This window comes from Sphingobacterium sp. UBA1897 (assembly GCF_002337775.1).
In the GTDB taxonomy this organism is placed as follows: domain Bacteria; phylum Bacteroidota; class Bacteroidia; order Sphingobacteriales; family Sphingobacteriaceae; genus Sphingobacterium; species Sphingobacterium siyangense.
In genome coordinates this window covers 177,513-235,183 of the sequence record NZ_DDGR01000031.1, presented here as the reverse complement: position 1 = coordinate 235,183, position 57,671 = coordinate 177,513, and the positions used below count along the sequence as shown (strand labels likewise).

Annotated in this window: 53 protein-coding genes (1 of these 53 only partly in view); 29 read left to right on the top strand and 24 right to left on the bottom strand. The window is 39.2% G+C overall.

The genetic code is table 11. The features are described from left to right. Nucleotides 1-241, bottom strand: the 5' portion of a protein-coding gene (locus B4N43_RS21710; protein WP_286736175.1) for a hypothetical protein. Its footprint begins 407 nt before the window's first position; the window shows 241 of its 648 coding nt (coding positions 1-241); its start codon is at nt 239-241; its stop codon lies off the left edge, out of view. Between the two features lie 224 nt (nt 242-465). Between B4N43_RS21710 and B4N43_RS21705 the strand changes: the two genes are divergently transcribed. From B4N43_RS21705 to B4N43_RS21690, 4 genes are all read left to right on the top strand, one after another. Continuing rightward, a complete protein-coding gene (locus tag B4N43_RS21705; protein ID WP_286736174.1) occupies nt 466-990 on the top strand; it encodes a Crp/Fnr family transcriptional regulator in 525 nt (174 codons plus the stop codon). A 51-nt stretch (nt 991-1,041) separates the two neighbouring features. After that, the gene (locus tag B4N43_RS21700) at nt 1,042-1,599 is read left to right on the top strand and encodes a DinB family protein (RefSeq protein ID WP_286736173.1); all 558 of its coding nucleotides are present in this window, start codon (nt 1,042-1,044) and stop codon (nt 1,597-1,599) included. Between the two features lie 168 nt (nt 1,600-1,767). Continuing rightward, nucleotides 1,768-2,394, top strand: coding sequence for a hypothetical protein (locus B4N43_RS21695; RefSeq protein WP_120332743.1), 627 nt, complete (start codon nt 1,768-1,770; stop codon nt 2,392-2,394). A 40-nt stretch (nt 2,395-2,434) separates the two neighbouring features. Beyond that, complete coding sequence (locus tag B4N43_RS21690; protein ID WP_286736171.1) at nt 2,435-3,343, top strand: alpha/beta fold hydrolase; 909 nt, start codon at nt 2,435-2,437, stop codon at nt 3,341-3,343. A gap of 161 nt (nt 3,344-3,504) precedes the next feature. On the opposite strand, the gene arsC is transcribed toward B4N43_RS21690, so the two are convergent. Beyond that, complete coding sequence (gene arsC / locus B4N43_RS21685) at nt 3,505-3,855, bottom strand: arsenate reductase (glutaredoxin) (RefSeq protein ID WP_088162074.1); 351 nt, start codon at nt 3,853-3,855, stop codon at nt 3,505-3,507. 183 nt (nt 3,856-4,038) lie between these two features. On the opposite strand from arsC, the gene B4N43_RS21680 reads away from it, so the two are divergent. Both B4N43_RS21680 and B4N43_RS21675 read left to right on the top strand, forming a co-directional pair. Beyond that, nucleotides 4,039-4,947, top strand: a complete 909-nt coding sequence (locus B4N43_RS21680; RefSeq protein WP_075993221.1) for a helix-turn-helix domain-containing protein — start codon at nt 4,039-4,041, stop codon at nt 4,945-4,947. Between the two features lie 82 nt (nt 4,948-5,029). After that, a complete protein-coding gene (locus B4N43_RS21675; protein WP_286736170.1) occupies nt 5,030-6,031 on the top strand; it encodes an aldo/keto reductase in 1,002 nt (333 codons plus the stop codon). Between the two features lie 128 nt (nt 6,032-6,159). On the opposite strand, the gene B4N43_RS21670 is transcribed toward B4N43_RS21675, so the two are convergent. From B4N43_RS21670 to B4N43_RS21635, 9 genes are all read right to left on the bottom strand, one after another. Continuing rightward, complete coding sequence (locus B4N43_RS21670) at nt 6,160-7,896, bottom strand: HAMP domain-containing sensor histidine kinase (protein ID WP_286736169.1); 1,737 nt, start codon at nt 7,894-7,896, stop codon at nt 6,160-6,162. Nucleotides 7,897-7,920: 24 nt separating this feature from the next. Further along, nucleotides 7,921-9,042 (bottom strand): histidine kinase, encoded by a 1,122-nt coding sequence (locus B4N43_RS21665; RefSeq protein ID WP_075993224.1) that lies wholly within the window; start codon nt 9,040-9,042, stop codon nt 7,921-7,923. 62 nt (nt 9,043-9,104) lie between these two features. Continuing rightward, nucleotides 9,105-10,190, bottom strand: coding sequence for a porin (locus tag B4N43_RS21660; protein WP_286736168.1), 1,086 nt, complete (start codon nt 10,188-10,190; stop codon nt 9,105-9,107). Between the two features lie 47 nt (nt 10,191-10,237). After that, nucleotides 10,238-10,804: a K(+)-transporting ATPase subunit C gene (locus tag B4N43_RS21655; protein ID WP_201667878.1), complete on the bottom strand. Its 567-nt coding sequence runs from the start codon at nt 10,802-10,804 to the stop codon at nt 10,238-10,240. Nucleotides 10,805-10,829: 25 nt separating this feature from the next. Next, entirely contained in the window at nt 10,830-12,839 is a 2,010-nt protein-coding gene (kdpB, locus tag B4N43_RS21650) for a potassium-transporting ATPase subunit KdpB (RefSeq protein WP_286736167.1), read from the bottom strand. 25 nt (nt 12,840-12,864) lie between these two features. After that, a complete protein-coding gene (gene kdpA / locus B4N43_RS21645) occupies nt 12,865-14,550 on the bottom strand; it encodes a potassium-transporting ATPase subunit KdpA (protein WP_075993228.1) in 1,686 nt (561 codons plus the stop codon). 141 nt (nt 14,551-14,691) lie between these two features. Next, nucleotides 14,692-14,769, bottom strand: a complete 78-nt coding sequence (locus B4N43_RS25580; RefSeq protein ID WP_075994865.1) for a potassium-transporting ATPase subunit F — start codon at nt 14,767-14,769, stop codon at nt 14,692-14,694. Continuing rightward, nucleotides 14,770-15,147 carry a DUF7674 family protein gene (locus B4N43_RS21640; protein WP_075993229.1) on the bottom strand — a complete coding sequence of 126 codons (378 nt, stop codon included), beginning with the start codon at nt 15,145-15,147 and terminating at the stop codon, nt 14,770-14,772. A 27-nt stretch (nt 15,148-15,174) separates the two neighbouring features. After that, nucleotides 15,175-15,297, bottom strand: a complete 123-nt coding sequence (locus B4N43_RS21635; protein WP_257786997.1) for a hypothetical protein — start codon at nt 15,295-15,297, stop codon at nt 15,175-15,177. 681 nt (nt 15,298-15,978) lie between these two features. Here B4N43_RS21635 and B4N43_RS21630 point away from each other — a divergent pair. From B4N43_RS21630 to B4N43_RS21620, 3 genes are all read left to right on the top strand, one after another. Continuing rightward, nucleotides 15,979-16,710 (top strand): 3-keto-disaccharide hydrolase, encoded by a 732-nt coding sequence (locus B4N43_RS21630; protein WP_075994866.1) that lies wholly within the window; start codon nt 15,979-15,981, stop codon nt 16,708-16,710. Between the two features lie 373 nt (nt 16,711-17,083). Next, complete coding sequence (locus B4N43_RS21625) at nt 17,084-17,644, top strand: hypothetical protein (protein ID WP_286736166.1); 561 nt, start codon at nt 17,084-17,086, stop codon at nt 17,642-17,644. 56 nt (nt 17,645-17,700) lie between these two features. Beyond that, the gene (locus tag B4N43_RS21620; protein ID WP_286736165.1) at nt 17,701-18,159 is read left to right on the top strand and encodes a hypothetical protein; all 459 of its coding nucleotides are present in this window, start codon (nt 17,701-17,703) and stop codon (nt 18,157-18,159) included. A gap of 75 nt (nt 18,160-18,234) precedes the next feature. Here B4N43_RS21620 and B4N43_RS21615 read toward each other — a convergent pair whose 3' ends face one another. From B4N43_RS21615 to B4N43_RS21600, 4 genes are all read right to left on the bottom strand, one after another. After that, nucleotides 18,235-18,705 (bottom strand): hypothetical protein, encoded by a 471-nt coding sequence (locus B4N43_RS21615; RefSeq protein ID WP_286736164.1) that lies wholly within the window; start codon nt 18,703-18,705, stop codon nt 18,235-18,237. 161 nt (nt 18,706-18,866) lie between these two features. Further along, the gene (locus B4N43_RS21610; RefSeq protein WP_153848385.1) at nt 18,867-19,184 is read right to left on the bottom strand and encodes a DMT family transporter; all 318 of its coding nucleotides are present in this window, start codon (nt 19,182-19,184) and stop codon (nt 18,867-18,869) included. 78 nt (nt 19,185-19,262) lie between these two features. Beyond that, nucleotides 19,263-19,820 carry a Crp/Fnr family transcriptional regulator gene (locus B4N43_RS21605; RefSeq protein ID WP_286736163.1) on the bottom strand — a complete coding sequence of 186 codons (558 nt, stop codon included), beginning with the start codon at nt 19,818-19,820 and terminating at the stop codon, nt 19,263-19,265. A 17-nt stretch (nt 19,821-19,837) separates the two neighbouring features. Beyond that, nucleotides 19,838-20,380: a DUF4269 domain-containing protein gene (locus B4N43_RS21600; protein WP_286736162.1), complete on the bottom strand. Its 543-nt coding sequence runs from the start codon at nt 20,378-20,380 to the stop codon at nt 19,838-19,840. 123 nt (nt 20,381-20,503) lie between these two features. On the opposite strand from B4N43_RS21600, the gene B4N43_RS21595 reads away from it, so the two are divergent. The 3 genes from B4N43_RS21595 to B4N43_RS21585 all read left to right on the top strand — a co-directional run bounded on the left by B4N43_RS21595 (nt 20,504) and on the right by B4N43_RS21585 (nt 25,335). Then, nucleotides 20,504-20,872 carry a DUF1801 domain-containing protein gene (locus B4N43_RS21595; protein WP_120332728.1) on the top strand — a complete coding sequence of 123 codons (369 nt, stop codon included), beginning with the start codon at nt 20,504-20,506 and terminating at the stop codon, nt 20,870-20,872. Between the two features lie 188 nt (nt 20,873-21,060). Next, nucleotides 21,061-24,327: a TonB-dependent receptor gene (locus tag B4N43_RS21590; protein ID WP_286736160.1), complete on the top strand. Its 3,267-nt coding sequence runs from the start codon at nt 21,061-21,063 to the stop codon at nt 24,325-24,327. 63 nt (nt 24,328-24,390) lie between these two features. After that, nucleotides 24,391-25,335, top strand: coding sequence for an MBL fold metallo-hydrolase (locus B4N43_RS21585; protein ID WP_286736158.1), 945 nt, complete (start codon nt 24,391-24,393; stop codon nt 25,333-25,335). A 42-nt stretch (nt 25,336-25,377) separates the two neighbouring features. On the opposite strand, the gene B4N43_RS21580 is transcribed toward B4N43_RS21585, so the two are convergent. Further along, a complete protein-coding gene (locus tag B4N43_RS21580) occupies nt 25,378-25,977 on the bottom strand; it encodes a nitroreductase family protein (RefSeq protein WP_201669136.1) in 600 nt (199 codons plus the stop codon). Nucleotides 25,978-26,119: 142 nt separating this feature from the next. Between B4N43_RS21580 and B4N43_RS21575 the strand changes: the two genes are divergently transcribed. From B4N43_RS21575 to B4N43_RS21565, 3 genes are all read left to right on the top strand, one after another. Then, on the top strand, nt 26,120-26,416 hold the full coding sequence (locus tag B4N43_RS21575; RefSeq protein WP_198385931.1) for a winged helix-turn-helix transcriptional regulator: 297 nt from the start codon (nt 26,120-26,122) through the stop codon (nt 26,414-26,416). 34 nt (nt 26,417-26,450) lie between these two features. Next, nucleotides 26,451-27,017 (top strand): Crp/Fnr family transcriptional regulator, encoded by a 567-nt coding sequence (locus tag B4N43_RS21570; RefSeq protein WP_088162092.1) that lies wholly within the window; start codon nt 26,451-26,453, stop codon nt 27,015-27,017. 73 nt (nt 27,018-27,090) lie between these two features. Beyond that, the gene (locus B4N43_RS21565; protein ID WP_286736156.1) at nt 27,091-28,176 is read left to right on the top strand and encodes a DUF418 domain-containing protein; all 1,086 of its coding nucleotides are present in this window, start codon (nt 27,091-27,093) and stop codon (nt 28,174-28,176) included. A 97-nt stretch (nt 28,177-28,273) separates the two neighbouring features. On the opposite strand, the gene B4N43_RS21560 is transcribed toward B4N43_RS21565, so the two are convergent. Then, nucleotides 28,274-29,182 carry an NAD(P)/FAD-dependent oxidoreductase gene (locus B4N43_RS21560; RefSeq protein ID WP_286736154.1) on the bottom strand — a complete coding sequence of 303 codons (909 nt, stop codon included), beginning with the start codon at nt 29,180-29,182 and terminating at the stop codon, nt 28,274-28,276. Nucleotides 29,183-29,192: 10 nt separating this feature from the next. Continuing rightward, complete coding sequence (locus B4N43_RS21555; RefSeq protein ID WP_088162095.1) at nt 29,193-29,801, bottom strand: class I SAM-dependent methyltransferase; 609 nt, start codon at nt 29,799-29,801, stop codon at nt 29,193-29,195. A 263-nt stretch (nt 29,802-30,064) separates the two neighbouring features. Between B4N43_RS21555 and B4N43_RS21550 the strand changes: the two genes are divergently transcribed. Beyond that, a complete protein-coding gene (locus tag B4N43_RS21550) occupies nt 30,065-30,727 on the top strand; it encodes a DUF1349 domain-containing protein (RefSeq protein WP_075993244.1) in 663 nt (220 codons plus the stop codon). 45 nt (nt 30,728-30,772) lie between these two features. Here B4N43_RS21550 and B4N43_RS21545 read toward each other — a convergent pair whose 3' ends face one another. From B4N43_RS21545 to B4N43_RS21530, 4 genes are all read right to left on the bottom strand, one after another. After that, nucleotides 30,773-31,552 carry a helix-turn-helix domain-containing protein gene (locus tag B4N43_RS21545; protein ID WP_201667865.1) on the bottom strand — a complete coding sequence of 260 codons (780 nt, stop codon included), beginning with the start codon at nt 31,550-31,552 and terminating at the stop codon, nt 30,773-30,775. A gap of 35 nt (nt 31,553-31,587) precedes the next feature. Next, complete coding sequence (locus tag B4N43_RS21540) at nt 31,588-34,143, bottom strand: BamA/TamA family outer membrane protein (protein ID WP_286736152.1); 2,556 nt, start codon at nt 34,141-34,143, stop codon at nt 31,588-31,590. A gap of 90 nt (nt 34,144-34,233) precedes the next feature. Next, nucleotides 34,234-34,659 carry a GNAT family N-acetyltransferase gene (locus B4N43_RS21535; protein WP_286736151.1) on the bottom strand — a complete coding sequence of 142 codons (426 nt, stop codon included), beginning with the start codon at nt 34,657-34,659 and terminating at the stop codon, nt 34,234-34,236. A gap of 55 nt (nt 34,660-34,714) precedes the next feature. Then, nucleotides 34,715-35,170 carry a DUF1572 family protein gene (locus tag B4N43_RS21530; protein ID WP_286736150.1) on the bottom strand — a complete coding sequence of 152 codons (456 nt, stop codon included), beginning with the start codon at nt 35,168-35,170 and terminating at the stop codon, nt 34,715-34,717. Nucleotides 35,171-35,670: 500 nt separating this feature from the next. Here B4N43_RS21530 and B4N43_RS21525 point away from each other — a divergent pair, with 500 nt between their 5' ends. From B4N43_RS21525 to B4N43_RS21465, 13 genes are all read left to right on the top strand, one after another. Beyond that, on the top strand, nt 35,671-36,984 hold the full coding sequence (locus B4N43_RS21525; protein ID WP_286736149.1) for an ATP-binding protein: 1,314 nt from the start codon (nt 35,671-35,673) through the stop codon (nt 36,982-36,984). A gap of 90 nt (nt 36,985-37,074) precedes the next feature. Further along, nucleotides 37,075-37,674: a TetR/AcrR family transcriptional regulator gene (locus tag B4N43_RS21520; RefSeq protein WP_088162102.1), complete on the top strand. Its 600-nt coding sequence runs from the start codon at nt 37,075-37,077 to the stop codon at nt 37,672-37,674. Between the two features lie 78 nt (nt 37,675-37,752). Further along, entirely contained in the window at nt 37,753-38,955 is a 1,203-nt protein-coding gene (locus B4N43_RS21515) for an efflux RND transporter periplasmic adaptor subunit (protein ID WP_286736148.1), read from the top strand. 14 nt (nt 38,956-38,969) lie between these two features. Continuing rightward, complete coding sequence (locus B4N43_RS21510) at nt 38,970-42,158, top strand: efflux RND transporter permease subunit (protein WP_286736147.1); 3,189 nt, start codon at nt 38,970-38,972, stop codon at nt 42,156-42,158. Nucleotides 42,159-42,182: 24 nt separating this feature from the next. Next, on the top strand, nt 42,183-43,610 hold the full coding sequence (locus B4N43_RS21505) for an efflux transporter outer membrane subunit (RefSeq protein ID WP_120332956.1): 1,428 nt from the start codon (nt 42,183-42,185) through the stop codon (nt 43,608-43,610). Nucleotides 43,611-43,898: 288 nt separating this feature from the next. Then, on the top strand, nt 43,899-44,381 hold the full coding sequence (locus B4N43_RS21500) for a DUF4822 domain-containing protein (RefSeq protein WP_075993253.1): 483 nt from the start codon (nt 43,899-43,901) through the stop codon (nt 44,379-44,381). Nucleotides 44,382-44,765: 384 nt separating this feature from the next. Further along, on the top strand, nt 44,766-45,869 hold the full coding sequence (locus B4N43_RS21495; RefSeq protein WP_075993254.1) for a sensor histidine kinase: 1,104 nt from the start codon (nt 44,766-44,768) through the stop codon (nt 45,867-45,869). Next, complete coding sequence (locus B4N43_RS21490; protein WP_075993255.1) at nt 45,869-46,630, top strand: LytR/AlgR family response regulator transcription factor; 762 nt, start codon at nt 45,869-45,871, stop codon at nt 46,628-46,630. Before B4N43_RS21495 ends, B4N43_RS21490 begins: the two co-directional genes overlap by 1 nt. Before the next feature lie 242 nt (nt 46,631-46,872). Further along, nucleotides 46,873-47,991: an efflux RND transporter periplasmic adaptor subunit gene (locus B4N43_RS21485; RefSeq protein ID WP_248931936.1), complete on the top strand. Its 1,119-nt coding sequence runs from the start codon at nt 46,873-46,875 to the stop codon at nt 47,989-47,991. Nucleotides 47,992-48,113: 122 nt separating this feature from the next. Next, complete coding sequence (locus tag B4N43_RS21480) at nt 48,114-51,275, top strand: efflux RND transporter permease subunit (RefSeq protein WP_075993256.1); 3,162 nt, start codon at nt 48,114-48,116, stop codon at nt 51,273-51,275. A gap of 1 nt (nt 51,276) precedes the next feature. Further along, on the top strand, nt 51,277-52,713 hold the full coding sequence (locus tag B4N43_RS21475; protein ID WP_075993257.1) for an efflux transporter outer membrane subunit: 1,437 nt from the start codon (nt 51,277-51,279) through the stop codon (nt 52,711-52,713). A gap of 291 nt (nt 52,714-53,004) precedes the next feature. Further along, entirely contained in the window at nt 53,005-53,874 is an 870-nt protein-coding gene (locus B4N43_RS21470; RefSeq protein WP_115045744.1) for a DMT family transporter, read from the top strand. A gap of 234 nt (nt 53,875-54,108) precedes the next feature. Continuing rightward, nucleotides 54,109-54,474 carry a VOC family protein gene (locus tag B4N43_RS21465; protein ID WP_075993258.1) on the top strand — a complete coding sequence of 122 codons (366 nt, stop codon included), beginning with the start codon at nt 54,109-54,111 and terminating at the stop codon, nt 54,472-54,474. Between the two features lie 72 nt (nt 54,475-54,546). Here the strand turns inward: B4N43_RS21465 and B4N43_RS21460 are convergent, their stop codons facing one another. Together B4N43_RS21460 and nhaA are read right to left on the bottom strand one after the other, a co-directional pair. After that, nucleotides 54,547-55,773 (bottom strand): DEAD/DEAH box helicase, encoded by a 1,227-nt coding sequence (locus B4N43_RS21460; RefSeq protein ID WP_075993259.1) that lies wholly within the window; start codon nt 55,771-55,773, stop codon nt 54,547-54,549. 201 nt (nt 55,774-55,974) lie between these two features. Continuing rightward, entirely contained in the window at nt 55,975-57,162 is a 1,188-nt protein-coding gene (gene nhaA / locus B4N43_RS21455; protein WP_075993260.1) for a Na+/H+ antiporter NhaA, read from the bottom strand. Nucleotides 57,163-57,671 lie beyond the last annotated feature (509 nt).

Here is a 57,671-nt window from a genome sequence, read left to right as displayed (position 1 = left end):
GATTTGTATCAATCGGGTATAGATCATCTTCTACAGCTGCCACTTCAGTCGTCGTTACTTCGGTAGCCCCAGCGGCAAGTAGCTGTTTATTGTTTTCATAATTTTCCCAATCTGCTGTATCGTAGGTAACCCACTGCTGTATCTTATAGAGCAAGGTTTCCCTCTTATTGACTTTGATAAAAAACGTCGCTATTAAAAATGAAACCAGCAAAATGAACAGGATAACAAGGACTCTTTTCAAACTAAAATTATTTAATGAAGTATTTAAATCTGTAAAATCGTGAAAACATATTCCATGTTTTCATTTAATACCGTAAATCTGCACATAATTATTCAACCGGTAAATCTGGAACCCATATTAGGTCAAAACTTGGCGATATTTGTAGCTCAATAATCAATATTTGAAAACAGCAATACAATCGCTAATTTCGAAGACCTTTAATGATTCAATTAAATCCAACGTGTATGCATAAGCTGTTAGATCTCATATCACCTCGAATCTTTAAAAAAGAAATTTCTTTTAGGAGGAACGAATACATTAAAATGAATGGTTCGATTGATTCAAAGATTTATTTCATAAAAAAAGGCAGCATCAAAATCTCTGTTTTTCAGGAAGATCATGAACAGATTATTCGCTTTGGATATGATGGAGATCTCATTGTAGCTATGGATTCTTTTATTCATGGTAGCTACTCGGATTATGCAATTCAGGCAATAAAGAAAACAGATATGCTAATCGCCGAGAAGGAAGATTTTATGAATTTTATCTATTCCACTTCAGAAAACACAAAATTATATATAACTATCTTGGAACAGTTGGTGTTACAGCAGCTTGAAAGAGAACGAGATCTATTGCTGGACTCCCCAAAAAACAGGTATGAAAGACTCATTAAACGAAATCCTAGATTATTTCAACTAATTCCGAATAAGCATATCGCCAATTATCTTAGAATGAGTCCCGAAACTTTATCAAGAATCAGTAAATCTTGAGTTAAATCAATTTTTTTCCAATTTATTTTCGAGTATTTTATCAAAAAAAAGATGAAATGTAAATCATTAGAACTACTTGATCAACTGGAAAAGCAAGTACAAGAACATATGTCATTTGTCCATTCCCTAGAAGCCCTTTCTCAGGAGACATTACGTAAAAGACCTCATGAAGGGTCCTGGAATATCCTCGAATGCATACAGCACCTGAATCTGTACGGAAGTTTCTATTTACCTGAAATCACAAAAAAAATATCCGAAAGCAATCTTGGCTACAATGTTGATTTCAAAAGCGGTTTTTTAGGAAACTATTTTGCTAATTCTATTTTACCAAATGATAAGGAAAAAAAGATCAAAACTTTTCGAAAAATGGATCCCAGAAATCTTATGCAGAGCGCCGAACCGATTCCAGTTTTTTTAGAACAGCAAAATAGACTACTTCATCTACTCGATAAGGCAAGGTCAAAAGATTTAACTAAAATTCGCATTAGGCTATCTTTCAGCAACTGGATACAGCTCCGTTTAGGAGATATATTTCGCTTTATTATTCATCACAATACCAGGCATATTGTACAAATAAAGAATATCTTATCGTTAACTACAACACATTAAAATAGGGTCCTAAAGAAGCCCACGCCATATACACCAAAAGCATGTGGGCTTACCGACAAATAATATTGACTAACCGAGGTAAACCCTATATTGACCGAATAGCACTATCATGATACATGATTATGTATTTATTTTAGACAGGATCAGATAACCAATAAAATAAAAACAATGCATAGAATTATAGGAATATGGATCGTCTTCTTGATTTGCTTTTCTCAAAATAGTATTGGACAAGTAAAAGATTCAAACTATTTTCTCGAAAAAGATAATACTAAGGTACCGCCGCAGGCCAACATTTTACCGCTACAAAATTTCAACTTCCACGTCAAACCCTATCAGGCTTTAGGAACCAAAGTGATCGTAGATTCATTATCGCTCGGAGCAGATAATTATATCATTTATACATTTAGCGTAACCAAATCGCCTCATGACAAGGAATATTATTCTTTCTGCAATATTGTCGTTAAATTAACCCCGCAGGAGTCTATGATGACTTTAGCTCAAACGAATAAAATTTACGCTGGAAATGTCTCAAGAAACCACCCCGACTATTTTGGTCAGGGCACTTTAATACGGGATGATTATCGTATTGATTTTATAGCATTTACGCAAGAAAACCAAGATATTAGCGTAATTAACACTAAAATTTACAACCTTTCAAAAGGTAGAACCATATTGTTGGAACAAGATACCTTCCACCAATTTATGCTAAATGATTACCAATTTTCGGACATTGGACTACAATCAACCAATGACCTTAAAGAACATATTGCAGGACTAATAAATAAACGGTAAACGCGAAAATTCATCCTTTCATTTGAACTTTAAAATAAATATGAAAACCTGGACGATCATGCTATTCTTCGTTTCCATTGGGGTCATACAAACGTATGCACAGGAAACGGCTAATATTAAAGGTATACGAACATCCTATTGGGTAAAGGGGTTGGAAAAAAGAAAAGCCAACGAGCCAATCGTCATTTTTGAAAGTGGCATGGGCATGAGCGGGAACAATTTTTCCGTCCTTTTTCCCAAATTAATGAGTAATATACCGTATTTCAGTTATGACAGAAATGGCTTAGGAAATTCGGATCCTGATCCATCCTTAAAATCTGACCAAGATGTTGTGGACAAATTACATTTAATCCTATCCACTTTAGAAATTAAACCGCCCTATTTACTCGTCGGGCATTCGCTGGGCGGAGCTTTTGTTAGGCTGTTTACAGCTAAATATCCGGATGAAACTGCCGGCTTAGTCCTCATCGATCCTACCGATTTTATGTTAACAAAAACAGAAGACGCAATTGCTACTAAAACATCAAATAGCCAGATAGGTTACCAACAACTCTGGGTAAAAATGCTTTCAGATATGATAAGCGACAAAAACCTTGGTGAGGGTGTAAAATTGGAAATGAAAAGGGAGCTGGCAGTCAGCGAAAAACATTTTTTTAAAGAATATGCCGATTTACCGCTGCTAAAAAATGTCCCTGTTACCGTATTCATCGCCTACAATCGACCTATCGAGCGATATGAAAAAGAAATGAACAGTAAATTGGGAATAAATGATAGATTTTGGTTTGATGCCTATGACCAGCTTCGAATCAAACACTATGCAAGTCTAATCAAACAAAATAACAATTGTGAACTGATTCTTTTACCAGGATACAGCCATGGGATACACCAACAAGACCCTGATAAAGTCGGTGTAAGCATAAATAGCCTCTTTAAAAAAATAACCCACTAAATCATGTCGATTAAAATAATATCATAGGAGATATCTTTAACCGTTCAAAAAAAAGCCAAAATTAGTGATTAGAAAAAAAATTTAAGTACATCCAACACGGCTGCAGCTATATTCAAAAAATGTTTCATACAACGGAAAACACAACAATCAAGCCAGCATCATCACTTAGCACCAATGAGTGCTAAAACTTTTTCAATAGGTCGACCAATTACTGCTACACCGTCCTTTACAACGATAGGGCGCTCAATCAAGATCGGATACTCCAGCATCACATCGATCCATTGCTCATCTGTCAAGTGAAGATTTTGGAATTTTTCCTGAAAGACCGGTTCTCCTTTTCTGATAAGTTCCAAAGGTTTTAAAGCAAGTTGACCCAATAACTCAATCAATTGGCCTCTCGTCGGAACATCGTTTAAGTACTCCTGTACTTCTATATCCACAGCTTGATGCTGTAGCAGCTCCAATGCATTACAACTCTTACTACAATTTTTATTATGATAAATTTTAATCATGGTCGCAATATGTAAAGGATATCCTTGTGATAAAAAATCAATTATTGGATACCCTCAAAAATAGTAACAAAATCACAAACAGTTCAAATAAAATGCCATTGGCTAACTAAATATTCGAATTCATTTTCGAGAAACTGATCCGTTTATGACGTAGGATTGTTTCTCTTTTTTTAATTTAGTAATATGCAATCAGCCGAAAGTGTAACAGATTTTTACAAAAGGCAACCAGGTTTAACTCATCTGGATTTGCCGCTAAATAATACGGGAATTGGGCATTTCAATGTTTTCAGCAGGGAATCCTGTACTGTCGTCTCTCCGTACAATCGCCGCGATTTTTATAAAACCTCCCTTATCATAGGGCGTGGAAAACTATATTACGCGGATAAGTGGATACAAATCGATAGACCTGCCATGTTATTTGCGAATCCGGTTGTTCCATATGCTTGGGAGCCCGAATCCTCAGAACAATCCGGATGGTATTGTGTATTTACAGAGGAATTTATACAGCATAGTGAACGGATAGAAAGTCTAAAAGACTCTCCCCTGTTCAAGATAGGTAGCAACCCGATTTATTTTCCGGATGAAACACAATTAGCAGAAATTTCTACAATCTTCCAAAAGATGATGGTTGAAATGAACTCGAGCTATATCCATAAAGATGATATGTTGCGAAGTTATCTACATCTTCTAATTCATGAAACGATGAAATCGAGTCCCGCAGCGAGTTTTGGATCTTATACCAATGCATCGACCAGGGTATCGGGGCTATTTCTTGAGCTGTTAGAAAGACAATTTCCAATCAATACCCTTCAACTTAGCCTGCAATTGAAAAGCCCAGCAGATTATGCGCATGCGCTTTCGGTTCATATCAATCACCTCAATAGGTCGGTAAAAGAAGCCACAGGCAAAACCACCAGTACACATATTGCAAACCGTGTGGTCCAAGAAGCCAAAGCTTTGTTGCTGCATACCAATTGGAATGTATCGGATATTGCCTACAGCCTAGGATTTGAATATCCATCCTATTTTACCAATTTCTTCAAAAAGCAAACCGGGATGTCTCCAAACCAAGTCCGAAGCAATACTGTTTGAATTGTATAACAATCTGTTTGATTGTCTTAACTCGCTTCGTTTGTTCCATATGTACTTTTGTATTGAACAAAATGTAATCATTATGAAATATAGAAATCTTGGAACAACAAATGAAAAACTCTCTGCGATTGGATTAGGTTGTATGGGAATGAGCTTTGCTTACGGACCTACGGACGAAAAAGAGAGCATTGCGACATTGGAAAGAGCATTGGACCTCGGCATTAATTTTTGGGATACCGCGGATATGTACGGCAACGGTGCCAATGAGGAACTTATTTCAAAAGTGCTTGTTCCCAACCGTGACAAAGTTTTTATTGCAACAAAATTTGGATTTCGCTTTAAAGATGAAATAGCAGGTCCAAGTGGTACGGCAAACACCTATTTTGATGGCTCGCCCGAATGGATAAAACTAGCGGTGGAAAAAAGTTTAAAACGCCTTGGAATCGATACCATAGATCTTTATTATGCACACCGCGTAGATCCCAATATTCCGATCGAAGAGACCGTAGGCGCTATGGCAGAATTGGTTAAAGAAGGAAAAGTAAGGTATTTGGGCTTAAGCGAAGCATCCCCTGCCTCAATCATTAAAGCAAATGCGGTACACCCTATAACTGCTTTACAGAGCGAGTATTCGCTCCTTACACGTGATGTAGAAAAAGAAATTTTACAGACCGTACGGCAATTGGGGATAAGTTTAATTCCCTATGCGCCTCTAGCGCGTGGATTATTTTCCAATTCTTTAAATTTAGAAGATCTTGCTTCGGACGACTTTAGAAGAACCTTACCTCGAAATCAAGGTGAACATGCATTGAACAATGCACATTTAGTCGCCAACTTCTCCCTAGTGGCAAAAGATAAAAACTGTAGTCCAATACAACTCGCTTTAGCCTGGGTACTGGCACAGGGAAATGACATCATTCCTATTCCAGGAACTAAAAAAAGAAAATACCTGGAGGAAAATGTTGGTGCCCTTGATGTACAATTATCGAATGATGATTTAAAAAAAATAGATGAAATACTTCTTAAATACCCCAATATCGGAGCACGATACAGTGAAGGTGCTATGGCTTTAGTCAACCATTAATCCATTTTTGAGATTATAAGTGGCTTGCCGGCGCCACTTATAATCTCAAAAATTGTTCTCCTCTCATCCGTCCTTATTATGTTGTCATAATGTGCTGTATGAACAGATACGAATCGTTTAATATGGTATTAATTATCGGAAATCGCAGTACGCAATGAAAAATAGAAAGAACTTCCTGCGCCATAATCACTTTCAACACCAATTTCGCCACCTTGCGCTTCTATAAACTCCTTACTAATACTTAAACCAAGTCCTGTTCCACCCTTTTTTGACCCTGGCACACGGAAGTAACGCGCAAATATTTTATCCAGATATTTCGGCTCGATCCCTTGCCCACTGTCGGTAACGATAAATTTTGTTTTAAGTTCGCTGTTTTCCACTGCGATACGAATAAGCGAATCCTCATGGGAGTAACGTATTGCATTGGAAAGAAAATTTGTAAGAACCCAGGCCGTTTTCTCATTGTCAGCAAATATAGCTTTCACATTAGGTCCTACCTCGATAACAAAGTGGATATTTTTTTGATTCGCAGCAAATTGATTTGCCATGATAGCATATTCAATAATAGGCTGTATTTCTGTCGTATGTAAGTTAATTTGAATAGAACCACTTTCAACCTGCGTCATATTTAACAGTTCACCGGTTATTTGAAGCAAGCGGTTAGAATCATCTTTTATTCCATTTAACAACGTGAGCTGCTCGGTATTCAGATGACCTATTTGCTCGTTTTCCAACAATTGAACCCCCATCTGAATCGCCGCAATAGGTGTTTTGAACTCGTGCGAAACAGTACCGATGAAGTTTGTTTTTGCAAGATCAAGTTCCTTAAATGGCGTAATATTCTTTAGGATAACCACCTGCCCGATAAACTTTGGCTCAAGTTCACCCGTAGGCAAAACATTGATATCGATAACATCTTTTTCAAAATAGCTTTCTCTATCATCTGCATAAATTTTAACAGCATTTTTTTCACGTTTTTCTACAGGAAGAAAAAGATCTTTAAAAAGATCCTTAGCAAGATCATTTTCATCTGAAACCGCTAAAGCAGATCTTCCGAGAAGTTGATCTTTATGTAGATTTGTGATGCGAAGTGCTTCCTCGTTGACAAAAATGACACGTCGCTCTTCGTCAAAGCCTATCACCGGATCATGCATATGATCAACAAGAGACTCAATTCGTCTTTTTTCCTTTAAAATTTTTTCAAGTTTACTTTCAGCGTATTCTTCAAGTTTCTCTGCCATGGAATTAAATGAAGCGACGAGTTCTGCAAACTCACCACCGCTCTGTACCTGAATACGCTCTTTGTAGTTCTGTCCTGCAATCTGTCGAATACTCGCTGTCAATTTTGCAATGGGGTCAGCTATATTGGACGGCAAATTGACCAGCAATATAAAAGCAATGATAAAACAGAGCGCCCCGGCAAATGAAATGACCAAAATTGCATGTTCGGCGGTGCGATCCGCAATAATACTCTTCCGAGAAATTGCCGTCATATTTTGTTCCATTAACAAGGCAATATCCTTTCTGATAGACGAGACAATAGTAACATCTAAGGGCTTATCTCGCAGTTTTAAAAAATGTTTGGCAATTGCGTTTGTTGTTTGCTGCTCTCCGACTTCGGTAACATTTTTCCGTTGTTTGTCAAGATTAATCTGGAAATTATTAAAAGCAGCTTTTTCAACAGGAATTTCCTCCAATGCCAATAACATATTCTTGGCGTACAGCAGCGTATTGTAGTTCGCTGTCAGTATATTTGCGGTATCCTTTTTTAACCGGTTTACATACCAACCACTTAGTGCGGCAAGTAGAAAGATCATGAGAAAAAGTGATCCTACACCAAAGGTAAGTTTCGTTTTTATTTTCATCTTATTCACAATTTGTCTTTATCATTAAGACAATATAATCAGGTCGATGTCTTCGGTCGACAGTTGTGCCAGCAGTTTGCTAAATGTATCCTTAGCAAGTAACATCCTTAAAAGAGATAATCGTGGTTTTCCAATGCAAACTGTGGTGATCTTGCGGAGCTCGCACAAAGCGATGATCTCTTTTGCCACACTGTGACTTTCTACTTTGATAATTTCTCCACCAAGTTCTGTCGCCAGTTTAAAGTTATTGATCAGGTGTCGTTGTTTGTTTAAGGCTATCCGATCTCCGCGCTCTTTTGGCAACTGTACATAGAGCAAAAACCAACTGCTATTATAATATCCTGCTAAACGTGCTGTTTTTCGGATGACGTTTTTTGCTTTTATTTCATTAGAACTTATACAAGCCAGGAAACGCTCCTTTCGCACCCATCGTTGGGGTTGAACTTCAATCTCTACTTTGCGTTGAACCTGGGAGGCAACTTCCTTCAAAGCCATTTCACGCAATTGTAAGATATGTTCGCTTTTAAAGAAGTTTTGAAGCGCTGCCTGAATTTTTGACGCGTCATAGATCTTGCCCTCTTTTAGGCGAATGATAAGCTCTTCTGCAGTAAGGTCAATATTAACGACTTCATCTGCGGAATCAATAACACTATCGGGAACACGTTCTTGTACTTCAACACCTGTAATCGCTTTGACCTCTTCGTTTAAACTCTCAATATGCTGGATATTAACAGCGCTGATCACATTAATCCCCGCTTCAAGAATCTCCATAACATCCTGCCACCTTTTGGTATTTTTACTGCCTTCAATATTTGTATGTGCCAACTCATCGATTATAACAACCTCGGGATGTGAATTCAAGACAGCATAAAGGTCCAGTTCCTCCAACTGTTTGCCTTTGTAAAAAAGATGGCGTCGGGCGATAAGGGGTAGACCGTCGAGCAATTGATGTGTTTCCTTCCGATTATGTGTCTCAATATAGCCAATACGCACATCGATTCCTCCCTGTAAAAGGGTATGTGCATCCTGTAACATACGGTATGTTTTTCCTACGCCTGCACTCATACCGATATAAAGTTTGAAGCGACCTCTTCTCGATTTCCGAATAAGGTCCAAAAAGTGTTCAGCGCTTTTCCTCTCTTCCATTTTTATTGCCTTTCATTTCAGAAGGTTCCTGCCGATCCAACACACGGCAGGAACGATTGTTTTTAAAAACTAACGGTAAGTGCTGTTACAGCCGTTACACTATTTTTCACCAACTTATTTGTCCGATCAAGGAAAATAGCATCTTTATTCGTGAGATTACGTAGTTCCGTACGCCAAAGAACATTGGGAAGAATTGCATAATCTGCATTTAAAGAATAGCCAAACGTTTGAAAACCTTGATCTGTAGTCGTAGAAACGATCACACCATGCTTATCGTTGTAATATTCTCCTCTTGCTGTTAAGCTAAATTTTTCGGTCGTCGCGTATCGTGCAATTAACACTGGGGTGTACCATACATTGTACTTCGAACTACCTTTTGCTTTTTGTTCCGCTCCAATATCAAATCCGAATGTGATTCCCAGCTTTTCGTTCATTTGATAAATTGCATATAGGTTATGAAAATAGCGCATCTGTCTGACGCTATCCGCTTTGTCACTGCCTATAAAAGAACCACTATTGATGGTCCATTTATCTGTCGGTTTATAGACCAATTGATGCCCAAATGCTGGTAAACTGCTACCATCTACACGTTGAATCCGCTGCCATCCGTTTAAAATCAGCCCACTTAAAAATAGTTTTCCCGATGCGGATGTATAGGATATTTTTGCTCCTGTTTCAAAATAAGGTGAATTATCCGCAAAAATACTCCTTGTTACAGTCCAATTATCCTTTCCTATAGCGCTTTCAAAGCCCAAATGGGAAGAAAATATGCCAGCATCGATCCATAAATTATGTTTTTTCGAGATACGTATACCGGCGTTCGCTTCGTAAATATTTTTTAAGACTCCGGGTTCCGTACCGTAGTTGGCATTCATATATGTACCAACACCTAAAGCAAGATTTGCACGGGTATTTGTTGTTTCGTATGCAGCTTTTAAAAGTGCCAAGTTTATGTTTACTTCATTCGTCCTATTGTGACTATATACAAAGCCTGGACGTGTATTTCCAAGAGGATTGTTAAAGTCCCGAAGGTAATATGCTTCAAGGTAACCACTGATAGACAATCGGGTATTTTGAGTCGTATCTTGCTGTGCAAATAATTGTGTTGCCCCTGCGAGTAAACAGGCCAACATCGCTAGTTTTTTCATGTAAATTGTTCTTATAAAATGTATATCGATGACCCTTTAGGTCAATTTTATTTTTCAACCATCTTGTCCAAAGCAATATTTAGTTCAAGGACATTGATTTTGCGAGGTCCAAACATATTCCATAAAGGCGTCTGAACGTGGGCATCAACAAGAGACTGTAGGCTATTTACCGATACACCTCTCGCTTTCGCAACACGATCAATTTGTATTTTTGCGGCCTCGATGGAGATATCTGGATCCAAACCACTACCACTGGCTGTAACAATGTCTACCGGTACCTGTTCGCGTTTTACAGTAGGATTGTGAACTAAGAAAGTATCGATACGGGCCCTAACTTCCGAAAGATATTCCCCATTAGAGGGTCCTTTGTTACTTCCACCCGATCCAGCAGCATTATAACCAACAGCTGAAGGACGCGACGAGAAGTAATCATCCCGCGTAAAGGCCTGTCCAATATTTCTGTAATACTTTTGCCCATTGTACTCAAGCATTTCCCCTTTTCCATGATTGGGTGCTATTTGAGCTATTGCCCATACGAGGGCTGGATATACCACTGAGAGCAGGAGCAATAAAACAATTGTAATCTTTATTGCCGGATATATATGTGTTTTCATCTTTGCTTTTATTATTAAAAATGTATTAGATAAATAGGGAAACCAGTAGGTCTATGACCTTGATACCAATAAATGGAACGAGTACTCCACCAAGTCCAAAAACGAGCAGATTTCTCCGTAACAGTGCGCTTGCACCTATAGGTTTGTATGCGACTCCTTTCAATGCCAAAGGAATCAGTAATGGGATAATAATTGCGTTAAAGATGACAGCTGATAGTATGGCACTTTGTGGACTACTGAGCTGCATAATGTTTAAACCTTGAAGTGCGGGTATTGCTGCAATAAACAAGGCCGGAATGATAGCAAAATATTTGGCGACATCGTTTGCAATACTAAACGTCGTTAGCGTACCTCTGGTCATCAACAATTGTTTGCCTATCTCCACAACCTCAATCAGTTTGGTTGGATCATTGTCGAGATCGACCATATTTCCAGCCTCTTTTGCAGCTTGTGTACCGCTGTTCATCGCTACACCAACATCGGCTTGTGCAAGTGCCGGAGCATCGTTTGTACCATCCCCCATCATGGCGACCAATCGTCCATCAAGCTGTTCTTTTTTGATATAGTTCATCTTGTCTTCAGGTTTCGCTTCGGCTATGAAATCATCCACTCCAGCTTTTTCCGCAATATATTTGGCCGTCAACGGATTGTCTCCCGTCACCATAACAGTCTTGATACCCATTTTTCGCAACCTTTCAAAGCGTTCATGAATTCCGGGTTTTATCACATCCTGCAATTCTATGACACCGAGAACCTGTTCATTCTCTGCAACGACCAATGGGGTTCCCCCATTTTGAGAGATAAGCTTTACGCGTTCATCTATTTCCTGAGGAAACAGATTTCCAGCCTTTACAATGATATTCCGAATAGCATCTGTTGCACCTTTACGAATACGTGTCTGTGCAAAGTCTATTCCTGAGCTACGGGTCTCAGCGGTAAACTTAATGAATACAGGGTTTTCGATCTTATAGCTCGATGGGTCGACACCAGCCAATTCGACAATTGATTTCCCTTCCGGTGTTTCATCCGCCATGGAGCTCAATGTGGCTACACGTACCAGAGCTTCCTTCAGGATGCCATCTGCGGAGTAAAAATTTGTCGCCTTACGATTTCCGATCGTAATAGTTCCAGTTTTATCAAGCAACAAGACATCAATATCTCCTGCCGTTTCAACTGCCTTGCCACTTTTTGTTATAACATTTGCACGAAGTGCACGATCCATTCCCGCAATACCAATTGCCGATAAAAGACCTCCTATTGTTGTTGGAATCAGACAGACAAAAAGTGAAATAAACGAAGCAATGGTGATACCAACATTGGCATAATCCGCAAATGGTTTTAAGGTCACCGTTACGATAATAAATACAAGTGTAAAACCTGCCAGAAGGATTGTTAATGCAATCTCATTAGGTGTTTTTTGGCGGCTTGCCCCTTCTACCAATGCGATCATCTTATCCAAAAAGCTTTCACCCGGTTCTGTCGTTACCTGCACGACAATTCGATCGGACAAAACCTTGGTACCACCGGTAACTGAACTTTTATCACCTCCAGCCTCGCGGATCACCGGTGCTGATTCTCCGGTAATTGCACTCTCATCTATGGTTGCCAATCCCTCAATAATCTCCCCATCCAATGGAATTACATCTCCCGCCTGGCAAACAAAAACATCATCTTTTTTCAGTTGAGCGGACGAAACTACCCGACCATCACGCAGGGTTGCTGGAGTTTCCTCCCGAGTTTTCCGAAGACTATCTGCTTGCGCCTTACCGCGGGCTTCGGCAATTGCCTCAGCAAAATTTCCAAACAATAAGGTTAAAAATAAAATAAGAAATACCGTAAAATTATAACCAAGTGTACCTTGTGATTTTTCCCCAGTCATTATCCAAAGACAAACGACGGCCATAATCAGCGTCCCGATTTCCACGGTAAACATTACTGGATTACGGAACATTATTTTAGGATTTAGCTTCACGAAAGATTGCTTTAAAGCTTGTTGTACAAGTTCTTTCTGAAACAATGTTTGTTGATTGCTCATTTTTAGAATTCTTTAATTTTAAGTACTACATGGAAAAATATTCCGCAATTGGACCCAATGCCAACGCAGGGAAGAAAGAGAGTGCTGCAATAATCGCGATCACAGCGAATACCATTAAACCGAATGTACTTGTATCTGTTTTTAGCGTTCCCTCACCCTCAGGTATAAATTTTTTCTCAGCCAATAATCCCGCAATAGCAATTGGGCCTATAATCGGTATAAAGCGGCCGAGTAACAATACGATACCTGTCGAAATGTTCCACCAAATTGTATTATCTCCAAGACCTTCAAACCCACTACCATTGTTAGCTGCGGATGAAGTATATTCGTATAATATTTCACTAAAACCATGAAATCCAGGGTTATTCAATGTAGAAGCACCTTGGGCTGGAAACGCTGTAGCAAGTGCTGTACCGACAAGGATTAGAAAAGGATGGGCAAGAGCAACAATCATAGCAATTTTCATTTCCCGCGCTTCAACTTTCTTACCCATAAACTCTGGTGTGCGCCCCACCATCAAGCCACTAATGAAAACGGCGAGTATAATAAAAATGAAGAAATTGAGTATTCCCGCGCCTACACCGCCATAAAAAGCATTCACCATCATCGCTATAAGTTCGTTCATACCAGATAAGGGCATGTAACTATCATGCATAGAATTGACAGAACCCGTCGAAATCATCGTTGTAACAATACTCCAAAACCCCGATGCCGCTGCACCAATACGTATTTCCTTTCCCTCCATGGCGCCCATAGACGTGTCAATACCCATCTGTGCGATCGCTGGATTTCCAGCCATCTCCATTTTTATATTTGGTATTGTCAGGATGATAAACCCAATGGTCATCACACCAAACATCATCCATGAAAATTTACGCTTGCGAATAAAAAAGCCGAATGCAAATATCATCGCCATCGGGATAATAAACTGGGCAATCATTTCCACCATATTGGTCAAATAATTGGGATTTTCAAATGGATGCGCACTGTTCGCACCGAAAAAACCACCTCCATTTGTACCAAGATGTTTAATTGGGACAAAGGCAGCTACTGGTCCTCGGCTTACCTGTACGGTATCTCCAGCGACAGTAATCATGCTGTCCTTACCTTCGAAAGTCATCGGCATGCCTTGGAATACGAAGATGGCAGCAACCAAGACAGAGATAGGCAGTAAAATCCGGGTGCAAGACTTCACAAAGAAATCGTAAAAATTGCCCAATTGTGTTGTTGTCTTATCCCTGAAAGCTTTGAAAATAACCACTGCAGCAGCCATTCCCACGCCTGCGGTCACGAATTGAAGAAACATGAGCCAAATTTGTCCTAGATAGCTCACTCCTGATTCACCGGAATAGTGCTGGAGATTACAGTTGACCAAAAAAGATATACTGGTATTAAAGGCCAAATCAGCAGTCATTCCAGGATTCCCATCTGGATTTAAAGGCAAATGTCCCATATTCATCAGGATAGCCATGCTCAACAGGAACCACAGTAGATTAATTGTCAAAAGAGCAACGAGGTGCTGTTTCCAAGTCATCTGGAGGCTAGGATTAATTCCTGTCACCCGATAAAAAAATCGTTCCAATGGTTGAAACAATGGATCTAACCAGGTTTTTTCATTGCCATATACCTTAGCTATATATTTCCCAAGGGGAAGTCCGAGTAGTAATGTTACGATGAACATCACTATGATTCCAAGAATCTCTGTATTCATTTCTTTAGTTGATTTGTATAAAAAGTGTATCATGACCGATCGTCATCTAACCTCAAGCTCTTCTTTTCGCTATGTAACACGAAAAGAACTGACTGAAAGCGGGATTTCATCGCCGACGATAGAGAATGAGTAATCTTGTTATTAAAATTTTTCTGGCTTTAGAAGTACATAACAGATATATGCAAAAACCAGTAGTGCTACAATAAATAAAGCTGTCATTTACTTTGATATTAATAGATTATGAATTTGTTGTCCTTTAAGGACCTCTAAAAATGGTATTGGTAGCTGAGCTTCGATTACCGCCCATGCATTGACCGAACTGATGCGCCGAAGACCTCCTAAAGATCTTACAAAGAGATTTTCCAGAATGTATTTGACATAATGGTTTCCTCGCCCATAAATCATTCCGAGGAAATGAATATGCTGGCAAATTTTGTCCGTACTTTGCAATATAATTAAGCTCCGAAGGTGATTAATAACGGCCTGTAGGGCTCCTGCAAAATTGTGCTTCCGCAATAAGAAATTAATCTCTGATCGGATTTCCTTATAATGGAGCGCCATATACAAACCTGCACCGTATTGATTTAATTTTTTCATGTTGTGCGTAAAACTATACTTCAAAATCTAACCGATATAGAGTTGAAAAATCATTGCAATAATCAACACCACTACTATGATCTTCGCTATACGGTCTCCCGATAAATTATGTGCGGAACTTCTGCCTTTATTTTCTTGCTTCTCTTTCATATTATTTCTTTCATATTTTGCCGAAAAAATCGACCATTTTATAGAATAACCAGAAGAACAAAATTCCAGTTATGACGAGTATGATTGTTATTACCATTGTTAAATTTTATTAGTGAATCGCGATTTCATTTTGTTAAACTCAATTACATACCAGCAGCTTTACCGATCGTCCCTCTCGGAGGACTCTTGCCACATACTTTTCTTTTCCGTCCTGTTTTCATATTTACATTCATTTGTCCCAATAAGCCAAACAATGTTCCACTATGCCATAAAACACCATAACACACTGTTATTCAGATGTTATAAAAAATAAGCCACAAAATAGCATTGGCGAATCCTATCATTTTGATAAGGTTATTTTATCAAAATGAGAATGACTGTGCTGAAAATGTGATCAAATCATTATAATGTGTAACTTGTCATTTATACTTGAAAGGTGACCAAAAAACATAGAGGGTTTGAACCAGTCTATTCTATAAAATGACTGAAAAGAATGTTTTAAAAATTCATAAATGAATAGGAGAATAGGTGAACCTCCGAATGAGTATTAGCAGAAGTACTATGTAACAAATTTGCAAAGTAACATGAAATTATCGCCAAAAGTTCATATTAAAAATTATTTTAGGGGATACATATTAAATGGGAAAACTTATTAAAGAGACACTTATACAAATAAAAACAATGATAAACTTAAACCTTTTCAAAAAAATCATCTTATCGGTCTTTATGGGCTGTATTTTACTCTCCTGTCAAAATGAAAAAAGCAGTCCGAATACATTAACAGAAGAAGAGCAAAGTAACGGCTGGCAACTTCTATTTGATGGTACCACGCTTAACAATTGGCATACCTACAATAATAGTAAAAATGCTCCTACAGCCTGGGTCGTTAAAAATGGGACTATTTACTGCAATCCAAACAGTGAAAGCCAAAAATATGACTTAGTATCGGACAAAGAGTATAAAAATTATGAGTTTAAGTTTGAATGGAAGCTCGAAAAAGAGGGAAATAGTGGCGTTTTTGTCAATGTACAGGAAAGACCGGATATCAATGCGACCTACCATTCAGGACCAGAATATCAATTGTTAGCAGATTCCCATCCTGATTTTGATAAGCCGCTAAAGCGTTCCGGCTGTCTTTATACATTTCTACCGCAGCAGAACTTTGTCAATATTAAAGCACAGGATGATTGGAATGAATCCAGTATTATTCAGAAAGACGGAAAGGTAACGTTCTACCTGAATGGTAAAATCACTGCTGAAATGGATTTTAATTCCGCTAAATGGAAAGATTTGGTAAAACATAGTAATTTCAAAGATTATCCAGAGTTTGGTAAACATATTAGTGGGAAATTAGCACTACAGGATTGGTCCAGAGGTGTTTCATTTAGAAATCTAAAAATAAAGACCTTATAATAAAAAAGTCCTTAGCAGATGCTAAGGACTTTTTTTATGCAATAGCCTCAGCTCCGTTGTCCTACTTTACCGCCCTGCTATCTTTTTGTTCCGCTTTCATTCCCCACCTTGTCTTTGCCAATGAAATACGTCAGGAGTTAAGCTCTCCCATCGCTAGACATTCAGTCCTTAATAAAAGTGTCTGCACCTTGATTTGAAAAAGACGCCTTATACCCCCCAAAAACTCCACAAACCTTTAGCAGTCTAAAAGAATTTAAAATCAAAATACGAATTAAACAAGAAATAAAATACTATAAAAAATAAATTGTAGCGAATTAAATTTCAAAAACGTTATACAAAGTAAGTCACATAAAATCCTGACTTAACTATATTAATGAAGAAAATTATATTCATCGTCCTAGTCTCCCTGATTTCGTTGGAAGGATATGGGCAAGAAAACATGCAAAAAAAATCAGAAATTCGGGTGGGCTATGGCCTTATTCCAGTCCAAGAGATCGGTACAATGCTCGGTGAGGGAATATTTATGGGTTTACTCGGAAGAGAAGTAGAACATTCCAGCGGAACTGGCACATTTACTGCCGGGTATTCACGTAATTTAAACAAAAGACTGTCTATAGGCATCGACGGATTTTATGGTAAAAATACGGTTTCTTACAAAGATGATCTTGGGGATTCAAAATGGAATGTTTTTGGGGGACTTTTGAATATGCAATATAGCTATTTGAATAAAACTAAACTTAAACTATATGGAAAAGGAGGTTTGGGCTATGCAAAATTTAACAATAGACAAAAAGAAGATAGAGAAAGCTTCGGTGCGCTATCCTATCAATTTACACCGATAGCCATTCGTTACGGCAATAAAATAGGTGTCTATGGCGAATTTGGATTCGGTTACCTTGGTATTGCAAATGTCGGGATATCCTTCAAATTGTAAATTATCCAATTTTGGTGTTTCATTAACAGTTAAAACAAAACAAACAAAAAAATATTATGTTAAAACTTACAATATCAGTAATTGCTGTCGCACTCGCTGCAAGCAGTTGTTCAACAACATTAAATACGAAAAAAATGAATACGGATACAACTGGTCTTTCCGTAAAAATTCAATCAACAAATGCTATTGCAGTTAAAAATCCAACGGGCAAGATTCGTCTGTATGCAGTTTCGGCCCAGATAGCAGATGTACCAGCTACAATGATTCTGGAAAAGAGTTTTACAGCGAACCAGATACCTTTTGATCTCAAACTCGATTTACCTAAAAATCACCTTAAGCTCATCCAGCCTAAAGTCAGTGACGCTGAGCCCATAAAATACTACGTAACATTAGATTGGGATTCCAACGGAGACGGCGAAAAGGGAAAAGGAGATATTGCGATTGACTTCAACAAAAAGTTTCCTACCGTGGTCATTGGACAAGAAAATGAAATTTTTGTCGCAGATTCCAAATAATAAAAAAGTGTCCCAAGAGGTATTCGTCGGAGAACGAGATAGCTCTTGGGAAACCACACATCAATTAGCAGTTAACTACCGCCAGTCAATTCTTGTATCTATCCAAAAACAATCTCTATTCCGCCGAAATAAGTCGTCCGGTCTTTGGTGATTGTAGATAAGGTCTTCCAAGGCGTTAAAATTATAGCGAAACATGTCTTCATCTTTTGATTGAATGGGGCGCAGAATTGAATCTTCATCATCGATAAAAATGTCGGATTCAAAAATATTGATTCGATGCGCATTCACCCATGCAATAGCAGTCTCCTTACTCATGCGCTCCAATGCTTTGGTCGCTTCCTGAAATTGTTTCATTTCCCAGGGAAGATCTTCGGGATAATGTGAGGCAATATAGTCTTGATAAGCTTTTATATCACCTTCACGGAGACATTCGTTGCGAAGCAACAGCCTTGTTGTATCCCGAGCAAAGCTAATATACTCCGGTCGCATAAATAGGCCGTACCTTTTACTATACAATTCTATTTTTTCAGCTAGTTCTTGCCTCATAATTTAATTGCGCAGCAAAAATCATCCCAACCTACTCTCTTCTAAGGAGTTTAGACTAAAAAAAATAGATTTTATATATTTTTAACAATCCAATTGAAGAAAATTGAGCGCATATTCTATTTTTTTTATGTACACTGAGATAAATAACATTTCCGGTATTTTTAAAAAATCTTTAAGCCAATAATTCCTGCGACGATCAATGTTGCAGACAGGAGTCTAAATACATTGGCCGAATCTCCGAAAAAAAAGATTCCGACCATTAATGTGCCCACTGCCCCTAAACCTGTCCATACGGCATATGCTGTACCTATAGGAATAGTTTTTTGAGCATAAAATAATAATCCGCCACTAATGCTCATGGAGACAATAGCCAATAGGATCCAACCAAATTTATTTGAATCTGGCTGTTGAGCCATTTTTAATCCGAGCGGCCAGCCAATTTCAAAAATGCCAGCAATAATCAATGCAATCCAATTCATTTTCAATAGTTTAAATTTCTAAAGCAAAGATAATCGCTATATAAGGGGCATTTTTTGACTTATATCAAAATCGTGTACTTATCGTCGTATCCGGCTAAGCGTTTCCTGTGTAATTCCTAAATATGATGCAATATGACCAAGATTAATTCTATTTAACAAATTTGGCTGTAGGCGGATGAGAGATTGATATCGTTCTACTGCAGATTCGGTATGCAGGGACATAATCCGTTCTTCAAGAATAATACAAACCTCCTCAGCAATCTTTCGGCCTATAAGATTTAGTTCAGGATAAATCCTATACAATTCATTCAAATCGTCCACAGAAATTGCATAGATCTCGGAGTCTTCCAAAAACTGAATATTTTCAAAAGAGGGATTTTCAGTATAAACGGGCAAAATCGATCCAAAAATCTGGTTTTCCTCACCAAACCAACTGTTCATTTCACGTCCATTTTTAAAGAAATAAGCACGAATCAGTCCTCTACGCAAAACAAAATAGCTTGATAAATGCTGCCCTTCCCTCAAAAAATGCTCACCCTTTTTCTTAAAAAAATAACGAGTTCTATTTTCTACCGCTTTCTCAATTGCTTCATTGAGATAGCCATATTTTTTAAATTGTTCAATTAGGGGATTCATACTATTTTAGATTAAAATCATTCATAGTTTATCGAATTATCTGCTGGATTATACTTTAGAAGTTCTGTATATGCATCGCCTTCAATTCCCAATAGCCGACAAAATGCAGGCTCAGTTTTTACCCCGCTCCTTTTGAGCTGCCTGACCTGCTCAGCGAATTCTTCCCCCATCAATTGAATGATTTCATGCTCTTTAAGCATATGTAAATATCCATTCTGAATTTCAGTTGCTTTATCCGTTGCATAAATTTCAAAAAGCTGCTCCTCAATCGAGAAACTGCACACGATTACATGACCGGCAGCCCGCTGTAACCGAAAATGTGCATGCTGTGAAAAATTAAGAGACAGCTTTTCTTCAAGAGCATCAAAATCATCTACACACAGAATAATGTCTATATCGCTCCCATCAACATCTATCTGAATCGGTATCGTACCAACTACAATCGGACTGTAATCCTCAAGACGGTTAATAATCTGATAATCCCTCAGTAACCGATAGGCTTTTTTCTGCACTTCATTTCCACTATTCAAATAGTCTATATTTCTAAAATTTATGGTCATAAGCAAATAGATAATTCGATCGCATAAAATAGGTCTGAATATACTAAACAACAAAAGAAAATTGTAACTATATCATATAAAAAAGGATAAGTCTTGTATCTTTATTTGCAACACATCATTCATATGCAGGAGATCCAACATTTCTATCTGAACCAGAAAGAACCAAATAAAAGCTGTCTTTTAGCATTAAGACATATTATCCTTCAACAGGATGCGGATGTGAGTGAGACCATAAAATACGGTATGCCTTGCTTTTGCTATAGAAAAAAAGCATTCTGTTACCTTTGGACCGACAAACGGACTACATTTCCGTACCTACTGATGGTTGAAGGTAAACATTTGGACCAGGTACAGCTGGAAGCAGGTCAGCGTCTTCGGATGAAAACATTACCTATTGATCCACAGGAAGACCTTCCGATAGACACAATCGAAAGTATTCTGACGGCCGCCTTAAACCTCTATCGCAATGGCACAATTAAAATTAAAAAATAGCCCTCACCAGTGAAATAACCTATCATCAACCATCAAACGATAACCTATATAATTACCAAATGAAGGCTTCATATAGCAGCGATTGTGGAAATATTTAAATAATATTTACTTAACACAAAATCAATAATACTCTCCTACCTTTATCGCGGTTTAAAAATCACCTAGTCATTTAAACAGCTACAAAACAAATGAGAAAACATTTGATTACCAGCATTTTGCTAAGCACAATTGGTACATCACTTACCTATGCGCAAAATGAAACCACCTCTGCTCTGAATGGAACCGTCAGAGAGGGAAATTCGCCAATCAATGGGGCGACAATCGAAGCCATACATTTACCTTCTGGGACAAAGTACGTTACTTCATCACGAAATGACGGTCGCTACAATCTCCCCAATATGAGAATTGGTGGCCCTTATCAAATCACCGTAACTTATCTGGGCCATTCACCCAATATCAAGCAGATCGAGAAACTAGCTTTGGGACAAAGCTCAACATTGGATATTCAGATGCAGTCCGCATCGCAGGTGTTGGATGAAGCGGTCGTTGTAGGAACGAGACAGGGAAAAGTCTTCAACTCCGGCCGAACAGGTGCAGCACAAAACATTTCCAGAACAGCGATTCAAAATCTACCTACACTCAATCGAAGCTTTACAGATTTTGTCAAACTGACCCCTCAATTTTCGATGCAATACGGTAATCCTTCTTTTGCGGGAAGAAGCAACCTTGCAAATAACTTTACGATCGACGGAGCGCTATTTAATAATGCTTTTGGATTACAGGGAACTATCGGAAGTCAAACAAACTCGCAACCCATCAATATGGATGCCTTTGAGGAGATTTCAGTAAACATCGCTCCTTATGACGTCAGACAAAATGGTTTTACCGGTGCTGCAATCAATGCTGTAACAAGAAGCGGTACAAACGAAGTACAAGGTTCGTTAAATTATTATTTCAGAAATCAGAATTTAGTCAACAAATACAATTCGGCCGGGTTAAGAGCACCAGTCAACAACTTCAGCTTAAAAGGCTATGGTTTTACCGTGGGGGGACCAATTATCAAAAACAAGCTTTTCTTTTTTGCAAGCGGTGAGCTTGAGCGAAGAACAGACCCAGGAACAAATTTTATAGCTTCACGTGGAGGAAATACGGGGCCGAATGTTTCAACCGTATCTGCGGAAAAACTTGATGATCTAGCCAACTACCTAAAATCGATCGGCTATAATCCTGGATCATATCAAGATTATCCTTTAGATACACGCAGTGACAAATTTTCCGTTAAATTAGATTACAATATCGATCAAAAAAATACTTTAAGCGCCAAATATTTCTACTTTCGTTCCTATCGCGACATCCTACCGTCCAATAGTGGTGCGCCCAAAAATAATCGGCAACCGTCCAACCTTGGCCTACCTTTCAGCTCAGCAGGCTACGGTATAAACAACAATATGGACAATGTGAATTTAGAACTACGCACACGTATCAGTAGCAAATATTCAAATTCATTGACCGTAGGTTACAATGTCATGAACGATTTTAGGGAATCCAAAGGTGGTCAGCCATTTCCTTTGGTAGACATCATGAACCCCGACGGTAGTAGCATGACAGCATTTGGTTACGAGCCATTTACAGCATTTAATAGTTTAAAGACGAAGGTATTTCAAGCTACCAACAACTTTAATATTTATGCCGGAAAACATGAGATTACATTGGGTGCCAATTTTGAAAACTACAAAACCACCAATGGATTTGCACCGAACTATTATGGTGCCTATACATTTGCCAGTTTAGATGATTTCTACAACTCTGCAAAAAATAATGTTTCTAACGCAACCAAATACCAAATCCAGTATTCTGTTTTACCTGATGGATCATTTCCTTATGCAGAGATTTCAGCACGTATGTTTGGCCTATATGCACAGGATGCCTATGCTGTAAATGATCATTTTAAATTGACTGCTGGATTGAGAGCCGATTTGACGAACATATCATCCCCCAATGAACTGAAAAATGATAATGTAACCAAGTTAAATTTTGATCAAGGTGAAAAGATCGATGTATCAAAATATCCAAAGAGTGCAATTCTTTGGTCGCCACGAATTGGATTTAATTGGAATGTCAATGGAACAAATCAAACACAGGTACGTGGTGGATCGGGAATCTTTACAGGTCGTCCGCCATTAGTATGGATTTCTAATCAGGCCGGCAATAATGGTGTCATGTTTGGTTCTGAATCCATCAATAATCCAACAAATAGACCGTTTACACCTGATGTGGATGCTTATCGCAACGTGAACCACCAAACTGCAGCCAACAACTCGAGTTATAACTTGGCGGTAACGGATAATAACTTCAAATTTATGCAGCTTTGGAGAACGAACCTTGCCGTTGACCAAAAATTACCGGGTGGTGTTATTGGTACTTTTGAAGCCATGTATTCGAAAGATATCAATTCGGTTTATTTCCGTAACGTCAATCTAAATACGACGGATGGAAAAGCTTTAGCAGGTGCCGATAACCGTATGCGCTATACAACACCACGTATCTATGGCGCCGCACAACCGACTCCTGAAAATCCTAACATTTCGGACGCTATTGTGATGTCCAATACATCAAAAGGCTATAGCTACACCCTGACGGGAACATTATCGAAAGAATTCAAAGGTGGTTTCTTTGCAAATATCGGTTATACCTATACAGATTCAAGATCTGTGAATGATGGAGGATCTATTGCGCAGTCAATGTGGCGTGATCGTTATGTTTCGGGCAATCCAAATAGTGCTGATCTTTCTTATTCGACTTATCTGGTTAAAAATAGATTTATTGCCAACTTCTCTTACCGTAAAGAATACCTGGATCATTTAGGAACGACATTCTCCTTATTTTATCAACTACAGGATGGGCCTCGTTATTCCTATACCTATGGCGGTGACCTGAATAATGATGGTTTGTCGGGCAATGACTTGATCTATATCCCGAATAGTAAAGCTGAAATTGCTCTTGTTGGCGACAATGCGCAAGACACTCGGACAGCTGATCAACTATGGTCTCAATTGAACGGATACATTAATCAGGACAATTACCTGAATGCACACAGAGGCCAATACGCGAAACGTAACGCATTGGTAGGAAAAATGATCGGAACACTGGATATTCGTATCGCGCAAGATGTGTTTTTAAATAGCAGCGGAAAGAAACATCAATTGCAGATTACTTTTGATGTATTTAATTTCGGTAATATGATCAACAAAAGCTGGGGAGTTGCCCAATTTGCCAACAAAGCAAACGGTATCTTAAATTACAAAGGATTGAATGCGCAGGGACAACCAACATTCTCATTCCCCTATTTAGATGCAACAAATCAGATTCCTTTAACCAACACTTTCTCGAACAGTGTGGATGAAACTTCACGCTGGAGAATTCAGCTGGGTGTACGTTACCGATTCAACCAATAAACAAAAAATAGTGTAAATTTGAACCCATCCTATAACAAAGGATGGGTTTTTAGTTTAATAATCATGAAAAAACTAGCGCTTTCCATTTTTACATTTCTTGTGACCATGACCTGTCAGGCACAGCATTTTGACCTTGTCCCGCTGGGAATATATGGTGGCGAACAAGAAGACAATCTTTCTGCTTATTTAGTAGGAACTCCAAAAGACACGGCCTTCCTTTGCCTCGATGCCGGAACTATAAATACAGGCATCAGAAAAGCCATTGCATTGAAAAGTCTAAATGGTTCGGTCGAAACAATTTTACATAACCAAATAAAGGGATATTTCATTTCCCATGGACATCTCGATCATTTATCGGGTCTTATTATTAATTCTCCTGCCGATAGCAAAAAGAACATTTTTGCTATTGATCCCGTCCTTCAAATTCTACAAAATCACTACTTTATCACGGATACCTGGATCAATTTTGGGGATCAGGGCCAAAAACCCATACTAGGAAAGTATCATTACAACAGTTTACAAGAGGGGCTGGAAACGCAAGTACCAAATACGGCATTATCATTGACGGCATACGAGCTGAGCCATGTAAATCCATATAAAAGTAGTGCTGCCCTCGTCCACTACGACAACCACTATCTCCTTTACCTTGGTGATACCGGTGCCGATCGGGTGGAAAAATCCGATCAGCTAGATAAGCTCTGGAATAACATTGCTCCACTGATCAAAAACAAACAATTAAACAGTATATTGATTGAAGTCTCCTTTCCAAATAATCAACCGGAAAATTTACTCTTTGGTCACCTAACCCCCAATTTGTTGCTAGAAGAACTGCTAAAGCTCAAAGAAAAAACGGGACTGAAAAACTTGGAAGGGCTAAGCATAGTGGTCACACACCGAAAACCAACTGGTAACAACCCTGAAATCATTAAAAACGAATTGCTCAAGAATAATCCACTTAAAGTAAATTATATTTTCCCCGAACAGGGCAAAAAGATAAGTTTAAACTAATGTAAAAAAGATGAAACCGATAGTGGTTTCATCTTTTTTTACCTAGAACTCTTCAATTATATCTGCAATTGTCAAGCGTGATTTTGCGGTAATGGCAGGCTGATTTGCATCCTCCACATGTCGATAGCCAATAGCAACTGCAAACAGCGTCTGATAGCCATCGAGTTCCAGTATTTCATCGTAGACGGAATTTTCAATTCCTTCCATCGGGGTTGCGTCAATATGATTTGCAGCACAGGCTGCAAGGAAAAATCCCAAAGAAAGATACACCTGTTGCTTCATCCAGGATTGAACATGGACCTCCCCTTTCGACTGCAAAAATTGCTTATAGTAATTAATCGATCCCTCTGGAAGCGTGTTTGCGATTTGCTCTTCAAAGCGATCTACATCAGTAAGTGCACTAAAGACAACCAGATGGCTTGCCTCATTTATCTTCTGTGCGTTCCAATAGGATGCGGCAGCGAGTTTTTGTTTCATGTCCGCAGAAGAAACAAAGAAAAACTTCCATGGCTGGCTATTGATGGAAGATGGACTCAATCGGATTATTTCCTTTAATTCAGCGATTTTCTCCTCCGGAATTAGCGCTTCTGAATTATACTTTTTCGTTGTGTAACGTTGCTTTGCAATTTCTAAAAAAGCCATAACATACAAGATTAAATTAACTATATTTTTTATAGTTGCAAACTTAAATATAGTGTTATATATTTGCAATAACGGTCAAACTTGATAGTAACAGATGTATTTGATAGACAACAAACAATATCCATGCAGTACCAGCCTGACTATGAAATACATAGGCGGCAAGTGGAAGGCAGTAATTTTGATTCATTTAATTGAAAAAAAACGCTATAATGAGCTGAGAAAAGAATGCGCCCTAATTACAGAGCGTACATTAAGCTTACAATTAAAGGAACTTGAGGCTGATGGTTTAGTAAAACGTACTGTACATACCGACAAAGCTCCTTTGAAAGTAGATTACGAACTGACAGAATTCGGAAAAACACTTGTTCCACTACTCGAGTCGATCGCTGAGTGGGGAAGAGAAACGGCGGGTCGGACCGAACGGATTCAACAAATGTAACATCAGCAACTTTCGATCACTCAAATCAGCCAAAATGAATGAGCATCTAAAAAAAATCAATGCTTTAATTGACGGTTTTGATGCGGAAACAAACTCAGCATTGCAGGCCATTTCCAAAACCAAAAAATACAAAAAGGGCGAGTTTCTTTTATATCAAGGTGAGGTTTGTAAGTCTAGCTTTTGGATAGAGGAAGGTATTACGAGGAAATACTATATGAATGAGAAAAAAGAAGTAACGACAGAGCTACTTTTTAAACATGATCTCGCAGTCGCCTTTAGCAGTTATGTTTCGAATCAGCCTAGCAGGGAGTTTATTCAGGCAATTACAGACGTTACTGTCTCGTGTATGGATAAAAACGCTTTTCAGTATCTCAAAATAAATCATCCTCAACTCATTCAACTCGATCTTTTAATGACAGAATACTATACAATGTGGTTAGAAAAGCGTCTGTTTGAATTTCACACCCTCAGCGCCATGGAAAAGTATAAGCTACTCCTTAAGGAACAGCCAGATTTCATACGCCATATACCGCTTACCTATATTGCTTCTTATCTGGGAATTTCCCTGGAAACATTAAGCAGGGTCCGCACAAAAATCTAATTATTTGATTTAAGTCAAATGCCAAACCAGTGCATCTTTCAAAATTTGCAGTACATTTTGAAAATCAACTATCATGGCAGAAAAAATCAGATTTATAGGATTTGATATCCTGAGAGCTTACGCAATCTTTGGGATGTATATCGTCAATTTTAATCTCGTTCTTGGAGATCCACAACATACCAGTTGGCTAGGCCAGTTTCTCACGCTCTTTAGCGGCAATTCGAGTACAATATTTGTTGTCCTATCAGGCATGGGACTTACTTTGCGAACAGAAAAATCTATTTACGCTTCTCCGCAAGAACAAGTTAAACTAAAGGCTATTGTGCAGAAAAAAGCAGGTTTTCTATTTGTTCTCGGATTATTATTATCTATTTGGTGGCCTGCAGATATCCTTCACTTTTATGGATTTTACATGTTTATCGCCTCCTTCTTGCTATTCGTTGATAAACAATACTACATATATGGAGCAGTTTTCTTCACGATCGTTTTTCACCTTTTGCTCATTTTAATTCCTTATGAAACTGGATGGAATTTTGATACACTAACTTATATCGACAATTGGAGCCTAAAGGGTTTTATCAGAAACTCTTTATATAATGGCTGGAATTCTATTTTTCCGTGGATGTCTTATTTCATGATCGGTATGTACCTGGGTAAACTGGACTGGACCAGCGCCATCGTTCAAAAAAAACTGTTTCTCATAGGATTGATATTATACCTGGTAGTACAAGTTGCACAATGTATCCCTCAAAACCTCATTGGCATAGCAGCTTACTCGTTTCTAACTGCGGACTACCTTCCTCCGGTACTTCCATTTTTAGTCAGTACAATAGGTTTTAGCCTGCTACTTATTAGCACCTTCATGTACATTAGCCGCTTTATTACTCCCAATACATTTGTCAACTGCCTCGCGAAAACTGGCCAGATGACATTAACGCATTATATATCCCATTTAACATTAGGCATCCTATTATTTTCTTTTTTGGCCAGCAAGGGGGTGTTTCATCAAGTAATCGACCAACAAGCAACCTTATCACCAAGGATGATTCTCTTCCTATCATCGACCTATTTTATCGGCAGCTATTATTTTAGCAAAATTTGGACAAAAAAATTTAAGAACGGTCCATTTGAATTTCTTTTAAGACAAGCATCGGACTAGGGACACGCCATTTACGCATCAGGAAGTTTTTGTGATATAAACTTCCTGATAAATTAACAAAGTGCGATCACAGCCGGAAAACCGATCAATGCGGCCACTAAAAAACCTCGTCGACAAGTTCTTTATTAACCATTGCTCCAGCTAGGTTTCCTGTCGCAACAGCATTCGCCACCGAACGCATCATACTAGAATTATCTCCACAGGCAAAAACTCCTGCAAGTGAAGTTTTTTGAAAATTATCTATTTTGATATGTCCCTGTTCCGTTATTTCACAACCTAGTGCGGCAGGAATAGCCGAATGTTGCCTGAAAGGAATGGCCGCATAAACAGCATCAAAGGCAAGTTCACGACCGTCTTTTAATTGTACCTGCTGAACCCATCCATTCTTGTGCTGGATTTTACCTATTTCTTCTTCAATAATCGAAATACCGTGTAACTTCAGTTTTGCTTTCTGCTTAACATCAAAACTAGCCTTACCCGAAGTCAATAGCGTTAAGTCGTTCGAGAGATTATTGACCAATCCCGCTACATGAAGTGCACGCTCTCCATTGGCCATAATAGCAGTTTTTCCTTTTCGAAATTCATAACCGTGACAATATGGGCAATGGATAACCGAAATTCCCCAACAGGCTGAAAATCCTTGTATACTAGGCATAATATCTTCCACACCAGTCGCAAAAATGAGCTTTTTAGCCTGAAAAACGTCCCCATTTTCGGTGGTTATTTCATACCCTGTAGCTGTCTTTGTGCCGCTCACAGCAAGCCCTTTCTGGAACTTGACACTCGGGTAGTTCAGAACTTCTTCCCTTGCTTTTTTCGCTATACTGAGCGGCTTTTCACCATCATGCGTGATGAAATTATGGGAGTGCGGCGTCTGTCGATTACAAGGTAGCCCACTATCGATAATCAACACATTCCGCAAGGAACGTCCCAATGCCATCGCTGCAGAAAGCCCCGCATAACTTCCCCCAACAATAATTACCTCATAGCTTCTATCATCTTTCATATATACATTATTAAATATTAATCCTTTTCTGACAAATGATGAAGTAGAATGGAAAATTTTCCTCCACTTCCCTAATTTCCATTAATCCATAGGGGTCGAATTCGGCATGAATGGAATCAACATCGTAAAAGAACATATGTACTCCACCAAACATTGCAAATCGATCAGTGCCTATGGCCTCCCCCTTTCCGTAGATGCTTGCTTGCTTTGATACGGACGTAAAAATCATATAACCTCCTTCAGCCAATTGGTCAAAACAATGCTGGATTAACGCATTACGTTCTTCAGCATCCAATAGATGAATAAGCCCGTAACAAAATATACCCTCATATATATCCTGATCAAAAGGCATTTCATTAACCGAACCATGATGGATAACCGTATCTGCCCCAAAGGATTTCCGGGCGAGCTCTATTGCCGTTTTCGAGATCTCAATGCCTGTAATTTTTATTCCGTTTTCCAAAAAAGGGCGACCGTTGCGACCGTAGCCGAAACCTGGAATCAGTATATTTTTGATGTTGTGCTCCAAGAAAAAGCCTACTGCAAACGTTGTAGACTTTGCGGCTTCATCCCCCCACATTTCTTGCTTCTCTATAAAATTACGTTCCCAAAATTCCATACTACTGTTGCCTATATTGTTTAAAATTGAAATCGATCCTGTTGGCTATACCAATTCGGTACTACAATGGATTAAAAGTCAACTCAGCGAAGATAGTATTTTTCACTATTGCAACTATGTAGCAAAAACACTAAATGCAATTAAATTGCAAATAAATTACAATAGGATGAATTATTGAAATCATGGTTATTTATCAGTATTGAAAACCTGTGCTATGCTTAAATATCTTTGCTGAAAATGAATATCATCACAAAAACAAAAACATGAAAACTATAAAGACATTTTTAGCAGCTTCATTATTTCCATTGCTTACGATACAGGCCAGCGCACAAAAATTGGATAAGATGCTTTGGTTTAACGAACCAACAGAATGGAACATCAAAGACAATTCGCTTTCGATGTTCGTTACGCCTAAAAGCGATTATTGGCGTATCTCTCATTATGGATTTACAGTAGATGACGCGCCCTTTTTCTATACGCTACGCGGGGGAGAGTTTGAAGTCAAGGCGAAGATCTCGGCGAACTATCAAACCCGGTTCGATCAAGCAGGTATTATGCTGCGCATTGATCATGAAAACTATATAAAAGCAGGAATCGAATTTGTCGACGGAAAATACAATTTAAGTACGGTCGTTACACATAAAACAAGTGATTGGAGCATTGTTCCGATCGATAAGGAAATCCCCTACATCTGGATCAAGGCGATACGTCGATTAGATGCTGTAGAATTTTTCTATTCCTTTGATGACAAGGAATATATCATGATGAGAAATGCCTGGCTACAGGATAATCACCCTGTTATGGTCGGTCTAATGGCAGCTTCACCAGACGGCAATGGCTTTCAGGCCAAATTTGATTATTTTACGATCAAACACCTTGCAGATCAACGTCGAAGCAAATGGCTGAAAGAGAATAATTCAAACTAAAAATACCGACGCCCGCCTAAGACAGTCGCATAGGTGGGCGTTATCTTAAGTCAGTATATCCTGCTGCATCTTGTTAAACACACTCACTGCTTCATATGAATTTCGTACACGAAGCTTTTGGAGTATATTTTGCCGATGCCGATTAACTGTATTTATACTCAGACCTAGTTTTTCGGCAATTCGCTTACTAATCATCCCCTCCTTGATACAGCTTAAAATTTCTTTCTCTCGTGTACTAATTGACGTTTTCGCACCATAACCATCCAGGTGATGGACTACGCCTGTTACCTGATTGAGGATATAATTTCGGAGATTGATTGACGTTTCAGTTTCTGGTAATAGGGTATAACAGCATAAAGCCAACTGTGGGAATTCCGGTCCTGGGGTGTCCAGATAAAAAATCTGATGGGACAGCTGCATGATTTGCCCCTCTCTCCCTTCGACCCGCAGGATACTGTTTGCTTGATAATTGAATCGCTCCGCCAGATCCATTTTTTTGACCAAGTTGAGAAATTGAAGCTCCAAAGCATGTTTGATGGCCAAATCATCGGGGTAAACACGTTCGAGCAGAAAATCTTCCCAAATACCGTTTATTTCCAGTTTCTTTTCATCTGCAGGAAGATGAAGTCGCTCCGCAATTGTCCCTAAATATGTATAACTCCAGTTTGCTGTTAGGTCACTCAGTACAGCTATACCATTATGAATGTCGGCAAAAGTTTTTGCGTAACTCTTATAGTGTTTTAGCACAGATAAATCAATGCTGCTATTTCGTAGTCCACGCTCCGAAAAATTCTTATCTAATTTTTTTTTGATCTCCGATTTCATTTCATTTCACACTTAAAAAGCTTCATTTTAGGTCTTTAAAAAGAAAGTCCAACGCGAAGATAAGGCAAGGTTGCTTCTTTACTAAAACCAATTACCCCCTGAATCGTGAGCAGGTCTCCAGGCATAAAATAAATTCCACCGCCGTACCCCATATGCCAGTCATTGGAATTTTCATGACTCATCCATACCCTTCCGACATCATAAAAACCAATTGCCCCGACTGTTCCTGGGACGATATAAGAAGAGTAGCTAAATAATTTTAATCGCATGTCAAAATTATTATAAAGCGCTGTTTTCCCAGTGAACCGTCGGGAATTATACCCTCTTAAGCTCATTTCCCCTCCAATTTGCGCATGCTGATAAAAATAGGGATCTCCCCATACCGCATCAAATCCCACACGATTTGCGAAAGTAATATAGTTATCGGCAACCGTTTTATAAAAACTCATGGAATGCTGCAATTTTGTATAGTTGCGGCCCTCCCCTCCAATTTCAGCATTCCAGCCCAGCCTGGTATGTACGTGTACTCCAGATTTAGGATTGGCCATATTATCACGTGTATCATAATCTATCCCGCCAGTAAGCCCAGTGAAGAAATTACTCCCATAGATAGGTTCCGATGGATATTTTTGATGGAATTCCTCAAAATAACGTCCAACATTATTCGATTCTTTACTCGTATAATATTCGGAAGAAGATCCATAGAACACCTTGAATTTAGGTTCTAGGTACTTTTCCAGAAAAATGTCACCGCTCACAAGATCAAATCGATTTCGGTAATACGAAATGCGCTTTGAATCCGATTTATCGAAAATAGTATTGTTTCCATATCCAAAGAAATTACTCAGGTTTTTGGGACCAAGGGACGAAAGATGAATATAAAGATCATGCCCTGCAATGAGATCTTTATAATTCCCTTTGTAATCAAACATAAATGATTCGCGACCGGTCAAATAACTGCCTAGAAACTGATGCCGATAGGCATAAGGCTTCTTTCTGAACCCCTGATTCTCGATCATATACCCCAGTCCAAAAATAAGTCCACGATCAACCCCATAATCTAGGTTAAAAACGACCCCTTTACGATCATAGATAAAATTTTCATAGTCAAACTTATGGACAGCGCTGTCTTTGCTCAACTTCAGATGAATAGCATCATCAACCTGCATAGCACCCGGCACCTGATTTTTACCATCATAGATATAAACTTTGCTACCATTGGCAAATTTATCAGTTGTACGATATAGATTCTGTCCATCCCCCCCAATTAGCCGGATCTTTATGGGCGATTTGCCCGATCCATGTAACTTATATTCGTCAGTGCCCGATATGCCATATATACGAACTTCTTTGGTCTGATCAGGTACAAAGGTGCGTTTTAGCAGTTTTCGCCCTTCGGTACCATCTTTTTTCTTGTTGTGGATATTGACAGTGACCGAGCCATCCTTATTGTAATCGACATCCACAAATTCAGATTTGGCGGACAATGGTAGTTCAACGACACGCGCAAGAAATCGATAGTAGGTCAGTCCGCTTTCCATCAGCTCGTCCCTTCTTGAACGAATATTTGTTTCCAATTCATTCGCGCTCATTTTCACAATTGTATCAGGCATCGTTAACATCGCTTGATGAATCAACGAATCCGTCAGTGTTTTCTGAACAAACTGTATTTCGTCAATCCATTCATCCTCTGTAAGATGAGTGAGAAAAAAATGATCAAAAGTACTCGCATTAAAATTCCAATGGGGCACATTTCGGATATGTGGACTAAAGGGTTGCAAATGAGCCTTCAGCCATTGATAGGAAAGTAATGTGGGAAATACACCCGAAGTTTTATAATATACCTTATCCCGATCCCTTGGGACGGGAGTATAGATCTTTTTACCTTTTTCCTTTTCGGGATCCCAACGCCAATTATCCTGATGACGATCCCAGTCCCCAAGCGTAAAGTCGAGCATCCGCGCACGTAGCGTGAGCTTCTGATCAATTTGCGTATCATTGTCTTCCAACACTTTACGAATGACTTTTGCGCTATTATCTGTTTTTTGATCCTCAAAAGGGGTGCGCGCCTCAAACATGTAGGCCCTATTTTTAAATACCTCACGATACTCGCCGAACCTAGGGTCATCTCCTACAAAAACCAGTTCTGGCGAAGCTGAAGGAATACCTAAGGCTTTATTAAATGGCGGAACGGTCAATGCACCAAATGGATGATGTATCGAAATCTGATCTTGTACTATATCTTTTGCAAATGTCTTTCGAAGGCTTTCCGGTAGGCTACGTTCAGGGTATTTCTGAATAGACCTAAGAACCCACTCCCTACCCATAGAATCTACCAGTCGAAGTGACTGTGTCTGCATGCCACCACCCAACTTAACAATCTGAAGCCCGCCCCGCTCTGTAGCGAGATCCATCACACGCATCTTAACAGGAGTATTATATAATTTACGGTAACTATCTCCAAGCCAAAATCGATGCAGTAAACCCACTCGGTCATATTCAGGTGCGATCACCGTGGTAATACTGTCCATACGTTGTGCATGCGAATTAAAAACACAGCAACAGGCAATTAATGTAAAGATTCTTCTCATTTTATCTAAGTCGGGTCTTCGAGAAATCAACAGTCGATACAGGTAGAATGTTTGATGGTCTCGATATCTAATTGGGCTAAAGTTCACCTTTTAAAGCAAAGAATCAAAAACTTTCTGCTCCTTTTTCAGTATAAAACCACTATTTTGATAAAACGTATGGCTCTCGGTCCGAATGATATTGCATCTTACACGCAAACGGTAGCAATCGATAGACCTAGACCAATCGGATGCCGCATGCAATAATAATCGGCCTAGCCCCCGACCTCGATATTCTTCATCAACAACCAAGCCAATGATTTCTACATAAACACCAGTCTCCATACTGATGACCTGATGAAGTTGAATCCAGGCAACTGTTTTATTGTCAATAATCCCCACAAATACAGCATACTCCTGCTTCCGCAACAGATCCTCCAAAATAGTTTTCGTTCCTTCAATATCGGCTGGATAACCCAGCTGTTCGGTCAAGGTTGCAAGCTCCGGAGCATCAGATAATACCGCTTTTCTTATGTCCATACTATAAATTTGTTTCCTATGTTTTAGAACAAGAATAGGTTTACCAATACATTAACTATACCTCAGGTTGATCCAGCAGTCGCCGGTGATAGTTTATTTGGCCAAGGTGATAAGTTAGATGGGTGGTCAGATGAACAAGCAAATACTGCGTTGTTGTTTTTTCCTCAAACACGAGTATGGGATATATCTCAAGAAGGTTCTCCTCCGACAACAGATCCAGAGAACGTGTAACCACATCAATCGTATCATCTATCTGATCTAATAATCGTGTTCGAGGAATGTCTTTTAACGAAAACTCAGCCGCTCGATCTCTGATATACCCAGTCTTGCCTATTTCAGCACCAATATATGTTTGAAGATTTCCGATCAGGTGTAAACATAAGTTGCCAGCTGAATTGGAAATATCACGTTCAATAAGCCATATATTTCCTTCCTGTTTGTACAAAGAAATTTCATCACGCAGCCTGGTTAAGTCCCGTCGGAAAAGGTTTTTTAAAGTTTCTATAAGCATAGACTAAATTTAGGTATATTTTCTACGAAAAAAGCAACTTCTATATCAACACATCAACTTTAGCCGTCAATGGCCATATGTATACGAATGAAAAGTATACATCTCCACATGATATTATGTAATTTTAAACTACTTAAAGCCCAATAACCATGAAGATAGTTTCAAATTTCCCAAAGAAAACCTGGGTAATTTTTAGTGTAATAACAGTTGCGGCCACCATTCTCTTCGCTAAATGCGATAGTCCATCCGATGGAAATGACAGATTAGGCTTTCCAATTCCTTTTTATGAATATATTGGCGGCAAACGCTCAATTGAATCTGAGATTCGAAGTAGTTTCAATTTTATTTATCTTCTTTTCGATCTTATTATCTATTTTGGACTTGCTTATTTTTTCACATTTTTAATCAAGAGATCTAAAAAATAGTGTACATTGAAATGGAATTAATCGACCAAATTATTTCCATCTTTTTTACAAGTTTTAAGCTAAACCGCCTTTACGATGAAGAGGAGCACAAAAATAACCAACCAAAGTATCGAATCTGCAGGACTTCCCAAAGATCCTAAACATGCCATTGCTGAATATATCTGGAATGGATTTGATGCAAAAGCCACACAGATCGAACTCTCCATAGACAGTAATGAATTAGGCTACATTAATCGTATAAGCATACAGGACAATGGTGAAGGCATACCCCTAGAGACACTTTCTTCCTCATTTGGAAACTTTTTGGATTCTATAAAAAAGAACAGCCTCAAACGCAGCTCCTATACAAGAGGAAAAAAGGGAAAGGGCCGATTTTCTTTCTCGCTTTTTGCAACGCGTGCAATTTGGAATACTGTTTTTCAGAAGGATGAATATTTCTCAAACTACCGAATTCAAATCGATCGCGAAAGTAAAGAGCAATACGATATCAGTGAAAGCACGCCAGTAGGACATAAAAATACAGGAACACAAGTTACTCTTGAAGGCATTTTTGGACTTAATGCTACAGTTTTTGAAAGCGATGACTTTAACAATTTCCTCGCACAAGAATTCGGTTGGTTTCTTTACTTGAATAAGGAAAGGGATTACGCCATACGCGTCAATGGAAAGCTGTTGGTTTATGAAATTTTAATCCAGGAGACAGACCAGCTTTCGTGGACAGGCTATAGCCCGGATCGTGATACCTCTTATCATTTTACCATCAATTACATTCGCTGGAACCAGCAAATTGGTGATCGATATTATTATTATTTTCTTAATAGTGATAAAAAGGAAATTGCCAAAGTACTTAGCAGTTTCAATAATAACGCGATCAATTTCCACCACTCTGTCTATGTGGAATCTACTTTCTTTGATCATTTCGAACAACAAGATATCCTCCTATCTACAGAAGATAATCTTTTCTCGGGGAAAGCCAAACAAGTTATTTATCGAAATTTACTTGCTGAATTACGTGATTTACTCGATAGAAAGCAAAAAAAATATGTACTTGAGCACGCTGTCGCTGTAAAATTAACAGATCTTGAAAGAAAGGGCCTACTACCCGCCTACAACAACTCGGAAGAGGATAAAAAAAGAAAAAACCTATTGTTAGCATTAGTACAGGAATTATGTATTGTAGATCCACGCATTTTCTTCGGCATTAAAACAGACCTTATCCGCACCTATCTTGGTTTCATCGACCTGTTATTACAATCGGAAAAAAGTACGGAAATTCTCCCTATCATCGAACAGGCACTTCCCCTAACTGAGAAAGAAAAGAATCGCATAAAACAGATTGTAACCCTTGCTGCAAGCCCTGAAAACGCTTCTTCCAAACCGAAAAAATAAGGCCTTTTTATTTAATGACTTTTAGATGTCAATAAATAAAATTAAAAGTATCACTTTTGCCTAACACTGTTAAATTATTTACACATTAGCATGGGTAGTAAAGAACGCATACAACGGCTCAAAGATGAGAATAGAACCAATATTCTAGATGCTGCGCTCCAAATCGTCAAAGAAGAAGGATGGCAAGCCCTGAGTATGCGCAAAATTGCAGATATCATTGAATATACTGCCCCCATGATATACGAGTATTTCGCCAATAAAGATGCCATTTTGATGGAACTTGCCAACCAAGGCTATCTCCTGCTTGCCAAAAAAGTAAAGCAAGCCAAATCAACTGAAACCGATCTGGAGAAGCAATTGGAAGCAATGTGGTTTAGCTATTGGGATTTCGCCTTCGAAGAACGGGAATTATATCAGTTAATGTTCGGTGTGGGAACTGCCTGTTGTGGATTTGAAAAAACATATAAATGTGCAGAATCCCATGGGAAATTGATAAGTGATGTCATCCGTGAAATCATGAAAGAGAAAAATCCATCCGAAGAATTGATCTGTAGAAAGTATTTCACCTACTGGTCTATTATACATGGATTGATTTCGATCAATCTGGTAAACCAAGGTAATGGCGAAAATACCAATCAAGAAGTATTAAAGGATGCTATTTACGGCATCACACGCTCCCTGACTGACTAAATTTTTTTACAGCAAAAAATACAACGTTAAAAAATCTAACACCGTTAAATACACCAAAACTTCAATTTTTAATATCACATGAAAACAAATTTATCACCAAGTCTTAAAAAGATTTACGTTCCAGCACTTAACAGTGTTAAACGAATTAATATCGTAAAGACGGCATATGTGTTGAGTGCAATCTTTCTATACAGTTGCTCAACCGGAACAAGTAAACCCATTGATCCACCACCAGTTAACCTTCCGGTCGTTACCATCGAGAACGGTAACGAGACCGTTTACCAGGAATATCCAGCGACTATTGAAGCTTCCGCCAATATTGAGATCAGACCTCAGGTAGAGGGAATTTTGGATAACATCTATGTCGATGAAGGAACCAAAGTAACTAAGGGTCAGGCACTTTTCAAGATAAACGACCGCCCCTATCAGGAACAATTAAACCAAGCGAAGGCAAATTTGCTGGCAGCAAAAGCTAGTCTGGAAAATGCGGAGTTAGAAGTCGAAAAGAAAACAAAGCTGGTGAATACCAAAGTACTGACAGACTTCCAGCTAAAAACAGCTATCAGTGCGCGTAATGCCGCTAAAGCAAACGTACAATTGGCACTATCGGCCGTTGAAACCGCAAAAATCAATGTCGGATATACCCTAATACGGGCTTCAGCCGAAGGATACATCGGTAGATTACAGCGCAAGCAAGGGAGTTTGGTTGGTCCTACAGACGCACAACCACTTACCGCATTGTCAAATGTAAGAGATCTTCATGTTTATTTCTCACTGGGAGAAAATGACTTTATCGCATTCAAAAACAATACAGAAGGCAGCAATTTACAACAAAAGCTTCACAACCTCCCTCCGATCAGCTTAGTTCTTTCGGATCAGACAATTTATGATCAGAAAGGAAAAATAGATATGGTGGACGGGCAGTTTGATAAAAATACCGGTGCGATTACACTTCGTGCAACATTCAACAATCCGGAGGGAGTTTTGCGCAACGGAAACACCGGTCGTGTAAGACTACAGAAGAAGTATGCACAAGCATTATTGGTACCGCAACTTGCTACCCTTGAAATGCAGGATAAAATCTTCGTTTATACCGTTGGTAAAGAAAATAAAGTTGTTCAACAGCCTATTACTGTCATTGGAAAAAGTGGTGCAAATTACCTGGTAAGTAAAGGGCTGAATGCGGGAGACCGAATTGTCTACAAAGGCATTGACTTGCTTCAGGATGGTCAGAAAATTACACCACAAGCCTTATCAAGAGATAGCATCAATTCATTATAATATTAGAAAATCACATGCTTAAGAAATTTATAGAAAGACCTGTACTTGCTACCGTTATCTCCATATTACTTGTCATATTGGGGGTGATTGGTATCCTCAAACTGCCATTGCAGCAGTTTCCCGATATTGCACCGCCCGCAGTGCAAGTAACGGCATTATATCCTGGGGCAAATGCCGAAACGGTCCTTCGTGCCGTAGCCCCCTCACTCGAAGAGTCAATCAACGGTGTTGAAAATATGAGCTACATGAGCTCTACCGCCAGCAACGACGGTTCGTTAATGATTACGGTATATTTTAAACTTGGTACAGACCCTGACCAAGCTGCTGTAAACGTCCAAAATCGTGTGGCTCAAGCAACCAGCCAATTGCCGGCTGAGGTTGTACAAGCCGGGATCACCACGGCAAAACAGCAAAACAGCTTGATCATGGTATTGGATCTTTATACGGAAGATCAGAGTAAATACGATCAGACCTTTATTACCAATTACGCCCAGATCAATATTATTCCTGAACTGAAACGGATACCTGGGGTTGGACAAGCATTGCCATTTGGTGGTAGCAAAGACTACTCCATGCGCGTATGGCTCAATCCAAATCAAATGGCGACCTATAAATTAACGCCTGAGGAAGTAATGGCCGCCATCCAAGATAAAAACGTCGAAGCTGCTCCGGGTAAATTCGGAGAGAGCAGCCGTGAAGCTTTTGAATTTGTAATCAAATATAAAGGTAAACTCAACCAGCCAAGTGATTACGAAAATATTATTATCCGCTCCAATACAGACGGTTCTGTACTAAAACTCAAAGACGTCGCTCGTGTCGAACTGGGATCTTATACCTATGCGAGTCATACGCGCATCAACGGTAAAGCAGGATTGAATATTGGGGTAATGCAGCTTGCAGGTTCGAATGCAAATGAAATTCAGATTGCCATTCAAAAATTCATGGAGAAAGCCTCTTTAAGCTTTCCAAAAGGTGTCAAATATCTCGTTTTATACAACACAAAAGATGCACTTGATCAATCTATTGACCAAGTAAAACATACACTAGTTGAAGCATTTATACTGGTATTTTTAGTTGTCTTTCTATTCCTTCAAGATTTTAGATCGACATTGATACCAGCGATTGCGGTACCGGTAGCCATCGTGGGAACATTTTTCTTCATGCAGCTCTTCGGCTTTTCAATCAACCTACTGACTTTGTTTGCTCTGGTGCTAGCCATTGGGATTGTCGTCGATGACGCGATTGTGGTTGTGGAGGCTGTTCATGCCAAGATGGAGCATGAAAATCTCCCGCCTAAGCTTGCTACGACATCTGCCATGAGTGAAATCACAGGCGCCATCATCTCGATTACATTGGTGATGTCTGCCGTATTCCTTCCCATCGGCTTTATGGAAGGCTCTACCGGGGTGTTTTACCGACAATTTGCTTTCACCCTGGCGATTGCAATCGTTATTTCAGCAATCAATGCCTTGACACTAAGTCCTGCGTTATGTGCGCTCTTCTTAAAACCAACGCATCATGGTCATTCTGACGCTAAAAGCCTTAATTTCAAGGAACGTTTCTTTGCTGGATTCAATGTTGGATTTGATCGGTTGACGAAGAATTATTTAGGTAGTTTACGCTTCTTGATCCGTTATAAGTGGGTTGCATTTGCAGGATTGGGAATTACCCTACTTTTGACTGTATTTATGATCCGTAAAACACCTACTGGATTCATCCCATCAGAGGATCAAGGATTCATTGCTGTATCCTTATCTATGCCGGCAGGTGCTTCTTTGGATCGTACCTCTGGTGCATTAGCCGAAGCAGAGAAACAACTTCAACATGCTGATTTTACCAAAACTTTAAATGTACTTGCCGGTTTCAATATTTTGACACAGTCCACAAGTCCATCAGCAGGTGTTGCATTTATCCTCCTCAAACCACATGAAGAACGTGGTAAGATAAAAGACATCAATGCTATTATGGCCGATGTCAATCAGCGATTGGCAAATATCAAAGGCGCAAATTTCTTTGTCTTTACCTTCCCTACTGTCCCAGGATTCAGTAACGTGGATGGTCTGGATATGGTACTGCAGGACCGGACCGGTGGACAACTCGGAAAATTCAGTGGCATAGGCCAAAAGTTTATTGGCGAATTGATGAAACGTCCAGAAATTATGATGGCTTTCACAACCTTTAAAGCGGATTATCCACAATATGAACTCCAGGTAGATGATATCAAAGCAGAACAACTTGGCGTAAGCACAAAAAGCATTTTACAAACTATGCAAGCCTATTTTGGTAGTGCCCAAGCCTCAGATTTTAATCGTTTTGGAAAGTATTATCGTGTGATGGTTCAAGCTGATGCCAAGGATAGAAGTGAACCAACTTCAATGGACGGTATTTTTGTAAAAAACAGATTGGGAGACATGGTTCCAATCAATACATTAGTCAAATTAGAACGTGTATATGGTCCGGAAACAGCATCTCGTTACAACTTATTTAATTCGATTGGAATAAATGCGATACCAAAACCAGGATATAGTTCCGGGGATGCTATCCGTGCAGTTGAAGAAGTTGCAAAACAACAATTGCCGACCGGATTTACTTATGAGTTCTCAGGTATGACTAAAGAAGAAATTGTCTCCGGAGGCCAATCCACATTGATTTTTATTCTCTGTCTGATATTCGTTTATTTTCTGCTTGCGGCACAATATGAAAGCTATATCATTCCATTGGCGGTTATTCTCTCCATTCCTACAGGTATATTTGGGGTCTTCGCAGCAATTAGCTTCACTGATATTGCCAACAACATCTATGTACAAGTCGCACTCGTTATGTTGATTGGATTATTGGCCAAAAATGCCATTCTGATCGTAGAATTTGCCATCCAAGGGCGCAAACAGGGACTATCAATTCCTAGTGCCGCACTTAAAGCAGCGAGATTACGTTTGAGACCTATTATTATGACTTCTTTAGCTTTTATCGTTGGTATGATTCCAATGATGACAGCGGTAGGTCCATCAGCGCAAGGAAATCACTCAATCAGTATTGCCGCTGCGGGCGGGATGTTCACTGGAGTAGTTTTAGGGCTCTTTATTATCCCTATTCTCTTTATTTTCTTCCAATTTATCCAAGAGAAAATAGGAGGCTCTCCAAAGCAAAAACAACATGAAAACAATGCCGTTTCGTTGGAAATACCCGTGCATACAAACAATTAGTATATCATGACAGCATTTAAATATATGAATAGTAAATCAAAATTACTGACGGTTTTCATCTTATCTTTTGTCGCATGGTCTTGCAAAACAGATAAGTTGGTCAGCAATCAACACCTTGCCCCCAACTTACCCGAACAGTACCGTGACCAGGCTAAAGCTCCGCAGGAAACTAGCATAGGTTCTATTCCATGGCGTGATTTTTTTAAGGATCAAGTCTTACAAACCTTGATCGATAGTGCGATACAACATAACTTAGATATGCAACTGGCACTAAAAAATATAGAAGCGTCTCAACTGAGCCTGAAACAAGCAAAAGCTAACTATCTTCCCACGGCCCAACTACAGATCCGCGGAAATAGCACCAACCCATCCAATAATAGTATGAATGGATTGAGCCTGGGGCAGTTTTTAGGCCAACACCATGTGGAAGATTATACGGCATCCTTAGGTTTATCCTGGGAGGCCGACATATGGGGTAAAATCAAAAACCAAAATATCGCTGCTTTAGCTTCCTATCTACAGACAGAAGAAGCGAAAAAAGTAATTCAAACCCAATTAATTGCACAAGTTGCACAAGGTTATTATCAACTACTGATGCTTTATCAATTGCGTGATATCGCCAAACAAAACTTGCAATTGAGCGATACAACTTTACGCATTGTCCAGCAACAATATGAAGTTGGTGACATTACGCTGCTTGCGTTGGAACAGGTCGATGCGCAGCGATTGTCTGCAGCTGCCTTGATCCCAGACTTTGAACAACAGATCCGTATTCAGGAAAATGCCATTCAAATTCTTAGCGGAAAACTCCCGCAGGAAATTAAAATAGCGGAGAAATTGTCGAATATTCAATTCCCCGAAGAATTAGCAACTGGCGTCCCAGCCGATTTGTTAAGTCATCGTCCGGATGTAAAACAAGCTGAACTGGCTATTACAGCTTCACAAGCTTATCAACAATACGCAAAGGCACGGATGTATCCTTCCTTGGTTATTAGCGCCGAAGCAGGAGTAAATGCATTCAAGGCAAGCAATTGGTTCAACTTACCAGCTTCATTATTTGGGGCAATTACAGGAAGTATTACGCAGCCAATTTTACAGCGGAAGGAATTGAAAACTCAATATGAACTGGCACGTGTCGAACAAGAAAAGAACGTATTGATCTTCAAGCAAAAAGTAATCTCAGCAGCTGGAGAAGTTTCCGATGCTTTAATTTCAATTCAAAAATTGAAAGAAAAACAAAAAATTACTTCGGATAGAACGACGCGTCTAAAGGAAGCAACGAAGCACGCCAATCTTTTATTTGAAACAGGAATGGCCACTTACTTGGAAGTAATTACAGCACAAAGCAATATCTTGCAAAGTGAGCTCGAACTTGCTCAGGTAAAAAAAGCGGAGCTTTCTGCAGTTGTTGACCTGTATCGTTCATTAGGTGGTGGATGGAGCAACAACTAATGCTGTAAAAAAAGCAATTTTCTAATTTTATTATACATATCTGGTAGATGGGGGGCTTTAGGGTCCCCTGTTTTATTTTTATCCGAAGCGCATTCTTCCATCACCTTTAATTTGTTTCCATGTGAAGCATACTTCAAAGCAAATTAAAAGCAAGCTTTTTCTTTTGTTTAACCTTCTTCTACAACGCGATCTCATTCAATTTATAAATCCTTCAAACCTTGGAATAAAAGAGACAAATGCAGCTGAAACAATGCGATTACTTTTGTGACATCATATAAATTTTATAAAATGAGAGATTTAAAAAAAATTGCATTAGCGGTATGTATCGCCTTAAGCACGTTAGTAGCGATGAGCTGCAGTAAAGATGACGAAACTGTTGTTGAACCACAGCTTACACCAAGTGAAATATTAGCCAGTACACCCTGGGAAACAACAAACGCAAAGAATAATAAAGGAGAAAGTGTAGTGTTAACAGATGCTAACGTGTCAAATTTTGTAGGATTTGCTTATTTCAAATCTGACGGTACATTTACAATGTTCAATCTTGACAATTCTCCCAAAATGCACGGCGACTGGACCGTATCTGCAGATGGTAAAACGAGAACAATTGTTGCTAAAAATGCTGCTGGTGAAACATTGTTTACTCGTGTGGTTGATATTACCGTATTAACGAAGAAAGAATTCACGTATAGAGTTTATCCAAACGCTAATGACAAAACAATCTATTTCGATATTATCCATACACCAACAACACATCAAGAGCCAAAATAATTTACAGGATAACACATCGAAAAAATAGTTACCTCAATAAAACAGAAAGGCTTGACGAAATGATGTCAAGCCTTTCTGTTTATAGCTAAAAACGAACCCCATCTCCAAAGTCATTCTTTGACACTGTTAGATCAACCGATAACAAAAAACCAATAACAACAAGATTTACAATCCATTAAAAAACAGAACATCCGAATTTCATAAAAAAGTATATTCTGATATGCCAAGGCAAGATAATCTATCGACCTTCGTCAATATACGTCTGAGTACATCAAATTGATATTTCAGTCGGGGCTTTATACGCTTCAGCAGAAATTTGTCGTCCAATACTAAAAGGAATTACGAAATTTGCATAGATTTCACCGATACATATAAGTTAAAAGAATGCAGGATATAGCGATCTATAAAAACGATAAGACTCTAATTAGTACAAATAAAAAAAGGCTGATATTTACCTTTCTGTCCTTTCTGCTTATTTATCTCGTCGCCTATATTATTGATCCTTTCTCGACTTGCTGGGATGGCTATTTTAAACGGAATATGTTCGAAATACTCGGTGAATGGACATTTACGATCATTTACAGCTTTATCATTTCCGAATTTAGTATCATTGTCCATGACAAGCTTAATAAGTTCTTAACCTGGAAAGATAGTCCGACAGAGCGACTTCTACTTGAAACCGTCATCAACCTTTTTGCAGTACTCTTTATCAATTTACTGCTGGAGTACCTGATTTCCAAATATTATTTTGGACCTCAAAATGTTACTATAGCCCCATCTTTGGAGGAAAAAAGGGGGATGATTCAAAACATTACAATCAGTGTATTGATTGCGTTGATGATAATGGGGATCAATATTGGTAGTCATTTGATCACCAACTGGAAGAATGAATCCATGCGCGCAGCAAAGCTCGATCAGGTCATTCTTGAAACAGAACTTCAATCGTTAAAATTACAGATCGACCCCCATTTTGTCTTTAATAACCTGAGCGTGCTCTCAGAAATCATCCTCGAAGACCAACAATTAGGCTATGAATATGCAGAAAACTTCTCCAAAATATATCGCTACCTTCTTGTCAATTCCAAAAAGGACATTATCTCACTCGAAGAAGAACTCAACTTTCTAAATTCATACATATTTCTCATCAAAAACCGATTTGGCGATGGCGTAAACTTCGAAATAAACGTCAATCCCGCCAAACGCAATTGCCAATTACCTCCCCTTACCTTACAATTATTGGTAGAAAATGCATTAAAGCATAATCAGACAAATAAGAAAAAACCGCTGAAAATAAAGGTATACACCAACTCCCAGAATCAACTTGTTGTTGAAAATATATTAATCCCTATTGAGAATGTATCCGAATCATCGGGAATCGGGATTTCAAACATCATTAAGAGATACGATTTGCTATCCAACTTAAAACTGCAAATAAAGAATGATGGCAAAACATTTAACGTTATCCTCCCACTTTTAGCGCAAGCATAATGAATATAACCAAAGTATTAATCATCGAGGACGAAAAACTCAATGCCGATCGTTTAAAACGACTTTTGAAGGAAATAAAGCCATCCATCGTTATTTTAGATGTGCTGGATAATATCGCTGATAGCATCAACTGGTTCAATGGCAATGAACTTCCCGACCTGGTGATGATGGATATTCGTCTATCCGATGGTTTAAGCTTTGAAATATTAGAGACTATAAAAATAGATTGCCCAATCATATTTACAACAGCATTTGACGAATACGCTGTGAGGGCCTTTAAATTCAATAGCATAGATTATTTGCTTAAGCCTGTAGAAAAAACAGAGCTGGAAAACGCCATCCAAAAACTTGACTATCAAAAAGATCTCCAGATCAACCAACAACCGCTTCAAGGTTTATTGGATTTTATCTATCCGAAAGATTTTCGCTCACGCTTTCTAATTCCATTCAAAGACGGCTATAAAACCGTTCTTGTTGAAGAGATATTATACTTCTACTCCGAATTTAAACTTACCCATGCGCAACTCAAATGTGGCACTGTCGAAATTGTCCCTCAAACAATGGAAGAACTCGAACAGCAATTAAATCCAAAAGTATTTTTTCGCGCCAACAGGCAATTCATTGTGCATATAGATGCGATCAAAAGATTACATAACCACTTCAACGGAAAACTAAAAATAGAAATTAAAAATAACGATCAAGTGGAAATCCTTGTGAGCAGAGAAAAGGCTCAACTGCTAAAAAATTGGTTAGACTATTAATATTAAAACTGATCCGCTTACTCCTTTTTTCGTCAGAAAGGTAAAGTAAGTTTTTCGCGATGAAGAAGGGGATGTCAATCGGTAAGACCAATATTTCCAACACAATCGGATCGGACCATTTAATATCGTAAAATTCAGATCATCACTGATACGTTTCAGTAAGCAATTGTAACGTCTCGGTAGATTTCTTTGCCTTACGGCTTAAAAGAATTCTTTTCTTTGTTTCATTATAAAATGATAAAATGGCACAAAGAACGATGACTTTAAAACCTTTCCTTACACTTATTACAGCAGCAGCATTATTATCGTCCTGTGGAGGCAACCAAGAACAACCGCAAGAGCAGGCAGTTACTGTTGACTTTATCGAATTATCTCCTACCCACGCGGAGACCGAAAAAAAATATCCTGGTACATTAGAGGGGACCGTCAACGTCGATGTCAAAGCGCAGGTAACGGGGTATCTCGAGCAGATTTATGTCAAAGAAGGAGACTATGTATCCCAGGGTCAACCCCTTTTCAAAATAAAAGCTGATGTCTACAACGAACAAGTAAACAACAGCAAGGCAGCTTACCAAGCTGCTTTATCGGCAGAACAAAACGCTAAATTGGAGATTGAAAAAATCAAACCACTTGTTGAAGGTAAAGTGTATACCGAATTACAGTTAAAAACTGCAGAGGCCAATTATGCTGCAGCTAAAGCACAGGTAGCACAAGCACAAGCTGCACTCGGTTCATCTCAAATAAATGCCAAATTTACGTTGATCAATGCGCCAGTGAGTGGTTATATCGGCCGTATTCCTAATCGGATCGGAAATTTAATTACCGCAGCAGATGCGACACCTTTAACAACGCTATCTGAAATCAATACCGTAAATGTGTATTTTTCATTGAGTGAGGCCGACTTTATAGCCTTTATCAAAGATCAGAATAACAAATCATCCAATCAACAAGCAACGCTCTTACTGGCTGATGGAACAGCATACAACCATTCGGGGAAAGTAGAGTTAGCCAGTGGTAACATCGACAGAACAACAGGAAGCATGGCACTTAAAGCAAGTTTCATCAATCCCGAAAAAATTCTCCGTTCGGGTGGCTCAGCAAAAGTAATCTTGAAAAAAGCGCATGAAAACGTATTGTTGGTACCTATGGCCGCTGTCAAGGATATTCAAGACCGCTATTTCGTTTATGTTATTGGTGAGAAAAATAAAATTTCCATGAAACAGATTGAAATTGCAGGAAATACCGCTAACGCCTATTTACTAAAATCGGGACTCACAGCTGGTGAAAAAATCGTTATGAATAGAATTGATATGCTTAATGATGGAATGCAAGTTCAACCGACTAAAAAATCCACCATGTAACAAGGATAGCAGGTATAGCAAAAGCTGAACTGCTCAAAGAAAGGCAAGGCAACAAGCCTATACATTCAGTATTCACTTTTGGAAAAAAACGGTACTAAAAGCTTTATAAAATTTAAACTAAAATGTTAAAGAAATTTATTGACAGGCCAGTTTTGGCAACTGTTATATCTATCATATTTGTCATACTGGGGGTCATCGGTCTTTTTAGGCTGCCTCAAACGCGATTCCCGGATATCGCCCCGCCCACGGTTCAAGTTACCGGAAGCTATCCCGGAGGAAATAGCGAAACAGTATTGAGATCAGTTGTTACACCCCTTGAAGAGCAAATCAATGGTGTGGAGGACATGGAATACATTACATCTACTGCAAGTAATGACGGTACATTCTCTGTACGCATTGTCTTTAAAGCAGGTGTAAATCCAGATCAGGCAGCCGTTAATGTGCAAAACAGAGTACAACAGGCTACTCCTATCCTGCCACAGGAAGTTGTCCGAATGGGATTAACGACCTCCAAGCAACAAAATAGTATGATCATGATATTTAATATCTATACAGAAGATAATAAAAAATATGATGAACTATTTTTACAGAATTATGTGAACATCAACTTGATCCCACAGATCAAGCGTGTACCTGGCGTTGGTCAGGCTATGGTATTCGGTTCCAAAGACTATTCGATGCGTGTATGGTTGAATCCGCAAAAAATGGCGAGTTATGGACTTGTGCCACAAGAAGTCATTGCTGCAATTTCCAAACAAAGTTTGGAATCTGCACCTGGAAAATTAGGGGAAGAATCAAAAGCACCACTGGAATATGTCATACGCTATAAAGGGAAAAAGAACCTTCCTGAACAGTATGAAAACATTATCGTCAAAAACAATGACGTTCAGATCGTACGCTTAAAGGATGTGGCACGTATCGAGTTTGGCTCGATCAGTTATAGTGGTAATTCGCAAAATAACGGCCTCAATACAGTTACCATTGGTATATTCCAGACATCAGGCTCCAACGCCAATGAAATTGAAATCGGAATCGATAAACAGATTGAAATAGCACAACGCTCTTTCCCTCCTGGGATCAAGATTTTTAAATTGATCAGTACCAAAGAACGCTTGGATGAAAGTACGGCACAAGTACGTTCGACATTGATTGAAGCCTTCATTTTGGTTTTCCTCGTTGTATTTTTGTTCCTGCAGGATATACGGTCGACTATTATTCCAGCAATCGCAGTTCCGGTAGCCATCGTAGGTACTTTTTTCTTCCTGCTGGTGTTTGGCTTTACCATCAATATATTGACGTTATTTGCCTTAGTACTCGCCATTGGTATCGTTGTCGATGATGCAATTGTCGTTGTCGAAGCAGTACATGGAAAGATGGAGACTTCCAACTTAACCGGTAAGCAGGCTACCCATAGTGCCATGAGTGAAATCACAGGGGCTGTAATCTCCATTACCTTGGTCATGTGTGCAGTTTTTATTCCCATTGGATTTATGACAGGTTCATCGGGCATGTTTTATAAACAGTTTGCCTATACCCTTGTTATCGCCATTGTGATCTCTGCGATCAATGCATTGACACTGACACCGGCACTCTGCGCATTATTGCTTAAAAATACGCACGCCGAAAATCACGATGGGCAGACCCCAAAAACAGGATTTTCTCAACGTTTTTTCAAAGCGTTTAATGCTGGCTTCGAAAACATGACCAACCGATACGTTGGTTCATTAAAATTCCTGGCAAAGAAAAAATGGATTTCGGCACTTTTGATCCTGGCTACAATTGGCATTGCCGGATACCTCATGACAAGCACTTCCAAAAGTTTTGTACCAATGGAAGATGATAACTTTGTTGTATACAGTTTGGAAATGCCCCCAGGAACGGGACTTGATCGAACCACAAAAGCAGTAGAAAAAATCGAAAAACTACTTGCCGATATCCCTTCTATTGAAAGCCATACAAGTATTACTGGATTCAATATGATCGGTAACAACTCCAGCGCAGCCTATGCAACAGGATTCATACGTCTGAAAGATAAAAAGAAACGTGGTGAGATGAACGATATCGATCAGATTCACCAAGTGATCTCACAAAAATTATCCAGTGTCAAAGAAGGTAACGCAATGGCCTTTCGCTCCCCTCCTGTTGATGGTTATGGTATGATGAATGGCGCGGAACTCGTTTTGCAGGACAGAGCTGGTAAATCACCGGTAGAGCTCAAAGCAATGTCTGACTCCGTTATTGCGCAGATTATGAAACAACCAGGGGTACAGTTTGCCTATACCATGTTCAGAGCAGATTATCCACAGATGGAGTTAGAAGTAGATGAAGACAAAGCTGCCCAACTTGGCGTAGATGTCAGTGAAATGCTTTCGTCCGTTCAAACTTACTTTGCGGGTGACCAATCATTGAATTTCAATCGTTTCGGTAAATTCTATCGGATAGCAGTTAAAGCAGATGGCATCTATAGAACCGATAAAGAAGCCTTCAACGAAATATTTGTCAAGAATAATCTTGGCCAAATGGTTCCGGTGAACACTTTGGTTACACTTCGTAAAGTTTATGGTCCTGAGTCGGTAACCCGTTATAATTTATACAATTCACTCACGATAAACGTGGTTAGTACGCCTGGTATCAGTAATGGTGCGATCATGGAAACATTGGAGAAAAATGTATTGACTAAGTTACCGGGAGACTATAGCTACGAATGGACGGGACTTAGCTTGGAAGAGAAGTCTTCGGGCAATCAGACTGTGCTTATCCTAGCATTAAGCTTACTATTTGTATATTTCTTACTATCAGCACAGTATGAAAGTTATTTATTGCCCCTTGCCGTCCTGTTATCAATCCCAACAGGTATGATCGGTTCTTTCCTAGGAACACGTGCCATTGGATTGGACAACAATATCTACGTCCAGGTCGGCTTGATCATGCTCATCGGTCTTTTGGCAAAAAATGCCATTTTGATTGTTGAATTTGCTTTACAGCGGAGAAGAGCAGGCTCCTCACTCATTGATTCGGCTTTAGAAGGCGCAAGAGCTCGTCTACGCCCAATCTTGATGACTTCATTGGCTTTCATTGCGGGTATGGTCCCCTTGATGTTTGCGACCGGCGGAACGGCTACAGGTAACCATTCCATCAGTACCGGAGCAGCAATGGGTATGTTAAGCGGTGTTATCCTTGGGGTAATCATCATACCGTTGCTATACCTGGTGTTCCAATATTTGCAAGAAAAAGTTTCGGGTAAAAAGCTTACGGACAATACAGTACACAATACAAACGATTAAAATGAAAAAATTTCATCACTATATAACAATTTTCGCAAGCAGTTCCCTGTTATTGTCCGCATGCAGTGTGGGCAAAAAATACACAGGTCAGGAGATAGCCATGCCCGAAAATTTCAAAAACAGCGAGGTTGTCCTGACGTCTGATACGCTACAGCTATCCTGGCGTAACTTTGTACAGGATCCCTTGTTGACCTCACTCATTGAGAAGGCATTATCCAACAATACAGACGTCAATGTTGCACTCCTCAACATGCAACAATTGGAACTCGCGTACAAGCAGTCTAAGAAAGGGTTACTGCCAACAGCTGATTTAAGCGTTGGAGCGAATAGAACCTGGTTATCGAGCAACTCCTTGAATGGCTCGCTGAGTGACCAATTTATCGGGACACCTTATATGGACGATTATAGTGCCACGCTCAGATTGTCTTGGGAAGCCGATATCTGGGGAAAGGTAAAAATGCAAAAAGAGGAATCTATGGCCAATTTTTTTGGCCAAAAGGAAAATTTATCGGCTCTGAAAACCCGGGTGATTGTACAGGTCATCCAGTCCTATTATAATCTGATTGCTTTGGATGAGCAGCTTAAGATTGCGCAAAGAAATGTTCAATTGAGCGACAGCACACTGAATATGATACGTTTGCAATACAACTCATCACTGGTCAGTTCGCTTGCCGTGGAGCAAGCCGAAGCTCAGAAGAAAACTGCTGAATTGTTGATTCCCCTAGCCCATCAAAACATGGCTGTAGAAGAAAATGCACTGAGCATTCTTTGCGGAGGTTTCCCCCAGGGCATTCAACGTACAGCAAGTTTAGATGATACGATTGTTGGAGACGGACTTGCTACAGGGGTGCCGGCCGAACTCTTGAGCCGCAGACCAGATGTCAGAGCAGCTGAATACGCGGTTGTGGCTGCCACAAGCAGAATGGGACTCGCCAAAGCAGCGATGTACCCTTCCCTAAGCTTGACACCATCCATTGGTACAAACTCCATTCAATTTAACAAATGGTTTGATCTACCAGGTTCGATTGTGAAAACAATAGCGGGGAATATTGCACAGCCAATTTTTCAGAAAGGTGCTCTAAAAACAAACTATGAGATATCGGTCATCGAACGCGAAAAGATAGCATTGCAGTTTAAACAGTCGGTTATGGTTGCAGTTTCAGAAGTTTCGGATGCCTTGGCAAAAATCAAACATACGGAACAGCGCCTGCAACTTATCCATGCCAAATCAAATGCCCTCGCCAAAGCCACCGCTGATGCAGCCTTACTTTATAAAAGTGGGATGGCAAACTATTTGGAAGTGATAACTGCCCAAAACAATGCGCTACAAAATGATTTGGAACGTATTACAGTAAAACGGGAAAAGCTCAACGCAGCCATAGATCTTTACCGTGCACTGGGTGGCGGAACAGATACTTTACCGCCAAATACGCCATAGAATCACAAAATAAAGGCAACTGACTAAATATATGCCCCTAGAACCAAAGACTTTCTAGGGGCTTTTTCATTCCTTTTTTGCAGCTGCGCCCAAAATTTCCTATCTTCGGGTAAATACAAATATGATGAATAGAACGAGTTGTCTTCCCCCTCCAATAGCGTAATATTTTTTCTCTATATTACTGAAGCCCAATACCAGAAATGGACCAATTTGCTGTGCTTCTTATTTACGATCAATTTTATGATTTAACACCTTTCGTCCTTAATGGACGGAACTGGAAGACAATTTCTTATGAAACATTCATATTTCATGCTGCACCTCGCTGTGCTGTGCCTGGGACTATCTGGCGTATTTGGAAAAGTGATTTCACTCAACGAGGGGATACTCACATGGTACCGTGTATTTTTAGCTGCCGTTATCCTATTTTTTATTCTAAAATGGTATAAAATACCTACAGATTTTACGTTCAAAGAGAAACTGCATATTGCAAAAAATGGGCTACTATTGACAGCATCCTGGCTATTATTCTATGCTAGCATCAAATATTCAAACATTTCCATCGGCGTGATCTGCTACTGTATGGCAAGTTTTTTCACCGCTATTTTTGCACCGATGATCAATAAAACGAAATTCAGATTGTCTGAACTTCTGTTGAGTGGACTTACGTTGTGTGGGATAGCACTGATATTTCACTTCGATACCTCACACCAGCTTGGCATAGTCTTAGGGATAATTTCTCCGGCTTTTGCCTCACTCTATGCGGTTCACAATGAAAAATTGACCAAAAAGTACAATGCAATATGCATTAACTATTATCAAATGATCGGTGGAACAATAGGGCTGGCATGTCTACTTCCTTTTTACATTCAGCACTATCCAATCAGCACTTTTATTCCCAATGCCCTGGATATTTTCTATCTGATCATCCTATCTTTATGTTGCACTGTGGGAGTCTATCTCGCATTTACAGAAATCTTAAAGAAGATATCAGCATTTACATTGAACTTAAGCTTAAATCTTGAGCCAGTATATGCTATTTTGATTGCTTTTTTACTTCTTAATGAAGCAAGAGAATTAAACCTATCCTTCTATGTTGGACTGTTTTTGGTTGTTTCATCTGTGTTATTGCAGTATTGGATCAGCAGTAAAAAGAGCGCTTAACAACCTCCATTCATTTCCCAGTCCAACGAAGATTGGGAAATGAATATTGTTTCCTCCTTTTGCCAAGCAGGTAGCCCCGATAAACAGGTAGCCCCGAAAAAACATGTTGAAAAGAAAAATGTGTGTCATTTTCAACAAAGCCTTATATTTATGAGACGGTTCGGGTTTTAATTCCAAAACCGGCACAACCGGTCAAGCAATTTATTATATATACATTAAATAGATAGTTCCGTTATGAGCAATAGCAGTACAGAAAACAAATTTGTCAACCAGCAGATCCAATACCTTGAGTTTGTATCAAGCGACCTTGAACGTGCCAAAGCATTCTACTCAACGAGTTTCGGTTGGGAGTTTACGGATTATGGGCCAGCATATACGGCTTTTGGCGGAAAATATGTTGATGGTGGTTTTACACTTGGTGACCCCATAAATGGCAGTATTCTCGTCGTTATCTATGCCGACGATCTGCAGGCTACGCGTGATCAGATTATCCGTGCTGGCGGGACTATATTAAAAGATATTTTTAGCTTTCCCGGAGGAAAAAGATTTCAGTTCCAGGATCCTGACGGATATGAATTGGCCGTATGGACTGTTGAATAATAGTTGAATACAGTATATACTCAAATACAAAGCCCCCATATTTTTCTCATATGGGGGCTTTGTATTTTAAGATCAGGCTCTTTTAGCTTTCTGATAGTTTTTATTTTTATTCCTATTGAAACGCTTCTTCTTATGCTGTGGATTCTTTTTGGCAGGATTGTAAGTAGGTCCCGCTTCAAACCCCTCTGGCAATGGAAGTTGTTCAATCGGATAACCTATTAAATTCTCAATCTGAGCGAAACGGTTTTGGTCTTTCTCATTGACAAAGGTAATGGCTGTTCCTGTAGTTGCTGCCCGCGCAGTACGTCCAATACGGTGTACGTAATCTTCCGGATCCGGTGGAACATCGTAATTAACGACCAAACTGATCCCCACCACATCGATACCGCGAGATATCACATCTGTCCCTACCAGTACCCGTACCTGACGAGACCGAAATCTGGCCATGATATCTTCCCGTTTCGACTGCTCGAGATCCGAATGGAAACCCTCCGCATCAATCCCCTGCTTCTGTAATTCCTGAGCGAGAAGTTTGACTGTAGTTTTTTGGGATGCAAAAATAATAACAGATACATAGTTGGGATCCTTCAGTATATTCTTTAGAAGCTCCATTTTCTGTTGATCATAGGCAAGATATACACGTTGATCTATCCCTTCCGAAGGTTTAGAAATGGCAATATTGACTTCCACAGGCTCTTGCAGAATTTTTCGGGCAAAAGACCTGATCTTCATCGGCATCGTCGCCGAAAACAAAAGCATCTGCTTTTTCTTCGGTAGATAACTTACAATACGTAAGATATCGTCTTGAAATCCCATATCCAGCATACTATCGGCTTCATCCAAAACAAAGTGCCTTAAATGAGAGAGATCAATCTTCATGGAGGTAAGATGGCTTATCAACCTTCCCGGCGTAGCAACAATAATATTTACCCCCTCTCGTATGGCCCGTTTTTGCTGTTCATACCCCATACCATCACCACCACCATAAATGGCTATGGATGTTGCACCCGTATAATAAGACATGCCCATAATCTGCTGGTCAATTTGCATAGCAAGTTCCCGGGTCGGAACAAGGATAATAGCGAGGATAGATTCCCTTGAATTCCGTGCTATTGCATCGAGGATCGGCAACATATAAGCTGCTGTTTTACCTGTACCTGTCTGTGCACAGGCAATCATATCTTTTCCCTCTTTAATAATCGGGATGGTCTGTTCTTGGATCGGCGTAGCCTCCTCAAACATCATACTTTCTAAACCTTCTTCCAAAGCTGGAACAAAGCCAAATTCATCAAATCTCAACGTATTGTTTTTATTGTTGTGCCCTAAATTACTAAATCTAATTCATAAAAGTCTAAAATTAATACCTATAGCTCGTTATCCGCTTTCAAATAGATGTCCAGATAGGAATAATCCATGAGAGAATCAGTAATTAATTTGACCAAAAACAACTGTCCTACACATTCCCGTAAGCCAAGCATACGACTGCTATCTATTCAAAATCTAATCAATAACCGCTGTTTTCTTTGCGGCTGACACTGCGCTCAAAACAACATAGCCTAGCAAGCCAGCGCATAAAGAAGCGATCAGAACCGCGAACTTTGCTTCTTCAATCAGCATGCTATCATCAAAAGATAGTATCGAGATGAAGATCGACATCGTGAAACCGATTCCCCCCAACAAACCTACACCAAAAATCTGTTTCCAGCCAGCCCCTTCCGGTAATTGCGCAATCTTCAATTTTTTAGCAATAAAACAGATCAAAAATATCCCAATTGATTTACCAGCGATTAGGCCAAGGATAATACCGATCCCCAATTTTGAAGTCAAACCACCAATCATTTCCCCATGGATTGGAATAAGCGTATTCGCAAATGCAAACAAAGGAATGATAATGAAATTGACAGGTTTGGTCAATAGATGCTCAAGTTTTTCCAAGGGAGATTCTTCCGCATCCGGTGTTGTCGGCAGCGTCATGGCCACCAGCACGCCAGCTATTGTTGCATGAATACCCGAGTGGTGAACAAAGTACCAAATAAATAGTCCCGGAATCAGGTAAGCCCATATCGCTTTAACGCCCAATTTATTTAACACGATCAAAAACAGAAATATACCTAAAGCAATAAATAAATAGGTCGCATGAATACCATTGCTATAAAAGATCGCAATAACCAATATGGCAAGTAGGTCGTCAACAATCGCTAGCGCAGCCAAAAAGATCTTAAGACTGGCAGGTACCTTATTTCCCAGAAGCGTGATAACCGCTAAAGCAAATGCAATATCCGTTGCCATAGGGATTCCCCAGCCGTTTGCAGTATCGGTTCCCTGATTTAATGCAAAATAAATGATGGCAGGCAAAAGCGCCCCACCAACCGCAGCCAAAATGGGCAGAATTGCTTTACTTGGCGATGAGAGTTCACCCTCTACAATTTCACGTTTTATCTCGAGGCCCACCAGTAAAAAGAAAATCGCCATCAAACCATCGTTGAGCCACAACAACCAGGAATATTTTAAATGAATATGACCGCTCTCAAAACCTACTTCCCGGTTCAGAAATTCCATTACACTGGCATACAATGATGTATTTGCTACGATCAATGCCAGAATAACACAGGAAAAAAGTATAATTCCGCCAGCAAAGCTGGATTTTAAGAACTCTCTAAAGACAGTTAAATTGATAAGTTTTGACATGATTTGAATATCTAAAAACGCTTACAAAGGTTCACAAGATACGATTTTTAGGACCATTTACCGAATTCCCTAAACAATATCCGGAGCTATATCCAATGTAAAAAAGCTGAATTAGCTGTGTTTTATTAGTGGTAAAAGAACCAAAAAGCGAATAAAAAGACAAAAGCTCTTCTGCTATCCTTTTATTTTTCGAACCTAACGAATCAAATGTGAGAAACAGAGGTTATACCTTAAAATTTCATAAAAATCTAACTTATTTTTTACCGAATTAATTTGACTTTGTTGCAAAAAATACTTAGCTTGCTACTATAGTTAATAAACCGTTTATTATGTGCAAGAAGTGGATTTTCATGGTGCTTCTTTTCGTAGCAAATTTTACATATGCGCAGACGACAGAGGATAAAACCCAACATTCAGGTTCCCATTACATTATTTTAGCAATCATCGCTATCATTGTCATTGTTTATATATTATACAGGAGGCAAAAGAGGAAATTTAATGAATAAGGG

Coding starts and splice junctions, on each gene's coding strand:
- B4N43_RS21545 (WP_201667865.1), bottom strand. CDS start 31,552: ATGAAATCGGAGATCAAAAAAAAATTAGATAAGAATTTTTCGGAGCGT.
- B4N43_RS25580 (WP_075994865.1), bottom strand. CDS start 14,769: ATGACAGCTTTATTTATTGTAGCACTACTGGTTTTTGCATATATCTGT.
- B4N43_RS21465 (WP_075993258.1), top strand. CDS start 54,109: ATGAGCAATAGCAGTACAGAAAACAAATTTGTCAACCAGCAGATCCAA.
- B4N43_RS21585 (WP_286736158.1), top strand. CDS start 24,391: ATGAAAAAACTAGCGCTTTCCATTTTTACATTTCTTGTGACCATGACC.
- B4N43_RS21560 (WP_286736154.1), bottom strand. CDS start 29,182: ATGAAAGATGATAGAAGCTATGAGGTAATTATTGTTGGGGGAAGTTAT.
- B4N43_RS21675 (WP_286736170.1), top strand. CDS start 5,030: ATGAAATATAGAAATCTTGGAACAACAAATGAAAAACTCTCTGCGATT.
- B4N43_RS21600 (WP_286736162.1), bottom strand. CDS start 20,380: ATGACCATAAATTTTAGAAATATAGACTATTTGAATAGTGGAAATGAA.
- B4N43_RS21540 (WP_286736152.1), bottom strand. CDS start 34,143: ATGAGAAGAATCTTTACATTAATTGCCTGTTGCTGTGTTTTTAATTCG.
- B4N43_RS21620 (WP_286736165.1), top strand. CDS start 17,701: ATGTTAAAACTTACAATATCAGTAATTGCTGTCGCACTCGCTGCAAGC.
- B4N43_RS21680 (WP_075993221.1), top strand. CDS start 4,039: ATGCAATCAGCCGAAAGTGTAACAGATTTTTACAAAAGGCAACCAGGT.
- B4N43_RS21565 (WP_286736156.1), top strand. CDS start 27,091: ATGGCAGAAAAAATCAGATTTATAGGATTTGATATCCTGAGAGCTTAC.
- B4N43_RS21515 (WP_286736148.1), top strand. CDS start 37,753: ATGAAAACAAATTTATCACCAAGTCTTAAAAAGATTTACGTTCCAGCA.
- B4N43_RS21520 (WP_088162102.1), top strand. CDS start 37,075: ATGGGTAGTAAAGAACGCATACAACGGCTCAAAGATGAGAATAGAACC.
- B4N43_RS21580 (WP_201669136.1), bottom strand. CDS start 25,977: ATGGCTTTTTTAGAAATTGCAAAGCAACGTTACACAACGAAAAAGTAT.
- B4N43_RS21625 (WP_286736166.1), top strand. CDS start 17,084: ATGAAGAAAATTATATTCATCGTCCTAGTCTCCCTGATTTCGTTGGAA.
- B4N43_RS21495 (WP_075993254.1), top strand. CDS start 44,766: ATGCAGGATATAGCGATCTATAAAAACGATAAGACTCTAATTAGTACA.
- B4N43_RS21615 (WP_286736164.1), bottom strand. CDS start 18,705: ATGAGGCAAGAACTAGCTGAAAAAATAGAATTGTATAGTAAAAGGTAC.
- B4N43_RS21525 (WP_286736149.1), top strand. CDS start 35,671: ATGAAGAGGAGCACAAAAATAACCAACCAAAGTATCGAATCTGCAGGA.
- B4N43_RS21695 (WP_120332743.1), top strand. CDS start 1,768: ATGCATAGAATTATAGGAATATGGATCGTCTTCTTGATTTGCTTTTCT.
- B4N43_RS21670 (WP_286736169.1), bottom strand. CDS start 7,896: ATGAAAATAAAAACGAAACTTACCTTTGGTGTAGGATCACTTTTTCTC.
- B4N43_RS21660 (WP_286736168.1), bottom strand. CDS start 10,190: ATGAAAAAACTAGCGATGTTGGCCTGTTTACTCGCAGGGGCAACACAA.
- B4N43_RS21470 (WP_115045744.1), top strand. CDS start 53,005: ATGAAACATTCATATTTCATGCTGCACCTCGCTGTGCTGTGCCTGGGA.
- B4N43_RS21550 (WP_075993244.1), top strand. CDS start 30,065: ATGAAAACTATAAAGACATTTTTAGCAGCTTCATTATTTCCATTGCTT.
- B4N43_RS21640 (WP_075993229.1), bottom strand. CDS start 15,147: ATGAAAAAATTAAATCAATACGGTGCAGGTTTGTATATGGCGCTCCAT.
- B4N43_RS21535 (WP_286736151.1), bottom strand. CDS start 34,659: ATGGACATAAGAAAAGCGGTATTATCTGATGCTCCGGAGCTTGCAACC.
- B4N43_RS21480 (WP_075993256.1), top strand. CDS start 48,114: ATGTTAAAGAAATTTATTGACAGGCCAGTTTTGGCAACTGTTATATCT.
- B4N43_RS21490 (WP_075993255.1), top strand. CDS start 45,869: ATGAATATAACCAAAGTATTAATCATCGAGGACGAAAAACTCAATGCC.
- arsC (WP_088162074.1), bottom strand. CDS start 3,855: ATGATTAAAATTTATCATAATAAAAATTGTAGTAAGAGTTGTAATGCA.
- B4N43_RS21700 (WP_286736173.1), top strand. CDS start 1,042: ATGAAATGTAAATCATTAGAACTACTTGATCAACTGGAAAAGCAAGTA.
- kdpA (WP_075993228.1), bottom strand. CDS start 14,550: ATGAATACAGAGATTCTTGGAATCATAGTGATGTTCATCGTAACATTA.
- B4N43_RS21595 (WP_120332728.1), top strand. CDS start 20,504: ATGCAGGAGATCCAACATTTCTATCTGAACCAGAAAGAACCAAATAAA.
- kdpB (WP_286736167.1), bottom strand. CDS start 12,839: ATGAGCAATCAACAAACATTGTTTCAGAAAGAACTTGTACAACAAGCT.
- B4N43_RS21635 (WP_257786997.1), bottom strand. CDS start 15,297: ATGAAAGAGAAGCAAGAAAATAAAGGCAGAAGTTCCGCACATAATTTA.
- B4N43_RS21605 (WP_286736163.1), bottom strand. CDS start 19,820: ATGAATCCCCTAATTGAACAATTTAAAAAATATGGCTATCTCAATGAA.
- B4N43_RS21630 (WP_075994866.1), top strand. CDS start 15,979: ATGATAAACTTAAACCTTTTCAAAAAAATCATCTTATCGGTCTTTATG.
- B4N43_RS21665 (WP_075993224.1), bottom strand. CDS start 9,042: ATGGAAGAGAGGAAAAGCGCTGAACACTTTTTGGACCTTATTCGGAAA.
- nhaA (WP_075993260.1), bottom strand. CDS start 57,162: ATGTCAAAACTTATCAATTTAACTGTCTTTAGAGAGTTCTTAAAATCC.
- B4N43_RS21610 (WP_153848385.1), bottom strand. CDS start 19,184: ATGAATTGGATTGCATTGATTATTGCTGGCATTTTTGAAATTGGCTGG.
- B4N43_RS21555 (WP_088162095.1), bottom strand. CDS start 29,801: ATGGAATTTTGGGAACGTAATTTTATAGAGAAGCAAGAAATGTGGGGG.
- B4N43_RS21655 (WP_201667878.1), bottom strand. CDS start 10,804: ATGAAAACACATATATATCCGGCAATAAAGATTACAATTGTTTTATTG.
- B4N43_RS21570 (WP_088162092.1), top strand. CDS start 26,451: ATGAATGAGCATCTAAAAAAAATCAATGCTTTAATTGACGGTTTTGAT.
- B4N43_RS21690 (WP_286736171.1), top strand. CDS start 2,435: ATGAAAACCTGGACGATCATGCTATTCTTCGTTTCCATTGGGGTCATA.
- B4N43_RS21575 (WP_198385931.1), top strand. CDS start 26,120: ATGAAATACATAGGCGGCAAGTGGAAGGCAGTAATTTTGATTCATTTA.
- B4N43_RS21530 (WP_286736150.1), bottom strand. CDS start 35,170: ATGCTTATAGAAACTTTAAAAAACCTTTTCCGACGGGACTTAACCAGG.
- B4N43_RS21510 (WP_286736147.1), top strand. CDS start 38,970: ATGCTTAAGAAATTTATAGAAAGACCTGTACTTGCTACCGTTATCTCC.
- B4N43_RS21475 (WP_075993257.1), top strand. CDS start 51,277: ATGAAAAAATTTCATCACTATATAACAATTTTCGCAAGCAGTTCCCTG.
- B4N43_RS21705 (WP_286736174.1), top strand. CDS start 466: ATGCATAAGCTGTTAGATCTCATATCACCTCGAATCTTTAAAAAAGAA.
- B4N43_RS21500 (WP_075993253.1), top strand. CDS start 43,899: ATGAGAGATTTAAAAAAAATTGCATTAGCGGTATGTATCGCCTTAAGC.
- B4N43_RS21485 (WP_248931936.1), top strand. CDS start 46,873: ATGGCACAAAGAACGATGACTTTAAAACCTTTCCTTACACTTATTACA.
- B4N43_RS21590 (WP_286736160.1), top strand. CDS start 21,061: ATGAGAAAACATTTGATTACCAGCATTTTGCTAAGCACAATTGGTACA.
- B4N43_RS21505 (WP_120332956.1), top strand. CDS start 42,183: ATGAATAGTAAATCAAAATTACTGACGGTTTTCATCTTATCTTTTGTC.